Source organism: Pectobacterium brasiliense (genome assembly GCF_013449685.1).
Lineage (GTDB): Bacteria > Pseudomonadota > Gammaproteobacteria > Enterobacterales > Enterobacteriaceae > Pectobacterium > Pectobacterium brasiliense_A.
Genome location: NZ_JACDSF010000016.1, coordinates 192,440 through 250,110, shown reverse-complemented (window position 1 = coordinate 250,110; position 57,671 = coordinate 192,440). Strand labels below are relative to the sequence as shown.

Annotated in this window: 51 protein-coding genes and 2 pseudogenes (1 of these 53 cut by a window edge); 19 read left to right on the top strand and 34 right to left on the bottom strand. The window is 51.8% G+C overall.

What is annotated here, in order from left to right; translation table 11 throughout:
* Window positions 1-21 carry the 3' end of a LysR family transcriptional regulator gene (locus tag H0248_RS07565; RefSeq protein WP_180785363.1) on the top strand. 876 nt of this gene lie to the left of the window's left edge, so the window shows 21 of its 897 coding nt (coding positions 877-897); its start codon lies off the left edge, out of view; it ends in the stop codon at window positions 19-21.
* A 61-nt stretch (window positions 22-82) separates the two neighbouring features.
* On the opposite strand, the gene lpdA is transcribed toward H0248_RS07565, so the two are convergent.
* The 4 genes from lpdA to pdhR all read right to left on the bottom strand — a co-directional run bounded on the left by lpdA (window position 83) and on the right by pdhR (window position 7,214).
* Complete coding sequence (gene lpdA / locus H0248_RS07560; RefSeq protein WP_180785400.1) at window positions 83-1,507, bottom strand: dihydrolipoyl dehydrogenase; 1,425 nt, start codon at window positions 1,505-1,507, stop codon at window positions 83-85.
* Window positions 1,508-1,743: 236 nt separating this feature from the next.
* Window positions 1,744-3,630, bottom strand: a complete 1,887-nt coding sequence (aceF, locus tag H0248_RS07555; protein WP_180785362.1) for a pyruvate dehydrogenase complex dihydrolipoyllysine-residue acetyltransferase — start codon at window positions 3,628-3,630, stop codon at window positions 1,744-1,746.
* A gap of 14 nt (window positions 3,631-3,644) precedes the next feature.
* The gene (aceE, locus tag H0248_RS07550) at window positions 3,645-6,308 is read right to left on the bottom strand and encodes a pyruvate dehydrogenase (acetyl-transferring), homodimeric type (RefSeq protein WP_180785361.1); all 2,664 of its coding nucleotides are present in this window, start codon (window positions 6,306-6,308) and stop codon (window positions 3,645-3,647) included.
* Between the two features lie 141 nt (window positions 6,309-6,449).
* A complete protein-coding gene (gene pdhR, locus H0248_RS07545) occupies window positions 6,450-7,214 on the bottom strand; it encodes a pyruvate dehydrogenase complex transcriptional repressor PdhR (protein ID WP_010306328.1) in 765 nt (254 codons plus the stop codon).
* Window positions 7,215-7,895: 681 nt separating this feature from the next.
* Here pdhR and H0248_RS07540 point away from each other — a divergent pair.
* Complete coding sequence (locus tag H0248_RS07540; protein ID WP_180785360.1) at window positions 7,896-9,254, top strand: amino acid permease; 1,359 nt, start codon at window positions 7,896-7,898, stop codon at window positions 9,252-9,254.
* A gap of 76 nt (window positions 9,255-9,330) precedes the next feature.
* Here H0248_RS07540 and ampE read toward each other — a convergent pair whose 3' ends face one another.
* Entirely contained in the window at window positions 9,331-10,185 is an 855-nt protein-coding gene (gene ampE / locus H0248_RS07535) for a beta-lactamase regulator AmpE (RefSeq protein WP_180785359.1), read from the bottom strand.
* Complete coding sequence (gene ampD / locus H0248_RS07530) at window positions 10,185-10,757, bottom strand: 1,6-anhydro-N-acetylmuramyl-L-alanine amidase AmpD (RefSeq protein WP_180785358.1); 573 nt, start codon at window positions 10,755-10,757, stop codon at window positions 10,185-10,187. Before ampD ends, ampE begins: the two co-directional genes overlap by 1 nt.
* 161 nt (window positions 10,758-10,918) lie before the next feature.
* On the opposite strand from ampD, the pseudogene H0248_RS07525 reads away from it, so the two are divergent.
* The 5 genes and pseudogenes from H0248_RS07525 to hofC all read left to right on the top strand — a co-directional run.
* A pseudogene (locus tag H0248_RS07525) lies at window positions 10,919-11,023 on the top strand (nucleoside-specific channel-forming protein Tsx); the annotation flags it as partial.
* A 144-nt stretch (window positions 11,024-11,167) separates the two neighbouring features.
* Window positions 11,168-12,058 (top strand): carboxylating nicotinate-nucleotide diphosphorylase, encoded by an 891-nt coding sequence (gene nadC / locus H0248_RS07520; protein ID WP_180785357.1) that lies wholly within the window; start codon window positions 11,168-11,170, stop codon window positions 12,056-12,058.
* Between the two features lie 325 nt (window positions 12,059-12,383).
* Entirely contained in the window at window positions 12,384-12,830 is a 447-nt protein-coding gene (ppdD, locus tag H0248_RS07515; protein WP_180785356.1) for a prepilin peptidase-dependent pilin, read from the top strand.
* A 2-nt stretch (window positions 12,831-12,832) separates the two neighbouring features.
* The gene (gene gspE, locus H0248_RS07510; RefSeq protein WP_180785355.1) at window positions 12,833-14,317 is read left to right on the top strand and encodes a type II secretion system protein GspE; all 1,485 of its coding nucleotides are present in this window, start codon (window positions 12,833-12,835) and stop codon (window positions 14,315-14,317) included.
* The gene (gene hofC, locus H0248_RS07505; protein WP_180785354.1) at window positions 14,314-15,519 is read left to right on the top strand and encodes a protein transport protein HofC; all 1,206 of its coding nucleotides are present in this window, start codon (window positions 14,314-14,316) and stop codon (window positions 15,517-15,519) included. The genes gspE and hofC overlap by 4 nt, the downstream gene beginning before the upstream one ends.
* A gap of 129 nt (window positions 15,520-15,648) precedes the next feature.
* Here the strand turns inward: hofC and H0248_RS07500 are convergent.
* A pseudogene (locus tag H0248_RS07500) lies at window positions 15,649-15,798 on the bottom strand (GMP reductase); the annotation flags it as partial.
* 293 nt (window positions 15,799-16,091) lie between these two features.
* Here H0248_RS07500 and coaE point away from each other — a divergent pair.
* The 3 genes from coaE to yacG are packed head-to-tail and all read left to right on the top strand — an operon-like array spanning window position 16,092 to window position 17,714.
* Entirely contained in the window at window positions 16,092-16,718 is a 627-nt protein-coding gene (gene coaE, locus H0248_RS07495) for a dephospho-CoA kinase (RefSeq protein ID WP_180785353.1), read from the top strand.
* Window positions 16,711-17,463: a cell division protein ZapD gene (zapD, locus tag H0248_RS07490; protein WP_180785352.1), complete on the top strand. Its 753-nt coding sequence runs from the start codon at window positions 16,711-16,713 to the stop codon at window positions 17,461-17,463. The genes coaE and zapD overlap by 8 nt, the downstream gene beginning before the upstream one ends.
* 56 nt (window positions 17,464-17,519) lie before the next feature.
* Window positions 17,520-17,714, top strand: a complete 195-nt coding sequence (gene yacG / locus H0248_RS07485; protein ID WP_180785351.1) for a DNA gyrase inhibitor YacG — start codon at window positions 17,520-17,522, stop codon at window positions 17,712-17,714.
* A gap of 64 nt (window positions 17,715-17,778) precedes the next feature.
* Here yacG and mutT read toward each other — a convergent pair whose 3' ends face one another.
* The 3 genes from mutT to secM all read right to left on the bottom strand — a co-directional run bounded on the left by mutT (window position 17,779) and on the right by secM (window position 21,595).
* Window positions 17,779-18,174 carry an 8-oxo-dGTP diphosphatase MutT gene (gene mutT / locus H0248_RS07480; RefSeq protein WP_180785350.1) on the bottom strand — a complete coding sequence of 132 codons (396 nt, stop codon included), beginning with the start codon at window positions 18,172-18,174 and terminating at the stop codon, window positions 17,779-17,781.
* A gap of 90 nt (window positions 18,175-18,264) precedes the next feature.
* Entirely contained in the window at window positions 18,265-20,967 is a 2,703-nt protein-coding gene (gene secA / locus H0248_RS07475; RefSeq protein ID WP_180785349.1) for a preprotein translocase subunit SecA, read from the bottom strand.
* Between the two features lie 112 nt (window positions 20,968-21,079).
* Window positions 21,080-21,595, bottom strand: a complete 516-nt coding sequence (secM, locus tag H0248_RS07470) for a secA translation cis-regulator SecM (RefSeq protein WP_180785348.1) — start codon at window positions 21,593-21,595, stop codon at window positions 21,080-21,082.
* A gap of 26 nt (window positions 21,596-21,621) precedes the next feature.
* Here secM and H0248_RS07465 point away from each other — a divergent pair, with 26 nt between their 5' ends.
* A complete protein-coding gene (locus H0248_RS07465; protein WP_010681513.1) occupies window positions 21,622-22,149 on the top strand; it encodes a DUF721 domain-containing protein in 528 nt (175 codons plus the stop codon).
* A gap of 18 nt (window positions 22,150-22,167) precedes the next feature.
* On the opposite strand, the gene lpxC is transcribed toward H0248_RS07465, so the two are convergent.
* From lpxC to mraZ, 16 genes are all read right to left on the bottom strand, one after another.
* The gene (lpxC, locus tag H0248_RS07460; RefSeq protein WP_039278868.1) at window positions 22,168-23,085 is read right to left on the bottom strand and encodes a UDP-3-O-acyl-N-acetylglucosamine deacetylase; all 918 of its coding nucleotides are present in this window, start codon (window positions 23,083-23,085) and stop codon (window positions 22,168-22,170) included.
* A gap of 104 nt (window positions 23,086-23,189) precedes the next feature.
* On the bottom strand, window positions 23,190-24,341 hold the full coding sequence (gene ftsZ, locus H0248_RS07455) for a cell division protein FtsZ (RefSeq protein WP_005975217.1): 1,152 nt from the start codon (window positions 24,339-24,341) through the stop codon (window positions 23,190-23,192).
* A gap of 68 nt (window positions 24,342-24,409) precedes the next feature.
* A complete protein-coding gene (gene ftsA, locus H0248_RS07450) occupies window positions 24,410-25,666 on the bottom strand; it encodes a cell division protein FtsA (protein WP_005975219.1) in 1,257 nt (418 codons plus the stop codon).
* 53 nt (window positions 25,667-25,719) lie between these two features.
* On the bottom strand, window positions 25,720-26,562 hold the full coding sequence (gene ftsQ, locus H0248_RS07445) for a cell division protein FtsQ (protein ID WP_180785347.1): 843 nt from the start codon (window positions 26,560-26,562) through the stop codon (window positions 25,720-25,722).
* 1 nt (window position 26,563) lies between these two features.
* The gene (locus H0248_RS07440; protein ID WP_180785346.1) at window positions 26,564-27,484 is read right to left on the bottom strand and encodes a D-alanine--D-alanine ligase; all 921 of its coding nucleotides are present in this window, start codon (window positions 27,482-27,484) and stop codon (window positions 26,564-26,566) included.
* 8 nt (window positions 27,485-27,492) lie between these two features.
* Window positions 27,493-28,953 (bottom strand): UDP-N-acetylmuramate--L-alanine ligase, encoded by a 1,461-nt coding sequence (gene murC / locus H0248_RS07435; RefSeq protein WP_180785345.1) that lies wholly within the window; start codon window positions 28,951-28,953, stop codon window positions 27,493-27,495.
* A gap of 62 nt (window positions 28,954-29,015) precedes the next feature.
* A complete protein-coding gene (gene murG / locus H0248_RS07430) occupies window positions 29,016-30,107 on the bottom strand; it encodes an undecaprenyldiphospho-muramoylpentapeptide beta-N-acetylglucosaminyltransferase (RefSeq protein ID WP_180785344.1) in 1,092 nt (363 codons plus the stop codon).
* Window positions 30,104-31,306, bottom strand: a complete 1,203-nt coding sequence (gene ftsW / locus H0248_RS07425; protein WP_180785343.1) for a cell division protein FtsW — start codon at window positions 31,304-31,306, stop codon at window positions 30,104-30,106. The genes murG and ftsW overlap by 4 nt, the downstream gene beginning before the upstream one ends.
* The gene (murD, locus tag H0248_RS07420) at window positions 31,306-32,622 is read right to left on the bottom strand and encodes a UDP-N-acetylmuramoyl-L-alanine--D-glutamate ligase (protein ID WP_180785342.1); all 1,317 of its coding nucleotides are present in this window, start codon (window positions 32,620-32,622) and stop codon (window positions 31,306-31,308) included. Before murD ends, ftsW begins: the two co-directional genes overlap by 1 nt.
* 3 nt (window positions 32,623-32,625) lie before the next feature.
* Window positions 32,626-33,708, bottom strand: a complete 1,083-nt coding sequence (gene mraY, locus H0248_RS07415) for a phospho-N-acetylmuramoyl-pentapeptide-transferase (RefSeq protein WP_180785341.1) — start codon at window positions 33,706-33,708, stop codon at window positions 32,626-32,628.
* The gene (gene murF, locus H0248_RS07410; RefSeq protein WP_180785340.1) at window positions 33,702-35,063 is read right to left on the bottom strand and encodes a UDP-N-acetylmuramoyl-tripeptide--D-alanyl-D-alanine ligase; all 1,362 of its coding nucleotides are present in this window, start codon (window positions 35,061-35,063) and stop codon (window positions 33,702-33,704) included. Before murF ends, mraY begins: the two co-directional genes overlap by 7 nt.
* Complete coding sequence (gene murE, locus H0248_RS07405) at window positions 35,060-36,547, bottom strand: UDP-N-acetylmuramoyl-L-alanyl-D-glutamate--2,6-diaminopimelate ligase (protein ID WP_180785339.1); 1,488 nt, start codon at window positions 36,545-36,547, stop codon at window positions 35,060-35,062. Before murE ends, murF begins: the two co-directional genes overlap by 4 nt.
* Complete coding sequence (locus H0248_RS07400; RefSeq protein ID WP_180785338.1) at window positions 36,534-38,297, bottom strand: peptidoglycan glycosyltransferase FtsI; 1,764 nt, start codon at window positions 38,295-38,297, stop codon at window positions 36,534-36,536. The genes murE and H0248_RS07400 overlap by 14 nt, the downstream gene beginning before the upstream one ends.
* Window positions 38,298-38,320: 23 nt before the next feature.
* Window positions 38,321-38,641, bottom strand: coding sequence for a cell division protein FtsL (gene ftsL, locus H0248_RS07395; RefSeq protein ID WP_014916655.1), 321 nt, complete (start codon window positions 38,639-38,641; stop codon window positions 38,321-38,323).
* Entirely contained in the window at window positions 38,638-39,582 is a 945-nt protein-coding gene (rsmH, locus tag H0248_RS07390; RefSeq protein ID WP_180785337.1) for a 16S rRNA (cytosine(1402)-N(4))-methyltransferase RsmH, read from the bottom strand. The genes ftsL and rsmH overlap by 4 nt, the downstream gene beginning before the upstream one ends.
* Window positions 39,583-39,584: 2 nt before the next feature.
* The gene (gene mraZ / locus H0248_RS07385) at window positions 39,585-40,043 is read right to left on the bottom strand and encodes a division/cell wall cluster transcriptional repressor MraZ (RefSeq protein ID WP_010298042.1); all 459 of its coding nucleotides are present in this window, start codon (window positions 40,041-40,043) and stop codon (window positions 39,585-39,587) included.
* Window positions 40,044-40,929: 886 nt separating this feature from the next.
* Between mraZ and H0248_RS07380 the strand changes: the two genes are divergently transcribed.
* Window positions 40,930-41,367 (top strand): L-alanine exporter AlaE, encoded by a 438-nt coding sequence (locus tag H0248_RS07380; protein WP_180785336.1) that lies wholly within the window; start codon window positions 40,930-40,932, stop codon window positions 41,365-41,367.
* Between the two features lie 66 nt (window positions 41,368-41,433).
* On the opposite strand, the gene cra is transcribed toward H0248_RS07380, so the two are convergent.
* The 4 genes from cra to H0248_RS07360 form a co-directional block, all read right to left on the bottom strand.
* Window positions 41,434-42,438 (bottom strand): catabolite repressor/activator, encoded by a 1,005-nt coding sequence (gene cra / locus H0248_RS07375; protein ID WP_180785335.1) that lies wholly within the window; start codon window positions 42,436-42,438, stop codon window positions 41,434-41,436.
* 267 nt (window positions 42,439-42,705) lie between these two features.
* Window positions 42,706-43,197 carry an acetolactate synthase small subunit gene (gene ilvN, locus H0248_RS07370; RefSeq protein ID WP_010681718.1) on the bottom strand — a complete coding sequence of 164 codons (492 nt, stop codon included), beginning with the start codon at window positions 43,195-43,197 and terminating at the stop codon, window positions 42,706-42,708.
* Window positions 43,198-43,199: 2 nt separating this feature from the next.
* Entirely contained in the window at window positions 43,200-44,918 is a 1,719-nt protein-coding gene (gene ilvI / locus H0248_RS07365; RefSeq protein WP_180785334.1) for an acetolactate synthase 3 large subunit, read from the bottom strand.
* A 361-nt stretch (window positions 44,919-45,279) separates the two neighbouring features.
* Complete coding sequence (locus tag H0248_RS07360; RefSeq protein ID WP_180785333.1) at window positions 45,280-47,085, bottom strand: AMP-dependent synthetase/ligase; 1,806 nt, start codon at window positions 47,083-47,085, stop codon at window positions 45,280-45,282.
* Window positions 47,086-47,313: 228 nt separating this feature from the next.
* Between H0248_RS07360 and leuL the strand changes: the two genes are divergently transcribed.
* The 5 genes from leuL to leuD all read left to right on the top strand — a co-directional run bounded on the left by leuL (window position 47,314) and on the right by leuD (window position 52,204).
* Window positions 47,314-47,397, top strand: a complete 84-nt coding sequence (leuL, locus tag H0248_RS22460; protein ID WP_180785399.1) for a leu operon leader peptide — start codon at window positions 47,314-47,316, stop codon at window positions 47,395-47,397.
* 98 nt (window positions 47,398-47,495) lie between these two features.
* Window positions 47,496-49,094 (top strand): 2-isopropylmalate synthase, encoded by a 1,599-nt coding sequence (gene leuA, locus H0248_RS07350; protein ID WP_180785332.1) that lies wholly within the window; start codon window positions 47,496-47,498, stop codon window positions 49,092-49,094.
* The gene (gene leuB, locus H0248_RS07345) at window positions 49,094-50,185 is read left to right on the top strand and encodes a 3-isopropylmalate dehydrogenase (protein ID WP_010298064.1); all 1,092 of its coding nucleotides are present in this window, start codon (window positions 49,094-49,096) and stop codon (window positions 50,183-50,185) included. Before leuA ends, leuB begins: the two co-directional genes overlap by 1 nt.
* Before the next feature lie 2 nt (window positions 50,186-50,187).
* Window positions 50,188-51,588 carry a 3-isopropylmalate dehydratase large subunit gene (gene leuC, locus H0248_RS07340; RefSeq protein WP_010298066.1) on the top strand — a complete coding sequence of 467 codons (1,401 nt, stop codon included), beginning with the start codon at window positions 50,188-50,190 and terminating at the stop codon, window positions 51,586-51,588.
* Window positions 51,589-51,601: 13 nt separating this feature from the next.
* On the top strand, window positions 51,602-52,204 hold the full coding sequence (gene leuD / locus H0248_RS07335) for a 3-isopropylmalate dehydratase small subunit (protein ID WP_180785331.1): 603 nt from the start codon (window positions 51,602-51,604) through the stop codon (window positions 52,202-52,204).
* Window positions 52,205-52,270: 66 nt separating this feature from the next.
* On the opposite strand, the gene H0248_RS07330 is transcribed toward leuD, so the two are convergent.
* The 4 genes from H0248_RS07330 to H0248_RS07315 all read right to left on the bottom strand — a co-directional run bounded on the left by H0248_RS07330 (window position 52,271) and on the right by H0248_RS07315 (window position 56,075).
* Complete coding sequence (locus H0248_RS07330) at window positions 52,271-52,582, bottom strand: AzlD domain-containing protein (protein WP_180785330.1); 312 nt, start codon at window positions 52,580-52,582, stop codon at window positions 52,271-52,273.
* Window positions 52,579-53,313 (bottom strand): AzlC family ABC transporter permease, encoded by a 735-nt coding sequence (locus H0248_RS07325; protein WP_180785329.1) that lies wholly within the window; start codon window positions 53,311-53,313, stop codon window positions 52,579-52,581. Before H0248_RS07325 ends, H0248_RS07330 begins: the two co-directional genes overlap by 4 nt.
* 105 nt (window positions 53,314-53,418) lie before the next feature.
* Complete coding sequence (locus H0248_RS07320) at window positions 53,419-54,255, bottom strand: AraC family transcriptional regulator (RefSeq protein WP_180785328.1); 837 nt, start codon at window positions 54,253-54,255, stop codon at window positions 53,419-53,421.
* A 200-nt stretch (window positions 54,256-54,455) separates the two neighbouring features.
* Window positions 54,456-56,075 (bottom strand): methyl-accepting chemotaxis protein, encoded by a 1,620-nt coding sequence (locus H0248_RS07315; RefSeq protein WP_180785327.1) that lies wholly within the window; start codon window positions 56,073-56,075, stop codon window positions 54,456-54,458.
* 694 nt (window positions 56,076-56,769) lie between these two features.
* On the opposite strand from H0248_RS07315, the gene H0248_RS22090 reads away from it, so the two are divergent.
* Together H0248_RS22090 and H0248_RS07310 are read left to right on the top strand one after the other, a co-directional pair.
* Complete coding sequence (locus H0248_RS22090; protein WP_014916669.1) at window positions 56,770-56,997, top strand: hypothetical protein; 228 nt, start codon at window positions 56,770-56,772, stop codon at window positions 56,995-56,997.
* 28 nt (window positions 56,998-57,025) lie between these two features.
* A complete protein-coding gene (locus H0248_RS07310) occupies window positions 57,026-57,586 on the top strand; it encodes a helix-turn-helix transcriptional regulator (protein WP_180785326.1) in 561 nt (186 codons plus the stop codon).
* Window positions 57,587-57,671 lie beyond the last annotated feature (85 nt).

Sequence of the window (57,671 nt, the reverse complement as noted above, 5' to 3'; positions counted from 1 at the left end):
TTTCCCACCTCTGATGCGTAAAAAAAATCCGGCACCTATAAAGGTGCCGGATTAAATTCACGCTATTCGAACCTGAGCGAACTTACTTCTTCTTCGCTTTCGGGTTCGGCAGGTCGGTGATGCTGCCTTCAAAGATTTCAGCCGCCAGACCAACGGACTCATGCAGCGTTGGGTGCGCATGGATGGTCAGTGCGATATCTTCTGCATCACAGCCCATCTCGATCGCCAGACCGATTTCACCTAACAGTTCACCACCGTTAGTCCCGACAATCGCACCACCGATAACACGGTGAGTTTCTTTGTCAAAAATCAGTTTGGTCATACCTTCAGAGCAGTCAGAAGCAACAGCACGACCAGATGCCGCCCATGGGAAGCTCGCGGTTTCGTAGCTAATGCCTTTTTCTTTCGCTTCTTTCTCTGTGAGACCGACCCAGGCAACTTCTGGCTCTGTATAAGCAATAGAAGGAATCACTTTCGGATCGAAGTAGTGTTTCTTACCGGAGATCACTTCAGCAGCAACGTGGCCTTCATGCACGCCTTTGTGCGCCAGCATCGGTTGACCGACGATGTCGCCGATAGCATAGATGTGCGGCACGTTAGTACGCATTTGCTTATCAACGTGGATGAAACCGCGATCGTCAACTTCCACGCCCGCTTGGCCTACATCCAGCAGTTTGCCGTTCGGTACACGACCGATAGCGACCAACACCGCATCATAACGCTGTGGTTCCGCAGGGGCTTTTTTGCCTTCCATCGTCACATAGATGCCGTCTTCTTTGGCTTCTACCGCCGTTACTTTGGTTTCCAGCATCAGGTTGAACTGCTTGCTGATACGCTTGGTGAAGACCTTAACGACATCTTTGTCAGCAGCCGGAATCACCTGATCGAACATTTCAACCACGTCGATCTGTGAACCCAACGCATGGTAAACCGTACCCATTTCCAGACCGATGATACCACCACCCATGACCAACAAACGCCCTGGAACACTTTTCAGCTCCAGCGCATCCGTTGAATCCCATACACGTGGGTCATCATGAGGAATAAATGGTAGTTGGATTGGGCGTGAACCCGCCGCGATAATCGCGTTATCGAAGTTGATCGTCGTTTTGCCGTTTTCACCGTCAACAACCAGCGAGTTAGCACCCGCAAATTTACCTAGGCCGTTAACGACTTTAACTTTACGGCCTTTTGCCATACCCGACAGACCGCCAGTCATTTGATTAATGACCTTTTCTTTCCACAGGCGGATTTTATCAATGTCGGTTTTAGGTTCACCGAACACGATACCGTGTTCCGCCAAAGCCTTGGCTTCTTCAATCACTTTAGCAACGTGCAGCAGGGCTTTGGAAGGGATACAGCCGACATTCAGACACACCCCGCCTAACGTGGCGTAGCGCTCTACCAGTACGGTTTCCAGCCCTAAATCCGCCGCGCGGAATGCAGCAGAGTAGCCTGCTGGGCCGCCACCAAGTACCACTACCTGAGCTTTAATTTCAGTACTCATCATGACCTCTTAATTGATTTCCGGCGGGTCTGTGACGTCACACCCGTCATCATTCTGATTGAGGGTGTATTTTTAATAACGCCCTCTTCCACCGGGACGTGTCTTTGCCACAGTAGTTTACAAAATCGTTAACAATTTTGAAACAACAAGCGACTAACGATTTGTCCTTGATCACTGACAGCTGTAACAAATTACAGCTTATCAGAAAAAAGCCGGCCGTCAGGCCGGCTTTTCGATTACATCACCAGACGGCGGATGTCAGACAACATGTTGTTAATGATGGTAATGAAGCGAGCACCATCAGCACCGTCAATGACACGGTGGTCGAAGGATAGAGACATCGGCATCATCAGACGCGGCGTGAACTCTTTACCATTCCAGACCGGTTCTATCGCAGACTTAGACACACCAAGAATAGCGACTTCCGGCGCGTTGACGATCGGTGCAAAGTGCGTAGTCCCGATGCCACCCAGGCTGGAGATCGTGAAGCATCCGCCCTGCATTTCGCCAGCGGTCAGCTTACCATCACGGGCTTTCTTGGAGATCGCCATCAGTTCACGAGACAGCTCAGTGATGCTCTTCTTGTTCACATCTTTAAAGACCGGAACCACTAGACCGTTCGGGGTATCAACCGCAACACCGATGTTGATGTATTTCTTCAGCGTCAGACGTTGCGCGTCTTCAGACAGGGAACTGTTGAAGCGTGGCATCTGCTCAAGCGCAGCAGCAACGGCTTTCATGATGAAGACAACTGGGGTGAATTTCACATCCAGTTTGCGCTTCTCAGCCTCGGCGTTCTGCTGTTTACGGAACGCTTCCAGATCGGTGATATCAGTTTTATCGAAGTGCGTAACGTGCGGGATCATCACCCAGTTACGGCTCAGGTTAGCACCAGAGATTTTCTGGATACGACCCAGTTCCACTTCTTCCACTTCACCAAACTTGCTGAAGTCGACTTTCGGCCATGGCAGCATGCCCGGCAGACCTCCGCCAGCGGCAGCCGCTGGCGCAGACTCAGCGCGTTTCACGGCATCTTTCACGTAAGCCTGAACGTCTTCGCGCAGGATACGTCCTTTACGACCAGAACCCTTCACTTTCGCCAGATTTACGCCGAATTCACGAGCCAGACGACGGATAACCGGCGTGGCGTGAATGTAAGCATCATTCTCAGCGAACTCGCTCTTACCTTCTGCTTTCGCAGCCGGTGCAGAAGCAGGTTTTGCCGCTGGAGCGGGTGCAGTTGCCGCTTCTTGCTTAGCAACTGGAGCCGCCGCAGGTGCAGCGCCTTCCACTTCGAAGACCATGATCAGTGAGCCGGTTTTCACTTTATCGCCGGTGCTGATTTTGATTTCTTTAACCGTACCCGCGAACGGCGCAGGGACTTCCATCGAAGCCTTATCGCCTTCAACGGTGATCAGTGATTGCTCAGCTGCGATTTTATCGCCCACTTTAACCATCACTTCAGTCACTTCGACTTCGTCACCGCCGATATCCGGTACGTTAACTTCTTTAGCGGCAGAGGCCGCTGGCGAAGCTGCTGCTGGAGCAGCGGCTTGTGCCAGAGCGGCAGCAGGTGCTGCTCCCGCCACTTCGAATACCATGATCAGAGAACCGGTAGAGACTTTATCGCCGGTGCTGATTTTGATCTCTTTAACCGTACCTGCGAAAGGTGCCGGGACTTCCATAGACGCTTTGTCGCCTTCTACGGTGATCAGAGACTGTTCAGCAGCAACGGTGTCGCCCACTTTAACCAGCACTTCAGTCACTTCAACTTCGTCACCGCCGATATCCGGTACGTTGACGTCTTTCGCTGCCGATGCCGCTGGAGCAGCAGCCGGAGCCGCTTCTTTCTTCTCTTCCGCCTTGGCAGGTGCAGCGTCAGCTGCACCGTCGGCGGAATCGAAAATCATGATCAGTTTGCCAGTTTCAACTTTGTCACCGACAGAGACTTTAATCTCTTTCACGACACCAGCCTGCGGAGAAGGGACTTCCATAGAAGCCTTATCACCTTCAACCGTGATCAGCGATTGTTCAGCTTCAACTTTATCGCCAACCTTCACCAGCACTTCGGTGACTTCAACTTCATCTGCACCGATATCCGGTACGTTGATTTCGATAGCCATGTAATCTTTACCTCTTATGCCAGACGCGGGTTAACTTTATCTGCATCGATGTTGAATTTAGTGATGGCATCAGCAACCACTTTCTTATCGATTTCACCGCGTTTAGCCAGTTCACCCAGAGCCGCAACCACGACGTAAGACGCATCCACTTCGAAGTGGTGACGCAGGTTCTCACGGCTGTCAGAACGACCGAAACCGTCAGTACCCAGTACGCGGTAATCGCTAGCCGGGATGAAGTTACGGATTTGTTCAGCAAACAGCTTCATATAGTCAGTAGATGCAACCGCTGGCGCATCGCTCAGTACCTGAGCCACGTAAGGTACGCGTGGCGTTTCGGTTGGATGCAGCATGTTCCAACGCTCACAATCCTGGCCTTCACGTGCCAGTTCAGTGAAGGACGTCACGCTGAATACGTCAGAACCGATGCCGTAGTCTGTCGCCAGAATCTGAGCCGCTTCACGTACGTGACGCAGGATAGAACCTGAACCCAGCAGTTGCACTTTACCTTTGCTACCTTCAACCGTTTCCAGCTTGTAGATACCCTTACGGATACCTTCTTCCGCACCCTGCGGCATCGCAGGCATGTGGTAGTTTTCGTTCAGCGTGGTGATGTAGTAGTAAATGTTTTCCTGCGCTTCACCGTACATGCGATGCAGACCGTCATGCATGATGACCGCAACTTCGTAGGCAAATGCCGGATCGTAGGAAATACAGTTCGGGATAGTCAGAGACTGAATGTGGCTATGGCCATCTTCATGCTGCAGACCTTCACCGTTCAGCGTCGTACGACCTGAAGTACCACCGATCAGGAAGCCACGAGCCTGTTGGTCACCCGCTGCCCAGCACAGGTCGCCGATACGTTGGAAACCGAACATGGAGTAGTAGATGTAGAACGGGATCATCGGCAGGTTGTTGGTGCTGTAAGACGTTGCCGCCGCCAGCCAGGAAGAACCTGCGCCCAGCTCGTTGATACCTTCCTGCAGAATCTGACCTTTCTGGTCTTCTTTGTAGTAAGCAACTTGCTCACGGTCCTGCGGCGTGTACTGCTGGCCTTTCGGGCTATAAATACCGATCTGGCGGAACAGACCTTCCATACCGAAGGTGCGCGCTTCGTCAGCGATGATCGGAACCAAGCGATCTTTGATAGATTGGTTCTTCAGCATCACGTTCAGGGCACGTACAAACGCGATAGTGGTAGAGATTTCTTTGTTCTGCTCTTCCAGCAGGGTGCTGAAATCTTCCAGCGTTGGCAGTTCCAGTTTTTCGCTGAAGTTAGGCTGACGAGACGGCAGGTAGCCACCCAGCGCCTGACGACGCTCGTGCAGGTATTTGTACTCTGCAGACTCTTTATCGAAAGTGATGTACGGCAGTTTTTCGATATCAGCATCAGACACTGGCACGTTGAAACGGTCGCGGAAGTAACGCACGCCATCCATGTTAACTTTCTTAACCTGGTGAGCGATGTTCTTACCTTCAGCCGCGTCGCCCATACCATAACCTTTAATGGTATGCGCCAGAATAACGGTTGGTTTGCCTTTGGTGTCCTGCGCTTTTTTCAGTGCAGCATAGACTTTCTTCGGATCGTGACCACCGCGGTTCAGTGACCAAATTTGATCGTCGGTCCAGTCTTTAACCAGTTCTGCCGTCTCCGGGTATTTACCGAAGAAGTGCTCACGCACATAGGCACCGTTTTTGGATTTGAAGGTCTGGTAGTCACCGTCAACGGTTTCTTCCATCAGTTGGATCAGTTTACCGCTGGTGTCTTTACGCAGCAGTTCGTCCCAACGGTCGCCCCACATGACTTTGATCACATCCCAGCCAGCGCCGCTGAAGATACCTTCCAGCTCGTTGATGATCTTACCATTGCCAGTAACCGGACCATCCAGACGCTGCAGGTTACAGTTGATGACGAACACTAGGTTGTCCAGTTTTTCACGGGTCGCGATAGTGATCGCACCTTTGGATTCTGGTTCATCCATTTCACCGTCGCCCAGGAAGGCATAAACGGTTTGCTTAGAGGTATCTTTCAGACCACGGTTTTCCAGATACTTCAGGAATTTAGCCTGGTAGATAGCACCGATCGGGCCCAGACCCATGGATACGGTCGGGAACTGCCAGAAGTCCGGCATCAGTTTAGGGTGCGGATAAGAAGACAGACCGTTACCGTGAACTTCCTGACGGAAATTGTTCATCTGATCTTCAGTCAGGCGGCCTTCAAGGAAGGCACGAGCGTAAACGCCCGGAGAAATGTGGCCCTGGAAGTAGACCAGGTCGCCGCCGTCCTGCGCAGTGCGAGCACGGAAGAAGTGGTTAAAACACACTTCATAGAAAGTGGCGGAAGACTGGAAAGAAGCCATGTGGCCGCCCAGATCCAGATCTTTTTTCGAAGCACGCAGCACTGTCATGATCGCGTTCCAGCGGATTGCTGAGCGAATACGACGTTCCAGATCCAGATTACCAGGGTATTCCGGCTCGTCTTCCACTGCGATGGTGTTGATGTATTGACGTGCAGCTGTACCAGCAGCAACGCTGACACCGCCTTTACGTGCTTCACTCAGAACCTGATCAATCAGGAACTGGGCGCGTTCAACACCCTCTTCACGGATGACCGATTCGATCGCCTGCAGCCAGTCGCGGGTTTCGATCGGATCCACGTCATTATTTAAACGATCTGACATGGTTATTCCTTATCTTCTCTAATCAGTTAGTTTATGGAGCCTGTCTTCCTGCATTCTGAGTCAGGTTTCGTCCTAAGCAAAACACATGAAGACAGGCTCATCGTCGTCATTACCGCATTCAGAGCCCCAAATTACGGATGCTCAATCCCTGCGTTGCTGGAGCCGACGCAGCGATCTCTCGCGCCGACTATGTTCCCGGTTAAGATCCAGCAATACTTCCTCAATAAACGCCAGATGACGGTGTGATGCTTCGCGCGCCTTTTCCGGCTCACGGGCAACAATCGCCTCAAAGATGCTGGCGCGATGAATGCTCACCTGAGCCAACACTTCGCGGCTCAAATAAAGCAATTCAAAATTCTGCCTCACGTTCTGTTCGAGCATCGGCCCCATACAGCGCACCAAATGCAGCAACACCACATTATGCGTGGCTTCTGTTACAGCAACCTGATACTGCATAACGGCTTCTGACTCGGCGTCCAGATCGCCCGCTTCCCTCGCCTTCTCAATCACGGCATGACAATCTCGGATACGCTGTAGATCCGACTCTGTACCACGCAACGCCGCATAGTAGGCAGCAATGCCTTCCAGCGCATGGCGCGTTTCCAGAAGATCGAACTGTGATTCGGGATGTGTGCTCAGTAATTCTGCCAGCGGATCGCTGACACTTTGCCATAGATTGGCTTGAACGAAGGTACCACCACCCTGACGGCGCAAAAGGAGACCTTTGGCTTCCAGGCGTTGAATGGCTTCTCTCAGAGAAGGGCGGGAAACGTCGAACTGTTTAGCCAGTTCACGCTCCGGTGGGAGCTTCTCGCCGGGGCGCAAGGTTCCCTCAAGGATCAGAAACTCCAACTGTTGTTCAATCACATCTGACAGTTTGGGCTGACGGATCTTGCTGTATGCCATAGTGAATTCTTCTCTGCGAATGGCGCGGAGTCAATTGGTAATACCAATTTCAAAAACGTGACGCTAAAGTAACAAAGTATTCACCTTCTGTCCATAAGGACCTTGCGCTAAATCACCAATTCCAACAGATTTTAACAAATGCACGAGAAATATGCGGCAAAGCGATAGCCCGCCTGTGGTATTACCATTAATCCTCCCTGTCTATATTTTAACTTTTTTGAAACGTAACGCAGGCATTGCTGAACCGTTTAAATACAAAAATAGTGAATTTAAATGCAAAAAATCAGGTTTTTTATTCTTAGGAGGAAAACGTAGTTACCCACAATTTCACATCGTGGTAAACACCATTTTACAGCAGGGATAAAGAGATAATAAAAGGGAGTAAAACTAAAGGAGTAGAGCCCGCTTCTACCCTGAAAAATCCTCTCTCGATTTTCTCGTCACTAGGCTCTTAATCAGGGAGAGGTGAAATTTTTGATGTAGCGATAGTTTTTAATTATCGGACGATAAGAAATCAGTGCAATCTTGCGTACTTACCACTATTCTCTGCCAAACGGTAGCGGTTTTCTTATTTTAAGAAAAACCAGCCCGTAAAAATAAAATTACACAAACGTATAGTCACTAATACGCGTGTTCGTTCACACCGTATTTTTTACTTGTACTGGCAGAGGGTTAAATTTGATGGATAATCAACAAACGGACGGCACGCTAAAGCGTGGTTTGAAAAACCGTCATATTCAGTTGATTGCCTTGGGTGGCGCGGTAGGTACTGGCCTCTTTCTTGGTATTGCGCAAACAATCAAAATGGCAGGGCCATCGGTCCTATTAGGCTATGCGATTGGCGGCCTGATCGCGTTTCTCATCATGCGCCAACTGGGCGAGATGGTAGTTGAAGAGCCGGTAGCCGGATCGTTCAGCCACTTTGCCTATAAATACTGGGGCGATTTCGCGGGCTTTGCATCAGGATGGAACTACTGGGTGCTGTATGTGCTGGTCGCCATGGCCGAGCTCAGCGCCGTGGGGATTTACGTCCAGTACTGGTGGCCAGATATTCCGACCTGGGTGTCCGCCGCCGTCTTCTTCCTGCTGATTAACGCCATCAATCTGGCGAACGTCAAAGTCTATGGTGAGATGGAGTTCTGGTTTGCCATCATCAAAGTCGTCGCGATTATTGGCATGATCGTCTTCGGTGGCTGGCTGCTACTCAGCGGTACGGGCGGGCCGGAAGCGACCGTAACCAACCTGTGGGCACAGGGCGGGTTCTTCCCGAACGGCCTGCTCGGTCTGGTGATGGCAATGGCCGTGATCATGTTCTCATTTGGCGGGCTGGAACTGGTGGGGATTACCGCAGCAGAAGCGGATGACCCAGAGAAAAGCATTCCACACGCGACCAATCAGGTTATCTATCGTATCCTGATTTTCTACATCGGTTCACTCGCTATCCTGCTGTCACTGTATCCGTGGGGCAAGGTTGTGGAAGGCGGTAGCCCGTTCGTCATGATCTTCCATGAACTGAACAGCAACGTCGTAGCAACGGTGCTGAACATCGTTGTACTGACCGCAGCGCTGTCCGTTTACAACAGCTGCGTGTATTGCAACAGCCGCATGCTATTCGGTCTGGCGAAGCAGGGTAACGGACCGAAAGTACTGAAAACTGTCGATGCTCGTGGCGTTCCGGTTGTTGCTATCGGTATCTCCGCGCTGGCGACGGCGCTGTGCGTCCTGATCAACTACCTTATTCCGGGTAAAGCGTTCGAGCTGCTGATGGCGCTGGTCGTGTCGGCTCTTGTGATTAACTGGGCGATGATCAGTCTGGCGCACCTGAAGTTCCGTGCGCAAAAGGACAAAGAAGGTACGGTGACCAAATTTAAAGCGCTGCTTTATCCGCTGGGTAACTATATCTGTCTGCTGTTCCTGGCCGGTATATTGGTCATCATGTTCCTGACGCCAGGTATTCAGATTTCCGTCATGCTGATTCCGGTCTGGCTGGTTATTTTGGGCGTGGGCTACTTTATCAAAAAGAAAAATCAGGCGGCCTAAGCCTCAGCGTTCATCACATCCTTTTCCATGGCCGACTCTGTCGGCCATTCTTTTTCCTACGCCCCCACAGCAAACATCAGACCAGCGCACCATATATCGTCAGCAGCGCGACGACGACCACTAATACCAGCGTCACCTTTTTCGCCAGCGTCACAGCGAATTTGGGCGTCTCTACAGGCTCAATGTGGGATTCACGTGCGAGAGAAAATTGGGCCAGTTGAGTCAACACCCAATACTGTGAACTGCGAGAATCCCCCAGTGAAGCAAACCAGGCTGGCAGCGCTTTCTCGCCGTGCCCCAGCAGTGCGTAAGCGGCACCCGCCAAACGTGCGGGGATCCAATCAAGCCAATGCAGTAAACTATCGACGCCAGACTGCGCACGCTCCAGCGGAGTATGGTGGCGAGCAAGCCAGGTTTGTCTGGCACGTAAAAATGCATACCCCGTCAGCGCAATCGGCCCGTAGGGTCCAGCAGCGATAAACCAGAATAGTGGCGCTAAATAAAACCGGAAATTTATCCACAGTAACGCATTTTGCAGCTCTTTCAGTTGCTCTTCTTCTCCCGTGCCAACGGGCAGACCGTGAATAAGTGCCAGTTCAGCCGCCATTTCTCGGCTGGCATCTGCCTCGCCGCGCTGTGCTGCCTGCAAATAGCGCCGATAGTGCTGACGGATTTCACCCGCACCAATGCACATCAGGCTGATGACAATCCACAGCAGAAGAGAAATCAGGCCGAACAGAATGCCGCTCGTGAGCCACAGCAAGCCCGCCACGATGCTCATGCTGCAGAGCGTCAGGAACAGCGTTTGCAATAAAGACGGAGACGGCACGTGTCGGAATACGACCTCAAGCCGATGATCGATCTGCCAGTGCTCGCCCTGTTTGAACAAGCGTTCCCATGCCAGCGTAAGCAACAGTGTAAACAGCGTCATTAATCCAGACTCCCTTTGTTCTCTGTCCCGTTTTCTTGTAGCAGACGATGATAGCCGTCCCAGTCAAATGCCGGTCCGGGGTCGGTTTTACGGCCCGGCGCGATGTCGCTGTGTCCGGTAATTCGCGATAGCGTAATAGGATAGGCCCGCATTAACAGGCGTGTAATCGCAACCAGCGAGTGATACTGCTGCGCGGTAAAAGGCAGCGTATCCGTCCCTTCCAGCTCAATGCCAATAGAGAAATCATTACAGCGTTCCCGACCTTCAAACACCGAAACACCCGCATGCCAGGCGCGCTGATCGAAAGGCACATACTGGGTGATTTTCCCATCGCGGCGAATCAGGCAGTGTGCAGCGACGCGTAAATGGGAAATATCGGCGAAATAAGGATGCGCAGTGGGATCCAACGTCGCCGTAAACAGTTGATCAATATACGGACCACCAAACTCGCCGGGCGGCAGACTAATATTGTGGATCACCAGTAAGGAAGGCACCTCATCATTCGGGCGACCATCATAATGCGGTGAAGGCGTGTGTGTAATGTCGGATAACCAGCCATTTTCCAAAAGCATCGGCGATAACCTCGCATCGTATCGTTTGCCGGCTGAATCAGGCGAAAAATCAATTTCAGGAGTAAAAACAACGTCAGTGTAAAAACAATTGTAGCCAAAAGGTCCTTGTATCCAAGATACCATGTTTCACGCCATGCTATCTATTCAACTGGATATCAATAGGCGGCCAATGGGCTGATGGCGCAGAACTCAATTTCGGCAAAGGCCCGTTTGAAGTGAAATCTACCGGCTGGGGCTACTATCTGGTCGTCGGTTACAACGTCTAAAATCGCTTCCTCTTTCCAGCGACCACGGATGTTCGCCGGAAGACTGATAACAGTAACAGATTGAATTGTAATAACTATTCATTCTGGATGTCCTGATATAAACAAGGTAGCATAGACCTCCGAATCCCCCTTCGGAGTTTTGTCATGTCAACGCGTCGCTACAGTCAGGAACAACGCCAGCAAGCCTTGCTCGCTCGTATTGCACAAGATATCCCCGCCAGCGTGCAACTGGCCTTGCGTGAAGATTTAGGTGGCATCGTCGATGCTAATCAAGACATTACCGCGCTTCTGCTGCCCGATAACGAGACCGTCAGCGCACGCATTATTACGCGTGAAGCGGGCATATTCTGCGGTATGCGTTGGCTTGAGGAAGTCTTTTCTCAATTAGGCAATACAACAACGATCGTCTGGCACGTTGCCGATGGCGACGCTATCACGCCCAACCAAACGCTATGTGACATCACAGGCCCAGCTAAACAGCTCCTGACAGGTGAACGAACGGCGCTGAATTTCCTGCAAACGCTGTCCGGCGTCGCCACTGAAGTCAGCCGCTATGTTGCCGTATTACAGGGAACGCATACTCGACTGCTGGATACACGCAAGACGCTGCCTGGGCTGAGAACCGCGCTGAAATACGCCGTATCATGCGGTGGCGGAGACAACCATCGACTTGGCCTATCCGATGCCTTCCTGATCAAGGAAAACCATATTATCGCCGCGGGTTCAATCAAAAATGCGGTAGAAAAAGCACAGTCTCTGCGCAGCGATGTTCCGGTAGAAGTTGAGGTCGAATCACTGAACGAATTACAGCAAGCGCTGGAAGCGGGCGCCGATATCATCATGCTGGATAATTTCAGTCTGGATAACATCCGGGAAGCCGTTAACACTACGCAAGGCAGCGCGCTGCTGGAGATATCAGGTAACGTCACTCTCGACACGCTGCGTGGCTATGCGGAAACGGGCGTAGACTATATCTCCGTGGGGGCGTTAACCAAGCACGTACAGGCACTGGATTTATCCATGCGCTTCGTCTAACCGCTCTTCTATTTCTATCGGCGAGGTGCTATTTCGCACCTCGTTCACCTCTCGACATCTCATCCTCTCGCACACCACCGTAACAACACAAACGACAAATCCCGCGCGGACTTGCTGTCCCGACAGCGTGAAAATTGCGTCTCTGCTCGCAAAAAATTTTCAATCCTCTGCAAGTCGCTAAAAACATGTCGTGGCGCTTTCCTGTTTCACATTTCCCTGCTCGTCAGCCTTCGCTCCCTTTTCTATGCTGCCGCCATCCGTATGGATTTATGTACCGCAACATTTATACGCCACAAAATTTATATGCAACAACAGGGAAATCAACATGACAACACAACAAGGATTTACGCTGATTGAGCTGATGATCGTTATTGCGATCGTCGCCATCCTCAGCGCTATTGGCGTACCGGCTTATCAAGGCTATCTGCAAAAAGCAGCACTAACGGACATGCTGCAGACGATGGTGTCTTATAAAACGCCTGTCGATCTCTGTGGTCTGGAAAATGCCGCTTTTACCGCCTGCAATGCAAGTAGTCAGGGCATTCCAGGTAGCAAATCTTCACGCTATGTCAGTGCCGTTAGCGTCGCTCAAGGCGTGATTACGCTGACTGGCCAATCCACTCTGCAAGGGCTGCGCGTTATTCTGACGCCAACGTGGGATACCGAAATCGGCGCTTCACGTTGGACGAAAAGCTGTGCCACGGATGACAGTACAGAAAGCCTGCAATCCGCCTGTCAGGACGTTTTCCGTTTCGATAATACGGCAGGCTAATCATGACAGATTCCTCCTTCTCCTCCGAGCATACGCTCAGCGAATTACAGACGCTATGCCGACGTTATCAGGCATTGTTGCTCAGTCTCGATGAACAAACGCTGTCGGTCGCCGTCACGGCTTCCCCTTCTGCGGAGATGATTGCCGCGCTGCGTTTCGCCAGCAATCGCCGCATTATGGTGGAACAGTGGCCACAAGCCAGAATGGAACAGCAGCTTAACCCGGTGAACGCCGTTGCCGAGCCCGCAGAAACCTACCATGCCAGCACTTATGCCAACACTCATAACAACAGCACAGGGCAGCAGGATCATGACGATGACTCACCCGTTGCACAATTTATCAATCAAACGTTGCGTCTCGCGGTTCAGCGGCGCGCCTCTGATATCCATTTTGAGCCATTACTGGACGGCTATCGCGTACGCCTACGCATTGACGGCGTGCTACAGGCCATATCCGCACCGCCGCCCGAACTGACAAACCGTATTACCGCGCGGCTGAAAATCATGGGCAAGCTGAACATCGCTGAACGGCGATTGCCGCAGGACGGCCAATTCAGCCTGACGCTGGATCAACAAGCCTACTCATTACGCATCGCTACGCTGCCCGTACAACAAGGCGAAAAAGTCGTACTGCGTATCTTGCAAACACACCAGCAGGAGTTGGCACTAGATAAACTCGGGCTCAGCGCAAAGGCGTTACAGCAGGTGATTAGTGTACTAAGCGCCTCACAGGGAATGCTGTTAGTCACGGGTCCAACAGGCAGTGGAAAAACCGTCACGCTTTACAGCGCAATACGCTGGCTAAACGAGTGCAGCCGCAATATCTGTAGCGTGGAAGATCCGGTCGAAATTCCCTTGCAGGGCATCAACCAAACGTCAATCAATCCCAAAGCCGAACTGGGCTTCGGCCGAATTTTACGAGCGCTGCTGCGACAGGATCCAGACGTCATTATGATCGGTGAAATCCGTGACGCTGAAACCGCAGAAATTGCGGTAAAAGCCGCACAAACCGGCCACCTGGTCATGTCCACGCTGCATACCAATTCTGCCGTAGAAACGTTAACTCGCCTCAGTCATCTGGGCATCCCCGGTTACCTGTTAGCTGCGGCGCTAAAACTCATCATTGCCCAACGCCTTGTTCGTCGGTTATGCCCGCACTGTAAAACTCCAGGAGAACCGCTACTTTCACTACCAAACGATGTATGGCAAGGGCCACTGCAACATTGGCAAGCCCGCGGCTGTAGCCACTGTTTTTCTGGCTACTATGGTCGCGTTGCGCTCTATGAATTGTTACCTATCACGCCAGATTTTCAGGCAGCGCTAGCGGGCAACGCCAGCACAGGGGAATTATCTGCACTCTCTCGCCATGCCGGTTTTCCAACGTTGCTGGCCGCAGGGCTTGAGTTGGTCAACGACGGCCTGACCTCACTTGTTGAAGTCTACCGTGTGGTGGGCGATGAGCGGTCAATGAATCAGGAGGCGAAATGAGGCTACAGCGCTTATATCACTGGCAGGCCATCACATCCGAGGGCGAATTTATCGATGGAGAACTCATTAGCACACATCGCCAGCACGCCTATGCCAGCCTGATTGCACAGGGTTACCAACCGCTTCTCGTAAAAGCCAGCCATTACCTGTCGCTACGCTACTGGAAACGTGAACAGCTAGGCGAGTTAATCAAACAGCTTGCTGCCCTGCTACAAGCCGGATTACCACTGCTGGAAGCATTAAAACTGGTGTCGGAACAGCACGATCGCCCCGGCTGGCGCTGCGTATTACGGGATGTTCGTACCCACGTTGCTCAGGGAAGCTCGCTGTCTGAAGCACTACAGGAATATCCTCACATCTTTCCCGTTCTGTATCGTTCCCTCATTGCCGTCGGCGAGCTAACCGGCAAGCTGGACGCATGCTGCCTACAGCTCGCCCAGCAGCAAGAAAAACAGTCCAGGCTGCAACAGAAAGTCATCAAAGCGTTACGTTACCCCTGCTTTGTTTTAGCAATCGCCATTCTGGTCAGCATGATGATGTTAACGCTGGTTCTGCCCGAGTTTGCCTCGCTCTATTCCTCGTTCGATACGCCGTTGCCGTGGTTTACCCGGCAATTGCTTTATCTGGCAGAGGTCATATCTGACTACGGATTCATTGGGGTGCTGGTACTTAGCAGTTTGATAGTGGGGTACGCCCGCTTGAGGCAGAAACGGCCATTGTGGAAAACCCGAGAGCAAGAATGGCTGCTGAAGCTTCCTATCGTATCCAGCCTGTTACGCGGCAAATCGCTGAACCAGATATTCCATATTCTCGCCATGACGCAACATGCTGGCTTGACGCTCCCGGAAGGGCTGGATGCCGCCGCGACGATCCGTCACCCACTTTATCAGGCCGCAATTCAACAGATACAGGCGCAACTGCATCAGGGAACATCGCTATACCATGCCACACAGCATCACGCCATACTGTTCCCTGCGCCCTGCCCGCAGCTAATCCGCGTGGGGGAAGAAACCGGTGCGTTGGATGCGATCTTTACACAACTGGCAGAATGGCATGAGGGGCGGGTACAACAGCAGGCAGACATGCTGACACAAACGCTGGAACCGTTGCTGATGATGGTCGTCGGGGGAATGGTCGGAGCGCTGGTGATTGGCATGTATTTGCCTATCTTCCAGTTGGGGAATGTATTGGCTGGTGCCTGAACCAGCCAACACAACATACAAACAGCGACAAACTACGCCGGCTGACAACTGACGGAAAGACGGCGCGTAACAGAGGCAATTACTCGCTGAAAATACGGTTTTCCTGCTCGGCCACGCGGATAAACGTTGTACGCATTGTACGCCGGACCAGTTGCCGCCGGCATGGAGGAAGGTGAATTGACGTTCCAGTTCAACGTCGGAGCGGCTTTTCAGCGTCGAACGCTTTGGCAGGATGAGAACGTCTTTAAAGACTAACTCTAAATCTTCTTCAATACGCATGAGGTTCGAGTTCCTGGTTAGGAACGGCGGCATACTCAGCATCGTTACTGAGCATAATTATTTCTGAAAAAATAATAGCCCTTTACCAGTGACGTTATCGTACGCAGGAATAATCCTGCGGCAAGACTGCGATTTTCACTTTATTTGGGATAAAATCAGAGAAATTTACCTATCACCCAACAAAGTGATAACGTGAAGCACACTGCGGTTGATACCTGATTGACCTCAGAGGGCGGGAAGATATTCCTCAGCCTTGAAAATAGTAGAAATGTTAACTTTTCAACACGGGTGCAATGACATACATCGTAGCCTTAACAGGCGGTATCGGCAGCGGAAAAAGCACCGTAGCCGATGAATTTGCCAAATTAGGGGCCACCATCGTTGATGCGGATATCATCGCGCGTCAGGTAGTCGAGCCTGGGGAACCCGCACTGGATGCCATCAGGCTCCGGTTTGGCGACGCTATGCTTAATACTGATGGTTCATTGAACCGTGCCGCACTACGCCAGCGGATTTTTTCCTCACCAGAGGAAAAACAGTGGCTGAATAATTTACTCCATCCGTTGATCCACCAAGAAACACAGGCTCAGTTTCAGGCTGCATCCGCACCGTACATTCTGTGGGTCGTCCCTTTACTGGTGGAGAATAGTTTACAGCAGCGGGCACAGCGTATTCTGGTCGTTGATGTAGACAAAAAAACACAGCTTGCACGAACGCTGGTCCGTGATGGCATCAGCCAGCAACAAGCAGAAAATATACTGGCAGCACAGGCTACCCGAGAACAGCGCCTGGCTTATGCCGATGATATTATTGATAACAGTCGCTGCCCAAACGAGCTGGCTCCACAGGTTGCGGAATTACACCGCCAGTACCTGGAGCTTGCCGCCTCCGCAGCCGACAGGATGACTAAGAATGAGTGACGCCCCCTCAACGATTTTATTCGAATACCCGCTGAACGAAAAAACACGTACCTGGTTGCGTATCGAATCATTATTGCAGCAGTTACATCAAAACCACTCCCTGACCGATATGGGAGGTGCTCTAACATTTTTTCGTGCTATCGCTGAACTGCTCGATGTGTTAGAACGTGGAGATGTCCGTACCGAGCTACTGAAAGAACTGGAGCGGCAACAGCAAAAACTGCTGCAATGGAGTGATGTACCGGGCGTTGACATGGAACGCATCCATACGTTGAGGCGCCAGTTGAAAGATCTGGCCAGTACGTTGATGGCCGCACCACGAATGGGGCAATTCTTACGGGAAGATCGCTTGATTGGCATGGTACGCCAGCGGCTTGGTATTCCCGGCGGGTGCTGTAGTTTCGATCTGCCCACGTTGCATAGCTGGCTGCATCAGCCTCAGGAACTGCGTGAGAAATTGGTTTCCGGCTGGCTTAATTCCTTATCACCGCTCAAACAAAACTTGGATATGATCCTGGAACTGATCCGCCATTCTGGCACGTTCCGCTCACAGACCAGCCTGAACGGTTTTTTCCAGGACAATGCCTCCGATGCTGATCTGCTACGTTTGCGCCTTGAGCAGGTACATCAGCTCTATCCGCAGATATCCGGCCATAAGACGCGCTATGCCATCCGTTTCCTGCCATTAGATAGCGAACACGGCCACACTCCTCCGCGTTTAACCTTTGAACTGGCCTGCTGCTAGACTCAGCCCCGACAGACAAAAATATGTTAAGTACCAAATAGAGTGAAAAGAATCTTATGACAGCAGAAATTACGACCGTAAAGTGCCCAACTTGCAAGCAGGCAGTCATCTGGGAGGAAACCAGCCTCTATCGCCCATTTTGCAGCAAACGTTGTCAGCTCATCGATTTGGGGGAATGGGCTGATGAAGAAAAGCGCATTCCAAGTGATGATATGGTTTCTGATAGCGAAGACTGGAGCGAAACGCGCTAACGGCCACGTTTCGCCACGATAGTTTGAAGGCAGGGGCTTTAAGACAGGAAAAAGTAAAGCCAGATTAAAGCGATTTCAGCCAGCGGATCATCTCCGCATTCGCTGGCGGAAACGCTTCCTCACGTAGTTCTTCTACGCCCACCCAGCGAGACTCCTGACCTTCCCGACCATAGGGTTCCCCCTGCCACGTTTCAACCAGAAAGAAATGAAGTGTGATGATTCTCTCCGACGTAGAAAACGTTTTGTCGTTTAGCGGCTGTGGTACGCTCGCTTCGATGCCCGTTTCTTCACGCAGTTCACGAATCAGCGCCTGCTCTGGCGTTTCACCTTCTTCAACTTTACCGCCGGGAAATTCCCACATCCCTGCCATATGAACGCCATCAGGGCGGCGAGCAATGAAATATTGCTGTTCCGCATTGCGGATGATGCCGACCGCGACGGATAACTGTTTTTGCGTCATGACACTTCCTATCAGATTCTTATCAAGTAAAAGGCGGTCAATGACCGCCCTTGTACTTATCACATACTCATCACTGGATCAGCAGTTCCACTATTTCTGTAAGCGACCGTGGCACTGCTTATATTTCTTGCCTGAACCACATGGACAAGGGTCGTTACGTCCAATTTTACGATCTGCCTGCGCCGGAGAACCGGTGTTAAGGCTATCTTCTTCCTGATGGCTAAACTGTTGCTGCTGTGCCAAACGCTCAGCTTCTTCGCGGCGTTGCTGCTCCAGCGCTTCAATTTCTTCCGGCATTCTCACCTGAACTTTGCTAAGCGTACTGATCACTTCATATTTCAGTGATTCCAGCATCGCGGCAAACATAGAGAACGATTCACGCTTATATTCTTGCTTCGGATCTTTCTGTGCATAGCCACGCAGATGAATGCCCTGACGCAGGTAATCCATTGCAGCCAGATGCTCTTTCCACAAGGAATCCAGCGTCTGCAACATCACGCCTTTCTCGAAGTTGCGCATGACTTCAGCGCCAACCACTTCTTCTTTGCGATGGTAAACCTCAAGCGCCTGCTGGAAAATACGCTCACGCAGTGTTTCTTCGTGCAGCTCAGGCTCTTTATCCAGCCACGCCTTGATAGGCATATCCAGATCGAAGTCGTTCTTCAGGCGCTGTTCCAGACCTTCCGTATCCCACATTTCTTCCAGAGATTCCGGTGGAATATAGCTGTCGATGGTCGCTTTAAACACATCTTCACGAATACTGGTGATAGTTTCGCTGATATCGGACACGTCCAGCAGTTCGTTACGCTGTGTGTAGATCGCACGACGTTGGTCGTTCGCCACATCATCGTATTCCAGCAGCTGTTTACGAATATCAAAGTTGCGGCTTTCCACTTTACGCTGTGCGTTAGCAATTGCCTTGGTGACCCACGGGTGCTCAATCGCTTCGCCCGGTTTCATACCCAGTTTACGCATCATATTAGAAACACGATCGGAGGCAAAAATACGCATCAGCGCATCTTCCATCGACAGATAGAAGCGTGATGACCCCGCATCCCCCTGGCGACCGGAACGACCACGCAACTGGTTATCGATACGGCGAGATTCATGACGCTCTGTACCGATAATGTGCAAGCCCCCCGCAGCCAGTACCGCATCATGGCGTACTTTCCAGGCTGCTTTGATTTCTGCAATTTGCGCGTCATCTGGGTTTTCCAGATGGGCGACTTCGGCCTGCCAGCTACCGCCCAATACGATGTCCGTACCACGACCGGCCATGTTGGTCGCGATGGTGACCGCACCAGACTGACCCGCCTGTGCAACAATGTCCGCTTCCATGGCGTGGAATTTCGCATTCAACACATTGTGTTTGATGCCCGCTTTTTCCAGCGCCTGAGAAACCACCTCTGATTTCTCAATAGAGATCGTACCGACCAGAATAGGCTGGCCTTTTACAGAGCGATCTTTGATATCTTCAATGATGGCATCAATTTTTTCCTGCTCGGTCATGTAGACCAGGTCAGGCAAGTCTTTACGAATCATCGGACGGTTAGTCGGCACTACAATCGTATCCAGCTTATAGATGGAGCTGAATTCGAACGCTTCGGTATCTGCCGTACCGGTCATACCTGCCAGTTTTTCATACAGGCGGAAGTAATTCTGGAAGGTAATGGAAGCCAATGTTTGGTTTTCATTCTGAATGGCCACCTTCTCTTTCGCTTCCACAGCCTGATGCAGACCATCAGACCAGCGACGCCCCTGCATGGTACGGCCTGTGTGTTCGTCAACGATGATGACTTCACCGTCTTTCACAATGTAATCGACATCGCGGGTAAACAACACGTGCGCACGCAGCGCAGCGGTCACATGGTGCATCAGCATAATGTTGGTCGGAGAGTACAGTGACTCTCCCTCTTCCATAATGCCTTCTTTCACCAGCAGTTCTTCTACCAGAACCAGACCACGCTCGGTGAGGTTAACCTGACGCGCTTTCTCATCAACAGAGAAGTGGCCTTCACCATGGAAGGTATCCGAATCTTCTTTCTCCTGACGGATCAGGTGAGGGATGATTTTATTGACGCTGATATAAAGCTCAGAGCTGTCTTCAGCCGGACCGGAAATGATCAGCGGCGTACGTGCTTCATCGATCAGGATGGAGTCAACCTCATCCACCAGCGCGTAGTATAATTTACGCTGCACGCGCTCTTCCGGGCTGAACGCCATGTTGTCACGCAGGTAGTCAAAACCGTATTCGTTATTGGTACCGTAAGTGATGTCTGCCGCATAGGCTTCACGCTTCGCTGGAGCAGGCATTCCCGGCAGGTTGATACCGACACTCATGCCAAGGAATTCAAACAACGGACGGTTATTTTCGGCATCACGCTGTGCCAGATAATCGTTCACAGTAACTACGTGTACACCACGGCCAGTCAGCGCATTCAGGTACGCAGGCAGTGTTGCCGTCAGCGTTTTACCTTCACCAGTACGCATCTCCGCGATGCAACGCTCGTTCAGTACCATACCGCCGATAAGCTGCACGTCGAAGTGACGCATACCAAAGACACGCTTACTGGATTCACGGACTACCGCGAAGGCTTCCGGCAGCAGGTTCTCCAGCGTCTCACCTTTTTCCAGACGGGCACGGAACTCCTGCGTTTTCGCTTGCAGTTCCTCATCTGAAAGTTTTTCCATTTCTGGTTCTAAACGACCAATGACATCAACATTTTTACGCATACGACGCAGCGTACGATCGTTACGGCTACCAAAAATTTTGGTTAGGATATTCATGACCATAATAGTTTTAATCTCACAAGTGCCACGTATCCAGTGGCAACACAACATCGAAAAACTGAGAAACTCAGCAAAAAACGAGAGAAATTTCTTCAGCTAATTATCCACTACACGTTCAGCTGAAAAGAGAGGGCCCTGCGCGGATGCCGCGGATTTGGGCAAGCCAGACGCCGATTTGATGGTGTGCCTGAGGATAAAAAGTGACACGCCCAGCATGGGGGGAGATCACAAAGGGATACTGGGAATCCTGCGTCAGCAACGCATTTAGCGTATCCAGCAAAACCAAAGAATGAGGTTGAAGATCGTCAACCTGCTCGGCACTGGCCGTCTGTGGCGTCGTCAACGCAAAAGAAAGATGACGGATTACCGTGCGAATCGCATGCTGATGCCAATAATCAACGCTGTAGGACGAGCGCCGATGCGCTTCCTTCAGCGCGACCAGATCGGTAAGGTTCAGCGAGACGTGATTCTGGCGACTCACGCTGGAGCTTGAATTAGGGAGTGAGGCGATATCCTGTGAGTCGTTCAGGCTTGTCGGCAGGCCAAGACTCGCCGCGACCATCCCTAATAAGAGATGCGGCCAGAAATAACGTCTGCCAAATTGTCGCCAACGATTTAGAATACCAATCACGAGTAACATCCACCGGAGCCAGGTCTATGCGTGATAGCCGCCCACAATCACTGGAATTTCTGTTTGATAGCGCATCCATGTCGGGTAAAGGCCCGCTACAAGATGTGCAACAGCGCGCTATCGCCTTATTAAAACTCAACCGTGCCGTACGCGGGTTACTGCCTGCACCGTTGCACCCATGGTGCCGCGTCGCTAATTACCGGCAAGGTTTACTGATACTGGAAACCGCCAACGCCAGTTGGCTGATGCGGTTACGTTACGAACAACCTGCGCTGCTCTCTGCATTACGCGCACAAATACTACCATCATTGGCTTCAATCGACATCAGGATTAATCCAACGCTTGCCGCAAAAGGGCATGAAATCGTGAAAAATAATGACATTACACCGACGGAAAATACCGATGACAAACCGTTGCGTCAGTTGAGTGAACAAAGTGCGGAGACATTGAGGACGTTAGCAGGCAACAGCCCGGAAAAACTCAGAAAGATATTAGAACGACTGGCTTCATTGGCCGGAGAGAGTACCAATAAAACCAGTCGTAATAAGAAATGATTACTTCACGTTCAAGCGTTACGCCAGAACGATAGACGGCGCTTTAAATGCCAACGGCATTTCAGCTTCGTCTTCAAAGGTCACGTATTCCCACGCTTCCTGATTTGCCAGCACGGCCTGCAACAGTTTGTTGTTCAGTGCGTGTCCAGATTTAAACGCAGAGAAGGCACCGATGATGTTGTGGCCACACATAAACAGGTCACCGATGGCATCCAGCATTTTATGGCGGACAAACTCATCTTCAAAACGCAGACCGTCTTCGTTCAGTACGCGGTAATCGTCAACGACGATGGCGCAATCCATACTGCCGCCCAAGCACAACCCACGAGACTGCAAGTATTCGATATCGCGCATAAAGCCGAATGTACGCGCACGGCTGATCTGGCGAACAAACGCATCGGCGGAGAAATCCAAACGATAGCGCTGGTTGCCCGCATCAATCGCTGGGTGGTTGAAGTCGATAGTGAAATCCAAGCTGAAGCCGTTAAACGGTTTCATCTCGGCCCACTTGTCGCCGTCTTCAACGCGAACGGGCTGTTTGATACGTACGAATTTCTTGGCACAATTCAGCTCTTCGATACCCGCATCTAACAGCAGGTAAACGAACGGGCTGGCGCTGCCATCCATAATTGGAATTTCCGGCGCGTCAACATCAATGACAATATTGTCAATGCCCAACCCTGCAAGCGCAGCGTTAAGATGCTCCACCGTAGAAATACGGACGTCATGCTCATTAACCAGGCAAGTACAGAGCATGGTATCACGCACGGATTTTGCATCAGCCGGAAAATCAACCGGGGGATTCAAGTCTGTGCGACGATAGATGACCCCGGTATTTGCCGGTGCAGGACGCATGGTCAACGTGACCTTCTTGCCGGTATGTAACCCGACACCAGTCGCCTGAACAATACGTTTTAATGTACGTTGTTTGATCATCATTTTATCTCGCATGTTACTGAACCTACCGACCTAGTATACACTAGGCTCGGTGGCACAGTTTAGCACAAAGAGCGGAGATTCCAACGTTATCTGGCAGCAAATTAGTCTGCCTGCTTACGCAGAAACGCTGGGATATCCAGATAATCCGGCTCTTTATTCGTCTGCGGATTCTGGTCGTTAACCACTTTAGCAGCCGGTTTTTCCTGCGCCAGTGGCGTCATACCGTGTTGCTGATAACGATGATCCATCACAGGCTGGCTGGCCTGCTTGTTCGTCACCAGCGTAATCTCAGGACGCTTGTCCATGCCGATACCCGTCGCAACAACCGTGACACGTAGTTCATCATTCATTTCCGGGTCAAGCGACGTCCCGATTACGACTGTCGCATTATCAGACGCGAATGCACGGATGGTGTTACCAACCGTCTCGAACTCATCCAGACGCAGATCAAAGCCCGCCGTGATGTTGACCAACACGCCACGTGCGCCGGACAGATCGATATCTTCCAGCAGCGGGCTGGAGATCGCCATTTCAGCCGCTTCTTCTGCACGGTCTTCACCACGCGCAACACCGGATCCCATCATGGCATAACCCATTTCGGACATCACGGTACGCACGTCTGCAAAGTCGACGTTCATCAGGCCTGGACGCGTGATCAGCTCAGCAATACCTTGCACCGCGCCTTTCAGTACATCGTTTGCTGCACCAAATGCATCCAACAGGGAAATACCGCGTCCCAGCACTTTCAGCAGCTTGTCGTTTGGAATAGTGATCAGCGAGTCGACGTGCTTAGACAGCTCGGCGATACCCTGCTCTGCAAACGCCATACGTTTTTTGCCTTCAAAGTTGAAAGGCTTGGTCACCACAGCGACGGTCAGAATGCCCAGGTCTTTTGCGACTTCGGCAACAACCGGCGCAGCCCCTGTACCTGTACCACCGCCCATACCTGCGGCGATAAACACCATGTCTGCACCTTCCAGTGCTGAACGCAGTGCTTCACGATCTTCTTCAGCAGAATTACGGCCGACTTCAGGGTTAGCGCCTGCACCCAGACCTTTCGTGATGCCACTGCCGATCTGAATCGTCTGGCCCACAGCCGTTTTGCGTAATGCTTGCGCATCCGTGTTGACCGCGAAGAACTCGACGCCTTCGATGCGCTCACGCACCATGTGTTCGACGGCATTACCACCGCCGCCACCGACGCCGATGACTTTAATCACCGCGTCGTTGGTTAATTCCATTGGTTCAAACATAATTTCTCTCCGTTTGTTCCTGTAACTGCGAGATCATAAAACTGTGCCAGGCGATCTCTTTGATAAAATTAAAATTCTTTCCTCAACCAGCTGTTGATTCTCTTGAACCAATTGCTCACTGAGGCACGTTTTTCGACTTCATGCTCACCACCCAGATGAGATTCTTTTCCGTAATGCAGCAACCCAACCGCCGTTGAGTAATAAGGCTCTTGGGCATAATCCGTCAGCCCCGTTATATTCATTGGTTGTCCAATACGCACCTGTGTATGGAACACACGCTGCGCACAGGCCGCCAGACCGTCTATTTGCGCGGCACCGCCCGTTAGCACAATCCCTGCTGCCAGATGATGTTTCACGCCTTGTTGACGCAACTGCTCCTGCAACTGTAAAAGTTCATCGTTCACCAAGTTCAACAACTCGGTGTAACGTGGTTCAATCACTTCCGCCAATGTTTGTCTTTGCAGACTGCGGGGGGGACGTCCTCCAACGCTCGGGACTTCCACATTCTCATCTTTGCCAACGATCGCGCCTAATGCACAACCGTGACGAACCTTGATCGCTTCGGCATCCGTCGGCGGCGTACCAAATGCGTAAGCAATATCGCTGGTAACCACATTGCCCGCATACGGAATCACTTTAGTGTGTCGCAATGCGCCACCAGTATAGACCGCGATATCCATTGTACCGCCGCCAATATCAACAACACACACGCCCAGCTCACGTTCATCTTCTGTCAGCACCGCATAACTGGAAGCCAGTCCCGCAAAAATCAGTTGGTCGACCTTTAAGCCGCAGCGTTCAACGGCTTTAACAATATTCTTCGCCATATCGTTATGGCAGGTTATCAGGTGGACTTTCGCCTGCATGCGCACGCCGGATAAGCCAACTGGGTTTTTAATCCCTTCCTGATAATCGATCGCGTACTCCTGTGGAATCACATGGAGAACACGATGTTCATCACGCACGCGCACGGATTTAGCGGTATGCACCACGCTTTCCACGTCCTCCTGCGTAACCTCTTCTTCTGAAATAGGCACCATCCCTATTTCATTCTGGCAGCTGATGTGTTTTCCCGAGAGCGCCAGATACACGGAAGAGATCTGGCAGTCTGCCATCAACTCAGCCTGATCAATAGCGCGCTGAACACATTTAACGACCGATTCCAGATCGTTTACACCGCCTTTATCCATACCGCGTGACGGGCAACTGCCTACGCCAATAATGTTGACCATGCCATCGGGCAGAACTTCCCCTACCAGCGCAGCCACTTTTGCTGTACCGATTTCCAGCCCAACTACCAGTTTTCTGTCCGTCGACTTGATCATTGTTGTTTAGCCTGTGCCTATTTCTGGTTACTGTTCTGTTGCTGATCAATGTCTTAGTGCTGACCAACTCGTTGCCGATCACCGTGTTGTTGTTGATCACCTTGTTGCTGATCAAGCAAAGCTGGAGCCCAACCTATCGCGGCCCCACTGTCATACCGCAAATCCACATGGCTAATACGTTTGTTTTCGCTCTGAGCCTGCCGCTGCAACAGCGGATACAGCTCGATAAAGCGTTGCAGACGTTTTGCCCTATCGTCCCGCCCCAATTCGAGACGAGTATCATCGTCTAATCCTAGTTGCCACGAATGCCGCGCACTCATCGCCACCATTTTTAACGTAAACTTCTCAGCGGCCAGCGTCTGATTCATTGTGCGATAGCCTTCCAGCACTTCTGCTTCACTGCCTTCTGGGCCATACAGCAGCGGCATCTTACGATTGCCAATACGTTCGGCGGGTACACTGAACGAATTTCCTTCTGCATCAACCATTAGCTGATCATTCCAACGCGCTACCGGAACATATTCAACCAGATGAATCTTTAATTCGTCAGGCCATTGCTTGCGCACGCTAGCCTGTTTTATCCACGACAGACGCTCGATCTGCTGCTGGATCACGTTCACATCCTGTGTCATGAACGTTCCCGGCGACCCCAACGACAAAATAGCCTGACGGATATCGTCGTTGGTGGTGTACTGCCTTTCGCCTGTCACTGCCATGCGGGAGAGCGGTAAGCGGCTGGCATCTTTCATCCACCCCACAACCATCCAGCTTCCCCAGACGATCGTCCCTATCACCATCAGCAGGAAAACCATCCCTGCCAATTGGCCTCCATTACTGCGACGTGTTCCTTTGGTTTCAGGCTCTCGTCCGCGTGTATTCAGCGCTGCCTGCGACATATCAGCCAGCGAGCTCTAAAATTTTCACGACCAGTTGCGAAAAAGTCAGCCCACGTTGGCGCGCTGCCATAGGAACCAGACTGTGGCTCGTCATCCCCGGAGACGTATTCACTTCAAGCAGATAGAAGGCACCGTCGCTATCCAGCATAAAATCGACGCGTCCCCATCCGCTACAGCCCACCGCACGATAAGCCGCCCTCGCCAATCCAGCTAGCGCCTGCTCTTGATCGTCCGGTAAACCACTCGGACAGAAATACTGCGTATCATCCGATAAATACTTCGCTTCATAATCGTAAAACGTACCCGCAGGCTGAATACGAATAGAAGGCAACACGTCATCACCCAGGATAGCCACCGTATACTCTGGGCCGCTCAGCCACTTCTCGATCAGAATATCGTCATCGTGACGGAATGCTTCTTCCAGTGCCTCAGGCAGTTCGCTCAGCATATTCACTTTGCTCATCCCCACGCTGGAACCTTCACGGCTTGGCTTGACGATCAGCGGCAATCCGAGATGAGTAAATTTCGCCAGCAACGCGTTTGCCGCCGTTTCTGAATATTGGCGACGATCCAGCGCCACGTATGGCGACACCGGTAATCCCACCGCTTGCCACACCTGTTTGGTGCGGAGTTTATCCATCGTCAGTGCAGATGCCATGACGCCGCTACCAGTATAAGGCAGCCCCAGAAACTCCAGAACGCCCTGCAATGTACCATCTTCACCACCACGACCATGTAAGGCGATGAAAACCTTGGTAAAGCCTTGTTCCTTTAACGTCGTCACAGAGACGTCACGGGTATCAACCGCATGCGCGTTGATACCCGCTTCTTTCAGGCCAGCCAAAACCGCCTGACCGGAAAGTAACGACACTTCACGTTCGGCAGAGGTTCCACCAAGCAATACAGCAACTTTCTCCGTCATGATGTTCCTCATTCACTCATCTGTGGCTGTAATCTGGAATCAGCCAGTTTACGCGCCAATTTACCGATGTTGCCGGCGCCCTGAACCAAAATCAGGTCTTCACCTCGTAGCGCCTGTGACAACAGTTCCGGTAAAGTATCCACATCCGTCACCAGAATCGGATCAATCTTACCTCTTCCGCGAATCGTACGGCACAGCGAACGGCTGTCCGCCCCCGGAATCGGCGACTCTCCAGCGGAATACACATCCAGCATCAGCAGCACGTCAACCTGCGATAGCACGTGTGCGAAATCGTCATACAAATCGCGGGTTCGCGTATAGCGATGCGGCTGAAAAATCATGACCAATCGCTTATCTGGCCATCCGGCGCGGGCGGCTTTAATCGTGGCATCGACTTCCGTCGGATGGTGACCGTAATCATCCACCAACATCGCCGTACCGCTTTGACCATTCACCAGCTCAAGCGGATATTCACCGAGAAAATCAAAGCGACGACCGGTACCCTGAAAACGCTCAAGCGCACGCAGAATCGCCTCGTCATCAATCCCTTCATCGGTCGCCACAGCAACCGCCGCCGCAGCGTTGAGCGCATTGTGACGCCCCGGCGCATTCAGCGTGACAGTGAGCAGCGGTTTATCTTTCCGCTCCAGCGTAAAGTGCCCTTGCGCGCCAGTCTGGTGATACCCTGAAATACGTACATCAGCATCGTCGCTAAAACCATACGTGGTGATATGACGACCCACGCGCGGCAGCAGCTCACGGATTACCGCATCATCAATACACATCACCGCTTGCCCGTAAAACGGCAGGTTGTGCAGGAAATTGATGAACGTCTGCTTCAGGTTCTCAAAATCGCCCTGATACGTGTCCATATGGTCGGCTTCAATGTTGGTCACAATCGCTACCATCGGCTGCAAATGCAGGAAAGATGCATCGCTTTCATCGGCTTCCGCAATCAGGTAGCGGCTTGAGCCCAAACGCGCATGCGTTCCCGCCGCCTTCACCAATCCACCATTTACAAACGTCGGATCTAATCCCGCTTCCGCATAAATACTGGTAACCATCGCCGTTGTCGTCGTCTTACCGTGCGTGCCCGCAATCGCAATACCGTGACGAAAACGCATCAGTTCCGCCAACATCTCGGCACGACGGATCACCGGAATACGTGCGTCATGGGCGGCGACAATCTCAGGGTTATCCGCAGTAATCGCACTCGACACCACCACCACGCTGGCGTTCAGAACGTTCTCCGCACGGTGGTGGAAGTAAATCTGCGCGCCAAGTTCAGTCAACTGCTGCGTTACCGCATTTGGAGCCAGATCGGAACCGCTAATTTCATAACCTTCATTGGCCAACACTTCGGCGATACCACCCATGCCAGCACCGCCGATGCCGACAAAGTGTATGTGCCGGACGCGATGCATCTCGGGAACGATTGAACGTAGTTTCGCCAGTTGTTGAGTATTCACTTTATTCTATCGCTACCTTGTAGCGTCGCCGGGCAGTCTTCTACCCGACAACGTTGTATTAATTAACCATGAGCCACATCTGTAGCCCGACTGCCTGCCGCTGCACTGACTTCCGCCGCAACCCGTTCGGTTGCATCTGGAATCGCCACTGCGCGGGCTTTTTGCGCCATCGCCAGCAAGGTTGCGCGATCCCAACCGGACAGCACCTCGCTAACCGCCGCCACGCTGAATTGTGGCTGCTCAATAATTTTTGCCGCGCCTGCCTTTTCCAACGGCAGCGCATTCCAGTACTGCTGCCGATCTTTATGCTGGAACGGGACAAACAGCGCCGGTAACCCAGCCGCCGCAATTTCACTGACGGTCAATGCGCCGGAACGGCACACCACCACATCCGCCCAGGCGTAAGCTGCCGCCATGTCATCAATAAATTCGGTAATATTGTGCTGCGTCTGCCCAACATCCTGATAGGCCTGTTGAACGGTTGATAACGCCCCTTTACCCACCTGATGCCAAATTGTCACGCGTTCGCCCATCTGGGCTGCCACGCCGGGTAGCGTTTGATTCAGCACTCTTGCGCCCTGACTACCACCAACAACCAGCACCCTCACAGGGCCTGAGCGATCGGCTAATCGTGTTTCCGGCGCAGGCAATGCCAGCACATCGGTTCTGACCGGGTTCCCCACAACATCTGCTTTAGGAAACGCGCCCGGAAATGCCTGCAATACCTTTTTGGCGATATGGGATAACCAGCGATTGGTCAACCCTGCAATACCGTTCTGCTCATGTAGGACGACTGGAATGCCGCACAGCCAGGCAGCCAAGCCACCGGGGCCGGAAACGTAACCCCCCATCCCCAGCACCACATCAGGCTGGTAACGGCGCATAATCGCGCGAGCCTGACGCACGGCCTGAAAAATACGAATCGGCGCGCTTAACTGCGCCCGAATGCCTTTACCACGCAGGCCAGAAATGCGGATAAAATCAATTTCGATACCATGCTTAGGCACCAAATCGGCTTCCATACGATCCGCTGTACCTAACCAGCGAACCTGCCAGCCCTGCGCCATCAGGTGATGTGCAACAGCAAGTCCGGGGAAGACATGCCCACCCGTACCGCCAGCCATCACCATCAAACGCTTGCCTTCGCCACTCATCGGGCACCTCTCGTAAACGCCTGCGCTTTCGTCAGACGCGTTTCAAAATCAATGCGTAACAGCAACACTATCGCCGTCGACATAATCAACAAACTGGAACCGCCATAACTGATCAGCGGCAACGTCAGCCCTTTTGTCGGTAGCATCCCCGCCGCCGCGCCTACGTTCACCAGCGTCTGAAAGCTGAACCAGATACCGATGGAACACGCCAGAAAGCCCGAAAAACGCTGATCGATCTCCAGCGCCCGCTTCCCGATAGACATCGCGCGAAAAGCGACGAAGAATATCATTAACAATGCTAAAACCACACCGATATAGCCAAGTTCCTCACCTAAAATAGAGAAAATGAAATCGGTATGTGCTTCCGGCAAATATTCCAGTTTCTGTACTGAATTCCCCAGCCCTTGCCCCCAGAATTCACCGCGCCCAAATGCCATCAGGGACTGCGTTAACTGGTAGCCGCTGCCAAACGGATCATCCCATGGATTCCAGAAAGACGTCACACGGCGCATACGGTAAGGCTCAGCGACAATCAGCAGGCCAACGGCAAACACGCCACAGCCGATGATTGCCAGAAACTGCCACATCTTGGCGCCAGCCAGAAACAGCATCGCCAGCGTCGTAATAAACAGTACCACCACGGTACCGAGGTCAGGCTGTGCCAGCAGCAACACCGCCAACACCACCATCACGCCCATTGGTTTACAAAAGCCCCAGAAGTTATTTCGCACTTCTTCAACTTTGCGCACCATGTAGCTGGACAGGTAGCAAAATAACGCCAGCTTGGATAATTCCGCAGGCTGAATACGCAATGGCCCCAGCGAAATCCAGCGTGATGCACCGTTGACCGAGCTTCCCACCGCGAGCACCACCAGCAACATAACCATAGCGAGGAGTAGCAGTACCGTGCTGTAACGTTGCCATATCTCCATCGGCACACGCAGCGTGATTAACGACAAGCCAAATGCCAACCCGATATAAATCGCATCACGTTTCGCGAACAGGAATGGGTCGCTGGCTAGGCGCTGCCCAACAGGCATAGAAGCCGACGTCACCATCACAAAACCAATCACGGCCAGCCCAAGCGTCAACCACACCAGCGTTCTGTCGTACAGAACAACGCTGAGCGTATCGCTTTCGCGCGTTCCCATAACCCAGCTCTTGATGCGCTCGATAAACGCCAGACCGAAGAACCGCATCAGCCTAACTCCTCCGCCAGACGAGCGAATTCATCGCCTCGCTGTTCAAAACTGCGAAACTGATCCAGGCTTGCGCAGGCTGGCGACAGCAGCACCATATCGCCCGGCTTAACGCGTTCGGCGATGATACGCATTGCCTGTTCCATCGTTTCTGTCTGCTCGGCAATTTCTGGGCGCAGCGCAGCCAGTTGTTGCCCATCCTGACCGAAGCAGTACAAATGAATGTGCTCGCCCTGCAAATACGGCACCAGCGGCGAGAAATCGGCAGATTTACCGTCACCGCCTAACAACAGGTGCAACGTGCCTTCTACCGCCAAACCGCTCAATGCGGCCTCGGTGCTGCCCACATTGGTGGCTTTAGAATCATTGATCCACCGCACGCCATTACGCTCGACAGCACTTTGAAAGCGATGAGGCAATCCGGTAAATGACGTCAACGCCGTCAACGCAGACGCACGTGGAATCTTCACTGCATCAGCCAGCGCCAGCGCTGCCAATGCATTCGTATAATTGTGCTGCCCAACCAGCTTGATTTCACGGGTATTGAGTACACGTTCGCCGTCCACCCGCAGCCAGGTTTCTCCCTGCTGACGGTTAAGGTGGTAATCGCCAACATCGACGCCAAAACTGCGGCAGCGTGCATCTGCGCCACGAACCGGCATGGTCAGCGCATCATCAGCATTCACAACACACAAATCCGCGTGTTCATAAATACGCAATTTCGCCGCTCGGTACTGCTGTAGACCAAACGGGTAACGGTTGGTGTGATCTTCCGTCACATTCAGAATGGTCGCCGCAGCGGCGTGCAGGCTACTCGTCGTTTCCAACTGGAAACTCGACAACTCCAGCACATACAGCTGAGCAGGCTGTTCAAGCAGTTGCAGTGCAGGTAGGCCGATGTTGCCCCCCACACCCACCTGCCAGCCTGCAGCACGCGCCATTTCGCCGACCAGCGTCGTCACCGTGCTTTTACCGTTAGAACCGGTAATCGCCACAATCGGGGCTTGCGCTTCACGACAGAACAGTTCGATATCGCCAACAATCTCGATGCCAGCGTCAGCGGCGTCACACAGAATCGGCGTCGCCAACGCAACACTAGGACTGGCGACGATCAAATCTGCACTCATCAGCCAGTCTTCATTCAGGCTACCGAGGTGTCGTTCTACCTGCTCCGGCAGCGTATCCAGACCTGGCGGACTGATACGGGTATCCACCACACGCGGTACGACATCGCGCGCGAGAAAGAAATCAACACAGGAGAGCCCGGTCAGACCCAACCCGATAATGACGACTTTTTTACCCTGATAGTCCACCATGTCTTACCGTACCTTCAGCGTTGCCAGGCCAATCAGCACCAGCATCAACGAAATAATCCAGAAGCGCACAATCACGCGCGGTTCCGGCCAGCCCTTAAGTTCATAATGGTGATGAATAGGCGCCATGCGGAAAATCCGCTGCCCGCGCAACTTAAAGGATCCGACTTGCAAAATCACCGACAGCGTTTCGACCACGAAGACACCGCCCATAATTACTAACAAAAACTCCTGACGCAGCAGGACCGCAATAGTCCCCAGCGCGCCGCCCAGCGCCAGAGAACCTACGTCCCCCATGAAGACCTGCGCCGGATAGGTGTTAAACCACAGGAACCCAAGCCCTGCGCCCACAATCGCGGTGCAGACGATCACCAGTTCACTGGCATGACGGATATACGGAATGTGCAGGTAACCAGCAAAGTTCATGTTCCCTGTTGCCCATGCCACCAGTGCAAAACCTGCCGCAACAAACACAGTCGGCATGATTGCCAAGCCATCCAAACCATCAGTCAGGTTGACGGCATTACTGGTGCCGACAATCACAAAGTAGGCAAGCGCAATATAGAGCAGGCCCAGTTGCGGCATTACGTCTTTGAAAAACGGCACAACCAACTGCGTGGCTGGCGTATCTTTACCAATGGAATACATGGTGAAAGCCACCACGAGCGCAATCACCGACTGCCAGAAATATTTCCAGCGGGCAATCAGCCCCTTGGTATCCTTACGGACCACTTTGCGGTAGTCATCAACAAAGCCGACCGCACCGTAGCCCGCTAACACCAGCAGTACACACCAGACATACGGGTTAGACAGATTCGCCCACATCAAAACGGAAACGATAATCGCCACTAGGATCATCACGCCCCCCATTGTCGGGGTTCCGCGCTTACTGAAATGTGATTCCGGCCCTTCGTTACGCACCACCTGCCCAATCTGCAAACGCTGCAGCCAGGCAATCATATGCGGCCCCATCCATAAGGAAATAACCAGTGCGGTCAGCAGGCTGACAATGGCGCGGAACGTCAAATAAGAAAAGACGTTAAAGCCGGTATAAATTTTGGCCAAATGTTCGGCCAGCCATACTAACATTGCGCATTCTCCTGTAATGCATGTACAACCTGCTCCATCGCAGCACTGCGTGAGCCTTTGACCAATACGCTGATGACGTTATGTTCTGACATCAGCACCTTCAAACGTGAAACCAGCGCGGCTTTATCCTGAAAATGCTCACCATTGCCACTGGCAGTGCCGATCAATTCACTCAACGTTCCTACACTCAATACGCGATCGATGCCCGCAGCACGCGCCGCTTCGCCCACTTGACGATGGCATTCAGGGGCTTCATTCCCCAACTCGCCCATATCACCAACAACCATCACACGGTAGCCCGGCATCTCTGCCAGCACTTGTGCCGCCGCCGTCATTGAGCCGACATTCGCGTTGTAGCTGTCATCCAGCAGCAGCGTGCCTTCAGACAAAGCAATCGGGAACAGCCGCCCCGGAACCGCCTGAAGCTGAGATAATCCGGCTTTAACGGCTTCCAGTGTCGCGCCGACGGACATCGCCAGCGAAGCCGCTGCCAGTGCATTAGAGATGTTATGACGACCAGGTAAAGGCAGCAGAACTTGAATTTCGCCAAATGGCGTGTGCAGCGTAAAACGCGTACCTTGCGCTAAAACGACTACATCGCTGGCAAAGAAATCAATGTCGCCAGCAGCCTGCGGCGAGAAACGCCAGACGGTTTTATGATTCAGCATGACCTGCCAGTGCGGGAAATCGTTGCTGTCCGCATTCACGATCGCTACGCCGTCTGCTGGCAAACCAGAAAATATCTCACCTTTCGCCTGCGCCACACCGGCCAGTGAACCAAACCCTTCCATATGCGCAGCAGCCAGATTGTTGACCAGCGCGCTTTCCGGCCGCACTAGATCGGTGGTATAGGCAATCTCACCAATGTGATTTGCCCCCAGCTCAATCACTGCGAACTGGTGTTCCGCCGTCAGACGCAACAGCGTTAGCGGCACACCGATATCGTTGTTGAAGTTACCAGCGGTATACAACACGGAACCACACTGGCGCAGAATCGCCGCCGTCATTTCTTTAACTGAAGTTTTGCCGGAAGAGCCTGTCAGGGCGACAACACGCGCCGTTGACTGCTGACGAACCCAGGCGCCCAATTGGCCCAGCGCCAGACGCGTATCGCTCACCAGCAACTGCGGCACATTGATAGGTAAGTGCTTACTGACTAACAGAGCCGCCGCACCGCCTTTCACTGCATCCGCAGCGTAATCATGTGCATCGAATTTCTCGCCTTTCAGCGCGATAAACAAACCGCCGGACGCCAGCTTACGCGTATCGGTTGAAACATCTTCAATATCAATATCTTCGCCAATCAGCTGCGCATTCAGCACCGTAGCAAGCTGCTGCAAGGAGACGCGAATCATGCAATTACCCCCAGCAGGCGGGCAACGGTGATGCGATCGGAATAATCGAGACGCTGATTGCCCACCAGTTGGTAGTCTTCGTGCCCTTTACCCGCAACCAACACCACGTCATTTTCCTGCGCCTGCATAATCGCGCTAGTGACCGCTTCAGCACGCCCGTGAATCACCTGAACGCGCCCGGCATCCAGCAGCCCGGAAAGAATATCGGCAACAATGGCCTGAGGCTCTTCACTGCGCGGGTTATCATCGGTAACCACAACGCGGTCAGCCAGTTGTTCTGCGATACCGCCCATAAGTGGGCGCTTACCTTTATCACGATCGCCACCACAGCCAAACACACACCAGAGTTTCCCCTGACAGTGCAGACGTGCCGCTTCAAGCGCTTTTTCCAGCGCGTCTGGCGTGTGGGCGTAATCCACAACGACCGTTGGTTTTGCTTCAGCATGGAAAACTTCCATGCGACCACATACGGGTTGCAGTTGAGAGCCCGCGATAACCAATTTATCGAGCGGATAGCCCAGAGACAGCAGCGTTGCCAGCGCCAGCAGCATATTGCTGACGTTAAACGCGCCCATCAGGCGGCTTTCAATTTCGCCATGCCCCCAGCTTGAATCAAACGCAATCGTGGCACCGTTATCGTGATAATCAATCTGTGTCGCTTTCAACCAGCGCCCACGGCAGTCGGGAACCAAATTGTTTTCCATAGTAACGGCAACCGCATCCGGCAGCTTCGCCAACCAGCGTAGTCCGACATCGTCATCCGCGTTGATAATCATCTGCCCAACACGATGCTCGGAGAACAGCGCCCATTTGGCCGCTTCGTAGCTTTCCATATCGCCATGGTAATCAAGATGATCGCGACTCAGGTTAGTGAATACCGCCGCCGCGAAAGGCAACGCAGCCACACGATGCTGCACCAGACCGTGGGAGGACACTTCCATGGCGGCGAACGTCGCACCTTGATCGACCAGTTGGCTCAGCACCTGCTGAACATCGACAGCAGACCCTGTTGTATTCTCTGTCGGAATCGCTCGACCTAATAGGCCATTGCCTACGGTACCCATGACGGCACTCGTTTCGCCTAATGCCTGACTCCACTGCGCCAGAAGCTGAGTTGTCGTCGTTTTTCCGTTGGTTCCCGTTACGCCAATCAGCTGTAGCTTTTCCACAGGCTGCTGATAAAAACGGCCTGCCAGTGCGGACAGTCGCTGGTTCAGATTGCTGAGATACACCACTGGCACACCGTGCATTTCGCGAACGGTGCCATCAGCGGCCTCACCTTCAGCTTCGGCAACAATCGCTGCTACACCTTGCGCAATTGCCTGCGGAATATAGCGCCGTCCATCTGCTTTGTGCCCGACAATCGCGACAAACAGATCCCCGGCAGCCGCAACGCGGCTGTCTAATGTCATTTCCCGCAGCGCGCGCGCCGGAGTGTCTTGCACCCACGGCGCAAGTAAATCGCGCAAATTACGATCTGCCACCTGATCCCTCTTCTCTATTAATTACAAACTCGTTTTTGTCGCCTGTCGGCAACGCATCTGGTTCGATATTCATCGTACGCAGAACGCCGCCCATGATGGCGCCAAAGATTGGCGCAGAAACCGCGCCGCCGTAGTACTTCCCTGCCTGCGGATCGTTAATCACGACAACCAGAGCAAAACGTGGGTTACTGGCTGGTGCCACACCCGCCGTGTAGGCAATATATTTGTTGATGTACTTGCCATCCGGGCCGACTTTTTTAGCCGTACCGGTTTTAATCGCGATACGGTAACCTTTGATAGCCGCCTTGGTACCGCCGCCTCCGGGCAGCGCCACGCTTTCCATCATGTGCACCACGGAACGCACCAGCGCTTCAGGGAAGACACGCTCGCCTGGAACGGGTGGATCGACTTTGGTAATCGATAGCGGACGGTAAATACCGAAACTGCCGATCGTGGCGTAGACTCGCGCTAACTGTAACGGTGTTACCATCAGCCCGTAGCCAAAAGAAAAGGTGGCCCTCTCTATGTCAGACCACCGTTGTTTTTGAGGGTATAAGCCACCGCTTTCTCCGACCAACCCCAAATTGGTCGCTTTTCCTAATCCAAAGCGCGAGTAAGTATCTACCAACGCAGAGGAAGGCATCGCTAACGCCAGTCTGGAAACACCGACGTTACTCGATTTCTGTAGCACGCCCGTCAGCGTCAATTCGCTGTAGCGCGCCACGTCTTTGATTTCATGACCGTTGACGTAGTAAGGCAGCGTATTGAGCACGCTATTCTCTTTGACGACACCGCGCTGCAACGCCGTCATTACCACCATCGGTTTAACCGTAGAACCCGGTTCGAAGATATCGGTGATGGCGCGGTTACGCATAATCTCTTTCGGCGTATCCGCCAGATTGTTCGGGTTATAAGACGGGCTATTCGCCATCGCCAACACTTCACCGGTATTCACATCAACCAGCACAGCCGTTCCTGACTCAGCTTTGTTAAAGGCAACCGCGTTGTTGAGTTCACGGTAAACCAGCGCCTGCAAACGCTCATCAATGCTTAGCGCCAGATTGTGTGCAGCCTGGCTATCAACAGAAGAGATATCTTCAATCACGCGACCAAAGCGGTCTTTACGCACGGTTCGTTCACCGGGTTGCCCGGTCAGCCAGCGATCAAAACTTTTCTCAACGCCTTCAATACCCTGGCCATCGATATTGGTGAAGCCAATGAGGTGAGAGGTCACTTGTCCAGAAGGGTAATACCGGCGAGACTCCTGCCGCAGATTAATGCCTGGCAGTTTCAGTTTATGAACATATTCGCCAATAGCAGGATTCACCTGGCGAGCCAGATAAACGAAGCGACCTTTAGGGTTAGCGTTGATCTTGGTTGCCAACTGATCCAACGGAATATCGAGCGCATCAGACAGTGCTTTCCAGCGCGTATCCAACGTAATACCGCCACGATCGTTCACTTCTTTCGGATCGGCCCAGACGGCATTCACCGGCACGCTGACGGCCAAAGGACGGCCAGCACGATCGCTTATCATGCCGCGTGCCGTTGGCACTTCCTGTACGCGCAGAGAACGCATATCCCCTTCGCGCACCAGTTTGTCTGGATTGATGACTTGCAGATAAGCCGCACGCGCCATCAAGCCAACCATCGCAAGCAGGATACAGCCGCAAAGCAACGCAAAACGCCAGCTAACAAAGCTGGCTTGATCTTCCTGGCGCTTTAACTTTCCTGTACGGGCTGCTTTCATGCTTAGCTGGTTGCCTATTTAGTTCATTGCTTAACCACAATGTTTTCCTGTGACGGATCAACGTGTCCCATTTGCAGTTTTTCCGTCGCGATCCGCTCCACGCGGCTATGATCCCCTAGCGAGTTTTCCTCTAGGATCAGGTTTCTCCATTCGATATCCAACGCATCACGCTCCAGCAGAAGCTGCTCGCGTTCTGCTGTCAGCAGGCGTGTCTTATGCGCCGTGGTGACCACAAAGACAGCAGAAACCAGCACGGCAATCATCAGCAACACTGGGAGTTTTGCATTACGCAGCAGATCCTCACCGATGACGCCGACCAGAGTATGCCGCTCATTACCGATCACGCAGGTAGTCTCTCAGCGAAGCGCAGAACAGAACTGCGTGCACGTGGGTTTTCCGCAACTTCTGCTTCCGAAGGCATCAGTTTCTTGCCGACAGCTTTTAGCGTCTGTCCACCCTGGCTGCGCAACTGTTCTTCCGTTAACGGTAGGCCCGCTGGCACCTGTGGCCCGCGGCTCTGATGGCGAATAAACCGTTTCACAATCCGATCTTCTAACGAGTGGAAACTAATCACCGACAGACGTCCCTGCGGAGCCAGTACGCTCAGTGCGCCTTCTAGCGCACGTTCGATCTCTTCCAATTCGCTATTGATGTAAATACGGATAGCCTGAAAACTGCGCGTTGCCGGATGCTTATGCTTTTCTCTAATCGGGCTGGCGGCAGCGATCAAATCAGCGAGCTCTTTTGTCCGCGTCATCGGGTCGAGACGATTACGCTCCACAATGGCGCGGGCAATACGCTTGGCAAAACGCTCTTCGCCGAACGTTTTCAAGACCCAGACAATGTCGTCAGCTTCCGCTTTCATCAGCCATTCCGCGGCAGACAAGCCACGTGTCGGATCCATTCGCATATCCAACGGGCCATCGCGCATAAATGAGAACCCACGCTCGGGGTCATCAAGCTGGGGAGAAGAAACGCCCAGATCGAGCAGAACGCCATCGATCTGCCCGGTCAACCCGAGTTCCGCAACATACTCCGCCATCGCGGAAAACGGCCCGTGAATAATAGAGAAACGAGGATCGTCAATCGCCTTGGCGGCTTCAATTGCCTGAGGATCGCGATCGATAGCTAACAGACGTCCTTCCGGCCCCAGTTGGGAAAGAATCAGACGAGAATGACCACCACGGCCAAATGTGCCGTCGATGTATATGCCGCCGCTGCGAATGTTCAGGCCGTTTACTGCCTCATCCAACAGGACGGTGGTATGTTTATAATTTTCCAGCATGGCTATAGCGATAGGTCCTGCAACCGCTCAGACAAAGGTTCCTGAGTCGATTGTTCAGCGTCAATATCATCCCTGACCTGTTGATACCAAGTCTGTTCATCCCACAGTTCAAACTTGTTGAACTGCCCGACTAGCATCACTTCTTTTTTGAGGTCCGCATGCTGCCTTAACGTATTTGCAATCAACAAACGCCCTGCACTATCCATTTGGCACTCGCTGGCATGCCCCAATAACAAACGCTGAACACGACGTTCAGCAGGGTTCATGCTCGACAAGCGCGACAATTTTTGTTCAATAATTTCCCACTCAGGTAAGGGATAAAGCAGCAGACATGGCTGATGCAGGTCAATGGTGCAAACCATTTGACCTTGCGATTCCCCATTCAGCATTTCCCGATATCGGGTAGGCACAGCAAGGCGCCCTTTACTGTCGAGGTTAACCAGCGTAGCCCCACGAAACATACCTGAGTTACCCCTCCATCACCTTTTTCACCACTTTACCCCACAAAATCCCACCTTTAAGAGTGTACGGAGGGTATGAAAACCTTGTCAAGCCAGAGCTGGCGCGCTTTGGGATTATTCCTGAATGAATTGTGGGCGTCATAGAGGTAAAAGGAATAAGGAGTCAGAATTAACAAAGATTAACATCATGATAATTTGAGGAAAATTCATAGAGAAATGGGAATATTTCAAACATATAGCCACTAACTCCGGCATATTGATTATTTTTATTGTCACAAGCTGATACCAAAGGCAGCGGTTTTCAGAATAGTCTTACCAAGCCGAACACCTTGAATACCAAGGCCTGCACAAGCCCGCAGTATCATACCGTAGCGGTTAACATCTGCTCAATGTCACATTTTTAACATCAACATCGCCGATTCTTCATTAATCAGCCGATTTACGTTAATTGATGCCCCACCGACGAATGCGGTTTCCTGAAAAGAAAAGCAGGCTCAGGAAATGTGGAATACATTAAGCATCCCTCGTCCTCAAAGACGCATTAAAAATGGGGCACCACGAGCAACCCTGTTTTATCGGTCACCTACTCACTTCCTTTAGTGCTTTAACGCAATTCCTTCCCGCGCAGACAAGTCTTTCACCAAAAAAACATAACATATTGTTTTTAAATAATTTTAAATCCCTTGTCGCGATAAAAAAACGGGAAAATTATCGGATAGACATAAAGTAGCGGGAAAGTATAAAAAACACTCACAAATAAATATTTTTACCTAGTACAAAGCCAATAATGCAGTGATGTAAACTATACAAACAAAATAAACCATAACAAAAAACCACATTAAACCATTACACCAGTTTATCCGACCTAAGAATGGAGCAACCAGCCATGTTTTCCCCGACGTCACGATTGCGAAGTGCCACTGCAGATACCTTTGCGCTCGTTGTCTATTGTTTCATCACTGGCATGGCGATAGAAATCATGCTTTCCGGTATGAGCATCGAGCAATCGCTGTCTTCACGCTTGTTATCTATCCCCGTCAACATTGCCATTGCTTGGCCGTATGGGCTTTACCGGGATCGTGTGTTGAATATGGCCAGACGTCACGGTGGTGAGCATTTCTTGGTGCGCAGCGTCGCCGATCTGTTTGCCTATGTCAGTTTCCAATCACCGGTTTACGCCATCATCCTCTGGTCTATCGGGGCGAACCCCGCGCAAATCCTAGCCGCGGTTACCAGTAATTTGGTGGTATCGATGGTGACGGGCGTGATATATGGCTACTTTCTGGAATATTGCCGTCGGTTATTCCGAGTCGCCTTGCCGTAAAAGTGAATTGAGGCTAGGTAAGGAAGAGGCGCCATAGCAATCTATGGCGCAAAAAGCAGGTCGAGATTACGCGCGGCTCAAAGAACCACGACGATACAGATTACGCCGGATACGATTCAAACCAGGTTTCGGCCTTTTCGGCTCATCCAGACTGGCCAACACCAACTCCAGTACGCGTTCCGCGACTTCACGATGGCGCTGAGCGACAGACAATACCGGACACTCCAGATAATCCAACAGTTCATTGTCCCCAAAGGTCGCGATAGCCAGATTATTCGGCAAACGCCCGTTAATCTTCAGGTTGACGTCCATCACTCCCTGCAATAGCGGGAATGAAGTGGTGAATAACGCTTCGGGCATAGGATTATTTTTCAAATAATCCATAAACGCGGCAGTGGCAGCCACGCGTTCATAGCTATTAGAATAAAGGTAATTCACTTCGCGCGGATCGCCCGCCCAAGCCTGACGGAACCCCTGCTCACGCAGGAAGCTGACGGAAAGCTCAGGCAAAGCGCCAAGATACAGTACCGATTTCGCAGGCACTTTTCTTAATTCCTGCGCCAGCATTTCAGCATCTTCAAGATCGGCCCCCACCACGCTGGTGAAGTGCTCCCGATCTAACGCCCTGTCTAACGCAATAATCGGCAGGCTGCCGTTTATCCAACGTTGATAAAACGGGTGCTCCGGCGGTAATGCGGTAGAAACAATAATCGCGTCAACCTGACGCTGCAACAGATGCTCAATACACCGCATCTCATTGTCTGGCTGATCCTCTGAACACGCAATTAATAGCTGATATCCGCGCTGTCTGGCCTGACGCTCCAGATAATTAGCGATGCGTGTATAGCTGGTATTTTCCAAATCGGGAATAACCAAACCAATTGAACGCGTACGTCCGGCACGTAATCCAGCCGCGACGGCGTTGGGATGATAATTGTGCTCCCTGACGACAGCCATGACTTTCTCAACGGTCTTATCGCTAACGCGATATTGTTTTGCTTTCCCGTTAATGACATAGCTGGCTGTCGTGCGTGAAACACCCGCAAGACGCGCGATTTCATCCAGTTTCACGGTAACCCCTTAGTAGGCCGGAAAATAAGTAGGCCGGCTCAATAAATAGTGTGATGACCATAAAATCATCATGGATATGGCGTAGATCTAACAGCAGAAGCTTTTGTACGGCAACTGCTTTTATCACGTTACCGACATATTTCAAGCTGCCATATCAATAATGGATGTCTTTTAAGCTGAATATATTGTACCTATATAAGATAAGGGAAATAAAAAGGCCCGATACTATTATCGGGCCTCTTAAAAGAAAAAGCAGCGAAAAGTCGATTAACGCATGATTTTATCGCCGCGTGATACGCCGACGATACCAGAGCGCGCCACTTCAACAATTTCGGAGACTTCACGCACGGCACTCAGGAACGCATCCAATTTATCGCTGGTGCCAGCAAGCTGTACGGTATAAAGCGAGGCAGTGACATCCACAATCTGGCCGCGGAAAATATCGGCGCAGCGCTTCACTTCTTCACGACCATAGCCTGTAGCCTGTAGTTTCACCAGCATGATCTCACGCTCAACGTGCGCGCCCTGCCCTAGCTCGCTGACGCGCAGGACATCCACCAGCTTGTGCAGTTGCTTTTCGATCTGCTCCAGCACTTTCTCATCGCCTACCGTCTGGATAGTCATACGAGATAGCGTTGGATCTTCGGTTGGTGCCACCGTCAGACTTTCGATGTTGTAGCCGCGCTGGGAAAACAGGCCGACGACACGTGACAAGGCGCCTGATTCATTCTCAAGTAATACTGATAAAATCCGCCGCATGATCAGGTCCTCTCCGTTTTGCTCAACCACATTTCATCCATCGCCCCGCCGCGAATCTGCATGGGGTAAACATGCTCGCTGCTGTCGATGTTGATATCAACAAACACCAGACGGTCTTTCTGTGCCAGCGCTTGCAACAGCTTGCTTTCCAGTTCGTCCGGCGTATCGATAGAAATCCCGATGTGACCGTACGCTTCAGCCAGCTTGACGAAATCCGGTAATGATTCCATATAAGAGCTGGAATGGCGGCCCGAGTAGATCATGTCCTGCCACTGCTTCACCATGCCGAGGAAACGGTTGTTCAGGTTAATGACCACCACAGGCAGATCATATTGCAGCGCCGTAGAAAGCTCCTGAATATTCATTTGAATACTGCCATCGCCCGTTACACAAATCACCGTTTCTTCCGGCAGCGCAAGTTTGATGCCCAATGCCGCAGGCAGGCCAAAGCCCATCGTGCCCAACCCACCGGAGTTCACCCAGCGGCGCGGCAAATCGAAAGGATAATACAGCGCAGCGAACATCTGGTGCTGGCCGACGTCCGATGCCACATAGGCTTTACCTTCAGTCAGCCGATGCAGCGTTTCAATCACCGCCTGTGGTTTAATCTTGTCGCCTTCGGTGTTGTATTTCAGACAGTGACGCCCACGCCACTGTTCGATACTCTGCCACCAGTCGCGCAGCGCATCAAACTGCTGCGTTGCACCATCCTGTGCCAGCAACTCCAGCATCAGGCTCAATACCTGTTTGGCATCGCCGACGATAGGAACATCGGCATTTACCGTTTTGGAAATCGACGCGGGATCGATATCAATGTGCAGAACCGTCGCATTCGGGCAGTACTTCGCCAGATTATTCGTTGTTCGGTCGTCGAAACGCACCCCTACGGCGAAAATCACATCGGCGTTATGCATAGCCGTATTGGCTTCATATGTCCCGTGCATCCCCAGCATACCGAGGCACTGACGGTGCGTACCAGGAAAGCCACCCAGCCCCATCAGGGAGGTTGTCACTGGCAGGTTAAGTTTTTCCGCCAGCGTCAGCAGTTCTTCGTGACACTCCGCATTAATCACGCCCCCACCGCTGTAGATAATCGGTTTTTTTGCCGCCAGCAGGGTTTGCAACGCGCGACGAATCTGGCCTTTGTGCCCTTGAACCGTCGGATTATAGGAGCGCATACTGACGCTTTCAGGATAAACGTACGGCAGCTTATTCGCCGGATTCATGACGTCTTTCGGCAGATCGACCACCACCGGCCCAGGACGTCCGGTCGATGCCAAATAAAACGCTTTTTTCAGAATCGTCGGGACATCTTCCGCTTTCTTGACCAGAAAACTGTGCTTCACAATAGGGCGGGAAATGCCCACCGTGTCACATTCCTGAAAGGAGTCATAGCCAATCAGCGAAGTCGCAACCTGACCGGACAACACCACCATAGGAATGGAGTCCATATAGGCAGTAGCGATACCGGTAATCGCGTTGGTCGCACCAGGACCAGACGTGACCAGCACGACGCCGACCTCACCCGTCGCGCGCGCATAGCCATCCGCCATATGTACCGCACCTTGCTCATGCCGCACCAAAATATGCTCGATACCACCAACCGTATGCAGGGCGTCGTAAATATCCAACACCGCACCGCCCGGATAACCGAACACATGTTTTACGCCCTGATCGATCAACGATCGGACCACCATTTCGGCGCCTGACAACATCTCCATGGGTCTGCCTCTTTTGTTCAGAAAGCGGAATCCGCTTCTGTATTGATCGGGAGAAATCCCCGCGCTCACATTGTATTAATACTGTTAACTTTTAGTACAAGAATACGAAATATTATAGGGATTACTGATAACTCATTAACATAACGCTAGATTATGACGCAGACAAACGGCAAAAAACCACCGCTCTTAATCGTGCCTAGGGGTAATCGAACGTGAGGGAAAAAGGAACTGAGATAAAATACTAACTGGGAACCTTCAGACCTGAGAGATCATCCATGAAGGCCATAAATTACAGAGTGAAATATTGAGGCCGAAAACCACATTTCTTTTCAGGAAACGCGCTTCTCGGCCTACAACATCATCAAGACTCGGCGTACATCGCATCAATTTCCAACTGGTAACGCTGGTTGATGATCTTCCTGCGTAGCTTGAGTGTTGGCGTCAGTTCCCCTTCTGCCATCGAAAACGGCACAGGCAGCAGCGTGAATTTCTTCACCTGCTCCACGCGGGAAAGCTCCTTCTGCATCTCCCTCAAGCGCTGTTCGAACAGCTCAATAATATGGCTGTGGCGCAGCAGTTCCAAACGATCGTGGTACTTCAGGTTGATAGAGTGAGCGTATTCTTCCAATGCTTCAAAGCAGGGAACAATCAGCGCAGACACGTACTTACGCGTGTCCGCAATAATCGCAACCTGCTCGATGAAGCGATCCTGTCCCAGCGTGCCTTCCAGATGCTGCGGTGCAATATATTTACCGCCGGAGGTTTTCATCAGATCTTTCAACCGTTCGGTAATAAACAGGTTACCGTTGGCATCCAGTTCCCCCGCATCGCCGGTTTTCAGCCAGCCATCTTCGGTAAAAGTGTCTGCGGTTTCCTGCGGACGGCGGAAATAGCCCCGCATGAGGGTCGCACCGCGTACCTGAATCTCTTTTTCCTCACCAATGCGGACCTCAATGCCCGGCAGCGGCGTACCAATAGAGCCCAGGCAGAAGCGACCTTCCTCCCAGCAGGAAACCGTCGCACAGGTTTCAGTCATGCCGTAACCATAGATAATACGAATCCCGATCGACCGGAAAAACAGAATAATGTTGTCATCCAGTCGTGCGCCTGCGGCTGGCATAAAGCGAATCTCCCCCCCCAGCAACTGGCGCAGTTTCCCTAACACCAGACGGTCTGCATAGTGGTGCATAACACGACGGAAAAGACCACCCTTCTTCACGGTCTGGTTCGCCAGAAAAGCGCGTTGCCCCTGCGCGATAGCCCAGTTAAATAGCCGCTGGCGATACCACGGCGCCTGCGCCACTTTTTCATGGATAGCGCTATACACTTTCTCATAAAAACGCGGTACGGCGCACATCACGGTAGGCTTCACAGCCTGCATTGCCTCACGCACCAGATTCGTGTTGCTGAGGTACACGTTCTGCGCGCCGCGGTGCATAATGACAAAGCTCCAGGCGCGCTCAAATACGTGGGAAAGCGGTAAGAAACAGAGCGATACGTCATTTTCTGACATATCCAGACGATCGTCATGCAGCTTAAGCTGCATCGCCATGTTGGTGTAATCCAGCATGACGCCTTTCGGCTCACCGGTAGTGCCAGAGGTATAAATCAGCGTAAACAGATCGTTGAGATCGCGGCTGTCGATACGCGTTTGCCATTCATCACGCCAGAACTCGTCTACCGCCTGCGCTTCAAATTCATGCAGAGATTGTGCGATGTCGCTACCGCGCAGGTTAACACCTTCATCCATCACGATAATGTTTCGCAGTTGCGGGCACGTGTCTCGCAGCGCCAGCAGCGCATCCAACTGCTCCTGACCACCGACGAATATCGTGCGGATATCTGCATCATTGATGATGAATGCCGCCTGTGCCGCCGTATTCGTGGCATAGATTGGCACGCTGATCGCACGCAGGTGCAGCAGCGCAAGATCGGCCAGTGACCAGTTCATTGAGTTATGAGAGAAAATTGCCACCCGTTCCTGAACATCCAGCCCTAACGCTAAGAGCGCGCTGGCAATGCGCTGAATGCGCTGCCCGGCCTGTGTCCAGGTGAGCTGCTGTTCGCCCGCAGGCGTCCACTCACGCAACGTAATACGGCCTGCGCAGCGATTGATTCGATCTTGGACTCGGTGCACCACATGGTATGGCTGTAAATGATTATTCATCTGTAAACGAATTTCTAAGGGGGAAGAATTTGACAGCATTTCAGCGTACGGCTGTACATTATTTGACGTGCAGTCTACCGTCATTGTTCAAAACCGCAACGATCTTTCGTGCATTCGGCACAGGCTATCGCTGGTTTACTTGATGCATGTCACACCAATCAAGAGTTGACATGACCCTGATAATCGCGTACCAATAAAGGAACACCGAATTTTAGATGACGAGACACCATGTTCAACTTTACTGTCCTACTAAGCCTACTACTAAACGCATCCTCCTTGCGCGGTAGGTTGGTGGGCAGAGTTCAGAACTAAGTTTCTCGCCACACGATACACAAACCCGCGCTGATGCGCGGGTTTTTTTTTACTCGCCGAGCGCCAAGTACAAATAGACACGACAAGGAACTAAACCAATGAGCGAGCAAGTCATTATTTTCGATACCACATTACGCGATGGTGAACAGGCTTTACAGGCGAGTCTGAGTGTAAAAGAAAAGCTGCAAATTGCCTTCGCCCTGGAACGTATGGGCGTTGATGTCATGGAAGTCGGCTTTCCTGTGTCCTCTCCCGGCGACTTTGAATCTGTTCAGACGATCGCCCGTAACATCAAAAACAGTCGTGTGTGTGGCCTGACTCGCTGCGTCGAGAAAGACATCGATGTCGCCGCAGAAGCGCTGCGTGTCGCAGAAGCATTCCGTATCCACACCTTTATCGCGACCTCGCCGATGCATATCGCCACGAAGTTGCGCAGCACGCTGGATGAAGTGATCGAACGCGCCATTTACATGATCAAACGCGCACGTAACTACACAGACGACGTTGAATTTTCCTGCGAAGATGCGGGCCGCACGCCAATCCCAGACCTGTGTCGCGTGGTTGAAGCTGCCATCAACGCCGGTGCTCGCACCATCAATATTCCTGACACCGTCGGCTACACCATGCCGCATGAGTTCGGCAATATCATCGCCTCGTTGTACCAACATGTTCCCAATATCGATAAAGCCATTATTTCTGTTCACACTCATGACGATCTGGGTCTGGCCGTTGGCAACGCTATGGCGGCAGTGCATGCAGGCGCACGTCAGGTAGAAGGCACCCTGAACGGTATCGGCGAACGCGCGGGTAACTGTTCACTGGAAGAAGTCATCATGGCGATCAAAACCCGCCATAACATCCTGAATGTGCACACGAATATCAATCATCAGGAAATCTACCGTACCAGCCAGTTGGTCAGCCAGATTTGCAACATGCCTATCCCTGCTAACAAAGCCGTTGTGGGTGCCAATGCCTTCGCTCACTCCTCTGGTATTCACCAAGATGGCGTGCTGAAGAACCGTGAAAACTACGAAATCATGACACCGGAATCCATCGGCCTGAAAGAAGTCCAGTTGAACCTGACTTCCCGTTCCGGTCGCGCGGCGGTGAAACACCGCATGGAGGAAATGGGCTATCAGGACAGCGACTACAATCTGGACGATTTGTACTCTGCCTTCCTGAAACTGGCAGACAAGAAAGGTCAGGTCTTTGATTACGATCTGGAAGCATTGGCCTTTATCAGCCGTCAACAGGAAGAGTCTGAGTTCTACCATCTGGATTATTTCAGCGTTCAGTCCGGCTCCAGCGTAATGGCAACCGCCTCTGTCAAACTGATCTGCGGCGAAGAAACCCAGTCAGAAGCCGCAACGGGTAATGGCCCAGTAGATGCCGTTTATCAGGCGATCAACCGCATTACGGGTTATCAGGTTTCGCTGGTCAAATACCAACTGACCGCCAAAGGTCAGGGTCGTGATGCGCTGGGTCAGGTTGATATTGTCGCGGATTATCAGGGTCGTCGCTTCCACGGCGTCGGTCTGGCAACGGATATCGTTGAATCTTCCGCGCAGGCAATGGTAAATGTATTAAACAACATCAAACGTGCTCAGCAGGTAGAAAAAGAAATTCAACGTCTGCAGCAGCAAAGTAACCAACAACAAAACGATAGCAAACAACAAAACAGTCAGGAAACAGTGTGATGACAAAGAGCTACCATATCGCCGTTTTACCCGGAGACGGCATTGGCCCGGAAGTAATGGCGCAGGCCCATAAAGTACTGGATGCGGTACGTCAGCGTTTTGGCATCCGCATTACCACCAGCGAATATGACGTTGGCGGTATCGCCATTGACCGTCAGGGCACACCGCTGCCGCAGGCGACCGTTGCAGGCTGTGAGCAGGCCGATGCGATTCTGTTTGGTTCCGTGGGCGGCCCGAAATGGGAACACCTGCCGCCGGCAGAACAGCCGGAACGCGGTGCGTTATTGCCTCTGCGTAAGCACTTCAAACTGTTCAGCAACCTGCGTCCTGCTCGTCTGTATCAGGGGCTGGAAGCGTTTTGTCCGCTGCGTAGCGACATCGCCGCGAAAGGCTTTGATATCCTGTGCGTCCGCGAACTGACGGGTGGGATCTACTTCGGCCAGCCAAAAGGTCGTGAAGGCAGCGGTCAATATGAGCGCGCTTTCGATACCGAGGTGTATCACCGTTTTGAGATTGAGCGCATCGCGCATATCGCGTTTGAATCCGCTCGCAAACGTCGCAGCATCGTGACCTCCATCGATAAAGCCAACGTGCTGCAAAGCTCGATTCTGTGGCGCGAGATCGTAAATGAAGTTGCCAAAGCCTATCCCGATGTGAAGCTGTCCCATCTATATATTGATAACGCGACAATGCAGTTAATCAAAGATCCGTCTCAGTTTGACGTGATGCTGTGTTCTAACCTGTTCGGAGACATTCTGTCCGACGAGTGCGCCATGATTACCGGCTCAATGGGCATGCTGCCTTCCGCAAGCCTGAACGAACAAGGCTTCGGTTTGTACGAGCCAGCTGGCGGTTCCGCACCGGATATCGCGGGTAAAGATATTGCCAACCCGATTGCACAGATTCTGTCGCTGGCGCTGCTGCTGCGCTACAGCTTGGGTGCGGATGATGCCGCAGAAGCGATCGAAAAAGCCGTCAATACCGCACTGGCTGAAGGCTATCGTACTGCCGATCTGGCAAGCACCGGCAGCGCGATCGGCACCAATGAAATGGGCGACGTGATTGCGCGCTTTGTCGCACAAGGGGCATAACCATGGGTAAGACGTTATATCAAAAATTGTTCGAAGCGCACGTGGTTCATGAAGCGCCGAACGAAACGCCGCTGCTGTACATCGACAGACATCTGGTACACGAAGTAACTTCCCCGCAGGCTTTCGACGGCCTGCGCGCGATGGGCCGTAAGGTTCGTCAACCGGGGAAAACCTTCGCGACCATGGACCACAACGTGTCCACGCAGACCAAAGACATCAACGCCAGTGGCGAGATGGCCCGTATTCAGATGCAGGAATTAATCAAAAACTGTGCGGAATTCGGCGTTCAGCTGTATGACCTGAACCACCCGTATCAGGGCATCGTTCACGTTATCGGGCCTGAGCAAGGGATGACTTTGCCGGGTATGACCATCGTCTGCGGTGACTCGCACACGGCAACGCACGGCGCATTTGGTTCACTGGCTTTCGGTATCGGTACGTCGGAAGTGGAACATGTGCTGGCGACGCAAACCTTGAAGCAGGGTCGCGCTAAAACGATGAAGATTGAAGTCACCGGCGATGCACCACACGGCATCACCGCGAAAGACATTGTGCTGGCGATCATCGGTAAAACCGGTAGCGCAGGCGGCACCGGTCATGTGGTTGAATTCTGCGGTACCGCTATTCGTGCGCTGAGCATGGAAGGCCGTATGACGCTGTGTAATATGGCGATTGAAATGGGCGCGAAGGCAGGTCTGGTCGCACCGGACGAGACGACCTTCAACTACCTGAAAGGCCGTCAGTTTGCACCGAAAGATGCCAACTGGGATGCTGCCGTTGCGTACTGGAGCACGCTGAAATCCGATGATGACGCGCAGTTCGACACGATCGTCACGCTGGACGCCGCTCAGATCGCGCCGCAGGTCACTTGGGGCACCAACCCCGGTCAGGTTATCGCCGTCAATCAGGAAATCCCTAGCCCTGACTCTTTCAGCGATCCGGTAGAACGCGCCTCCGCGGCCAAAGCACTGGCGTATATGGATCTGCAACCCGGCATTAAACTGACTGACGTGAAGATCGATAAAGTCTTCATTGGCTCCTGCACCAACTCACGTATCGAAGATTTGCGTGCCGCGGCAGAAATCGCCAAAGGACGTAAAGTCGCCGCTGGCGTTCAGGCTATCGTCGTACCTGGTTCTGGGCCGGTAAAAACCATGGCGGAACTGGAAGGGCTGGATAAAGTGTTCATCGAGGCGGGCTTTGAGTGGCGCTTACCGGGCTGCTCCATGTGTCTGGCGATGAACAATGACCGTCTGAACCCTGGTGAGCGTTGTGCATCAACCAGCAACCGTAACTTTGAAGGCCGTCAGGGTCGCGCAGGCCGCACCCATCTGGTCAGCCCAGCAATGGCTGCGGCAGCGGCAGTGACAGGTCGCTTTGCCGACGTCCGCGAGTTGAATTAAGAGAGAAACCGACATGGCTAAATTTACTCAACACACAGGTCTGGTGGTTCCTCTGGATGCCGCTAATGTCGATACCGACGCCATCATTCCCAAGCAGTTTCTGCAAAAGGTGACGCGTACCGGTTTCGGCCAACACCTGTTCCACGACTGGCGCTTTCTGGACGATGCGGGTCAACAGCCCAACCCTGAGTTTGTGCTGAATCAGCCGCAATACAAAGGGGCAAGTATCCTACTGGCACGGGAAAACTTCGGCTGCGGCTCTTCCCGTGAGCACGCGCCATGGGCGCTGACCGATTACGGTTTCAAAGTCGTTATCGCACCAAGCTTCGCCGATATCTTCTACGGCAACTCGTTTAATAACCAGTTGCTGCCGGTGAAACTGAGTGACGAGGAAGTGGACGAGCTGTTCAAGCTGGTTGACGGGCAGGAAGGGATTACCTTCACGGTCGATCTGGAAAATCAGGTCGTTCAGGCGGGCAGCAAACGCTATCCGTTCGAAATCGACAGCTTCCGCCGTCACTGCATGATCAACGGATTAGACAGCATCGGCCTGACGCTGCAACACGAAGCGTCTATTACCGAGTATGAAAAGAATCAGCCTGCATTTTTGAACTGATTCAAGATTACAGATAGCCCGAAGCCCGCACTTCCCTGCGGGCTTTTTTTTTGGAAGAATGGGGGATTACAGCAGCGAGGCTATCAGATAAAAAGCCAGCATACTCAAAAGCACCGCGACGACTATATTTCTGATAAAGAATGAAATCACGACACTCACTATCGCGCCGAGAAAATACGGGTTATCAGGAAAGGCGCGAATCACGCCGTAGTCCATTAAAATAATCGGTCCACAAATCGCAGTGAGTAAACAAGGTGCTGAATACTTTAATGCACGATGGAGTAAAACCGGAATTTTTACCGGTACGGCGGGCTCAAGAAAAATATAGCGATTAAAAAACACAATCCCTGCCAGAACGAATATTAATAACCAACTCATTTTTCTTCCTTAAGCACAGACGCGATGAACACAGAGAAAAACATACCGCCGACGCCAGCAATAGCAATGGCACCTTCTACCTTGAAATAGGTCAACAGCATCGACAACAACAGAGAAAACAGGACGCCAGAGAAGGTGCTGATTTTCTTTATCATCGGCACAACAATGGTGATAAACGTAGCAACGATAGAATAATCAAGATGATACTTATCTAAATCGGGCACTGATGACGCCATAACCACACCAAGAATACTGAAGATATTCCAAAAAATATAAAAGATAGAACCCGCACCGATTAAATAACTAGTACTGACATTATTCTTCCTGTCTTTCTTTTCACTGAGTGCAAAAAGCTCGTCTGATAATAAAAACCCGATAGGAAGGCGCTTTCTCAATTTCAACGTTGAAACATATTCACGTAACGTCAGACCATATATCAGGTGCTGCGCGGTGATAAAAAAAACGGAGATTAATAGCGTTGCGACATTCGCCCCAGACATGAGTAAGCCTAGCGAAACGAGCTGCGCCGCTCCCGCGAAAATAATCGCGGACATCCCGATACTTTGCCCAACGGATAATCCCGACTGGATAGCCATAGAGCCAGCTAAAATGCCCCAGGGCACCACGGACAAACAGAGCGGAAGCATTTCAACCACGCCGGTCATAAAATGCTTCCACGGACTCACGGTGTCTTTTGATTCAGACGATGAACGGGCTACGGTGTTTTCCATATAACATTGCACTACCATAAAAATATCGATAGCGGAAAACTAACAAAACGTTTTTTAAGAGTATTGGATGAATTTGCTGCGCCCCAGAATAGCGGCCGAGTATAACTACAGATTGCCTTTAGCAAACGCCCCTGGCGTCAGCCCCAGCGAGTTTTTGAAATGACGGTGGAAGTGGCTCTGGTCGGTAAAGCCGCACATTACGGAAACATCGAGGATCGCATCTCCTTTACGCAACAATGCCTTAGCCTTGCGTAGCCGTGCCTGAATCAAGTAAGCGTGAGGCGTAATCCCCACCACCGCTTTAAACTGTCGTAAGAAGTGCCACACACTGAGTTCGGCCAGCGCGGCCAATTCAACGAGAGCCAGTTCTCTTTCAGGATAGCTGTCCATAAACGCTTTAACGTTCAATATATTTTGGGTCGCAACGGGCAGCATTTGTGGCGTCAGACGCGTCTTGCTGTAGCGCATCGTCAACCAGGTTAATGACGACAACAGCAGCGTTTCTTTCAAGAGCATATTGCCCGGCTGAGCGAGCATATTGAACGTCATGAGCAGTTGATCCGACAGCCCTGGGTCGTGAACAACCGCGTCGGGAAACCACGGGATGGAATCCTTTGAACGTTGCAGATCCTGATTAATCGAGCGAAAAAGATCGGGATGTGGATAAATGGCGCGATAGGCCCAGCCGGTTTCGACCTCCGAACTCCCCGTGTGTACATCGTCCGCGTTCACCAGAATAATGTCGCCTTTGGGCGCAACGTGCTCTGCACCGGAACGATAAAAACGCTGAGCTCCCTGCTCAATCACACTGATGCAATACGTATCATGCACATGACGAGGAAAACGCTGCTGGTAGTACTGCGCCTGCAACATATCCAGACCACCTAATGCCTCCAGGTGTCTGAAATGTGTTTGCTCTTGCACTACCGGCTTTTTATGCACGCGTGAATCCTCTTATCGTTTGTACAAAATTGCTCTGGCGGAAGCGACTCTTTATAGCCAGAAACAGCGTACCTGTTTCACTGATTCTATCAGAAGCGGATTCACATCCCCATGCTCGAAAAAGCGACGAAAAAAAGCCAGCGACAAAGCCGCTGGCCATTGATGACGCATTCTCGTCTTTATGTCTTTTACCAACTGGGTTACATCAGATGAAATCGGGACACGCCAAGATTCAACCGTTCGGCCTGCTGCTCAAGCGATGCAGCAGACGAGGAAGCCTCCAGCACCAGCGTCGCGTTCTGTTGCGTGACCCGATCCATTTCTGATATCGCTAACGACACCTGATTGATGCCACTGCTCTGTTCATCAGACGCCAGCGCGATCTCATTCATGATGCGGGTGACGTTATTAATTTCAGCCACAATCTCGGCCATCGCTTTACCAGCTTCGGATGCCAGCGTCGTTCCCTCTGTTACTCTGGCTTCGGATTCTTTAATCAGTGCAGCAATTTCCGTTGCGGCGTTAGCCGAGCGCTGTGCCAGATTACGCACTTCTCCTGCAACCACCGCGAATCCTTTGCCCTGCTCACCCGCACGGGCCGCTTCTACTGCCGCATTCAGCGCCAGAATATTGGTCTGAAATGCAATCCCATTGATGAGCGAGATAATCTCAGAAATTTTGCCTGAACTCTTGGCAATGTCATCCATAGAACCGACAACTTGTTCCACAATGCCGCCACCGTTCACCGCTTTGGCTGAGGTCTCCGTCGCCACAACGCTTGCATGGTGCGCATTATCGGTATTCTGCTTCACGGCAGCTGTGAGCTGCTCCATGCTGGCCGCCGTTTCCGCCAACGCCGCAGCCTGCTGCTCTGTTCGTGCAGACAAATCCGTATTACCGACGGCAATTTTCGTCGAACTGCTGTGAATCGACTCTGCACTGTCGCGTACCGAGCCAACTGTTTCGGAGAGCGAATCCTGCATTTGCTGGATGTTGTTCCCCAAAATACCGATTTCATTGCGTCCAACATCCACACTCGTGCGCGTTAAATCTCCGTGTGCGATGGCCTGTATGCGTGACACCCAATACTGCACTGGGTTAATAATGACCCGACGAATGACGAAGAACGTCATGCCCGTTAACACGATAGCTAAAATAAAGGCACCCGACATGAGCGTATAACCCAGTGTGGAATTCCGTTCAGCTGTTACATTAATATTTTTTGCCATATCAACACGATAAAGATAGGACGCTTTCAACGGCACATCATACTCATCATCCAATTTAGACAGGGTCGTCGACTCAAACGCATTGAGTTCTTCAACATTGCCCTTCTTCGCGATGTCAAACATGGGTTTAATACCGCGTTCAACATAATCGCCATAGCGCGCTTTTAATTCATTATCGCGAGCGAGTTCAACATCTGAGCGAACCGACCTATTTTGATACCCATTAAACATTTTCTGAGACAGCGACAGACGTTCTTCTGCCGCTTTCATACTCGCATTGTAGTTATCCGTAAGGCCATTACGTAAGTGATTCACCGCATGGAGCAAATTCATACGCGCTGCACGCATATGATTAGCACTATCAACTAATTCCATTCGAACATTCAATTCCAGCGTCGAACTATTTAACGATTGTTCAGCCTGCTTAAGAAAATAGGACGATGTGGAAACTGCCAAGGAAAAAAGAAGTAAAACACCAGAAAAAACAATGACGAAAAGGGGCGTCAGTTTGATATTGTGCACACCAGGTGCAGCGTGCCAGGGTTCTGGTTTTTCGTAAATCGCTATTGACTGATAAGGAACATCGCTCATTTTTACATCCGTCGAGTTATTCAAAAAATTGCTGCGAAGTAAATTTCTGGTAAGTAAGCAAGAAAAAATAAAACGCGGCTATATGTTACAGACTATTTAAAGATTGTAACAATGTGCGTTAAACGCAAGATAAAAAACAATGGGCTATAAAAAATAATTTTATCCATAGGAGCATCATCACAAAAAAACGCCTATAATTTCAACAAAAATAGTTTCCAAAAAAAATAATTTATAATAAAAACCATTACACTGAATTAGTGAATTATTTTAGTCATTATTCTTACATTAGTATTAATTATAAGAGAAAAAGAGAGATAAACGGAGTCATTCTTTTTTATTGAAAACAAATACTCTTTAATATTCAATATTACTGACTGATTCACTATTTCATCATCCTGAATATAAAAGAATCACGTTACAACACACCCAGGTTAATGTTCACCGATGCTACCCATGCTGCGGCACTTTGTCGCCCGTCTAAAACCAGTGGAATAACCCGCAGTAAGCATGCCCGGAGCCTTTCTCTGCGGCATGCTTCCTTTCCAGTCTTCCTCTTCAATTTGCTTTTGCGAAGCTGCGCGCAGGCCGATCGCGCCGTTTAAATGTCAGCTAAATAAGCAGGTATATTTCATTCTCGACCAACACCAGCGTTGACAATTGTCAACACACGACTTTACCATGACCCTATATAGCGATGAAAAAACATCCAAATAAGCATATTCAGGCAGCTATTGAATACGCACTAGCGCAAGGCTGGCGTTTTTATCCCAGCAACGGGCATGCATTTGGCAGACTTATCTGTGGCACGCCGGATCACAGTACCCATATGATGAGTATTTGGTCCACGCCATCAGTCCCGGAAAATCACGCAAAGCAGATCCGCCGCAATGTCGATAGCTGCCTGATAACGTTGAAACAATAGAAGGTCTATACGGCTTACCGAGGAATTTATGACAACGTATCACTTTTCTCTCACGCTAGCGGGCGTTTCCGCAGATACGGCTGGGCTGGAAGATGCGCTTTTTGCCAGCGGCTGCGACGATGCCTTGATTTGCTTCTATGGCAGCGCCGTCTATCTCGAATTTGATCGAGAAAGCCCCCGTTTTTCTACCGCGGTTATCAGTGCTATTCATGATATCGAGTCCGCAGGCATCCAGGCCAAAGTCCACTCCGTCGATGCAGTCTGGGTTGGGATCAGTGATATCGCAGCCTTGTCTGCGCTGTCGCGTCAGGCTATTGCGCTTCTCAAAGATGGAAAACGCGGTGCGGGTGATTTCCCCTCTCCAGTCCAGCGCTTGCGCGGTACATCTCCGCTGTGGGAATGGAGCGATGTCGCCGACTGGCTGGCAAAACAAAAAAAAATCCCCCAAGAATTAGCCGATAACGCCCGGGAGCTTGCCACGATTAACCTGGCTTTACAGATACGCAATACCCACCAGCAGGACGAATTAGCACGTTATTGTGCATTACTCAGCGCAGGCAAGCCATTACGTGAACAAATCATCACGTAAACAACGCCGCTGATACCTCACGACCCTGCAAACCACCCGTGGCAGACAAAGCTAGCGGCAGGTCAGGGCGGGATTCCACTTTGCT

What these genes read in the sequence shown, in the direction of transcription:
- H0248_RS07330 (WP_180785330.1), bottom strand. Translation starts at nt 52,582, where the DNA reads ATGAGTTGGTTATTAATATTCGTTCTGGCAGGGATTGTGTTTTTTAAT.
- ppdD (WP_180785356.1), top strand. Translation starts at nt 12,384, where the DNA reads ATGACAACACAACAAGGATTTACGCTGATTGAGCTGATGATCGTTATT.
- leuA (WP_180785332.1), top strand. Translation starts at nt 47,496, where the DNA reads ATGAGCGAGCAAGTCATTATTTTCGATACCACATTACGCGATGGTGAA.
- ampD (WP_180785358.1), bottom strand. Translation starts at nt 10,757, where the DNA reads ATGCTTTTGGAAAATGGCTGGTTATCCGACATTACACACACGCCTTCA.
- H0248_RS07315 (WP_180785327.1), bottom strand. Translation starts at nt 56,075, where the DNA reads ATGAGCGATGTTCCTTATCAGTCAATAGCGATTTACGAAAAACCAGAA.
- ftsW (WP_180785343.1), bottom strand. Translation starts at nt 31,306, where the DNA reads ATGCGGTTCTTCGGTCTGGCGTTTATCGAGCGCATCAAGAGCTGGGTT.
- ilvN (WP_010681718.1), bottom strand. Translation starts at nt 43,197, where the DNA reads ATGCGGCGGATTTTATCAGTATTACTTGAGAATGAATCAGGCGCCTTG.
- ilvI (WP_180785334.1), bottom strand. Translation starts at nt 44,918, where the DNA reads ATGGAGATGTTGTCAGGCGCCGAAATGGTGGTCCGATCGTTGATCGAT.
- ftsZ (WP_005975217.1), bottom strand. Translation starts at nt 24,341, where the DNA reads ATGTTTGAACCAATGGAATTAACCAACGACGCGGTGATTAAAGTCATC.
- leuC (WP_010298066.1), top strand. Translation starts at nt 50,188, where the DNA reads ATGGGTAAGACGTTATATCAAAAATTGTTCGAAGCGCACGTGGTTCAT.
- rsmH (WP_180785337.1), bottom strand. Translation starts at nt 39,582, where the DNA reads ATGCTGGAAAATTATAAACATACCACCGTCCTGTTGGATGAGGCAGTA.
- zapD (WP_180785352.1), top strand. Translation starts at nt 16,711, where the DNA reads ATGAGTGACGCCCCCTCAACGATTTTATTCGAATACCCGCTGAACGAA.
- mraZ (WP_010298042.1), bottom strand. Translation starts at nt 40,043, where the DNA reads ATGTTTCGTGGGGCTACGCTGGTTAACCTCGACAGTAAAGGGCGCCTT.
- nadC (WP_180785357.1), top strand. Translation starts at nt 11,168, where the DNA reads ATGTCAACGCGTCGCTACAGTCAGGAACAACGCCAGCAAGCCTTGCTC.
- coaE (WP_180785353.1), top strand. Translation starts at nt 16,092, where the DNA reads ATGACATACATCGTAGCCTTAACAGGCGGTATCGGCAGCGGAAAAAGC.
- H0248_RS07325 (WP_180785329.1), bottom strand. Translation starts at nt 53,313, where the DNA reads ATGGAAAACACCGTAGCCCGTTCATCGTCTGAATCAAAAGACACCGTG.
- H0248_RS07400 (WP_180785338.1), bottom strand. Translation starts at nt 38,297, where the DNA reads ATGAAAGCAGCCCGTACAGGAAAGTTAAAGCGCCAGGAAGATCAAGCC.
- H0248_RS22090 (WP_014916669.1), top strand. Translation starts at nt 56,770, where the DNA reads ATGAAAAAACATCCAAATAAGCATATTCAGGCAGCTATTGAATACGCA.
- mraY (WP_180785341.1), bottom strand. Translation starts at nt 33,708, where the DNA reads ATGTTAGTATGGCTGGCCGAACATTTGGCCAAAATTTATACCGGCTTT.
- H0248_RS07440 (WP_180785346.1), bottom strand. Translation starts at nt 27,484, where the DNA reads ATGACGGAGAAAGTTGCTGTATTGCTTGGTGGAACCTCTGCCGAACGT.
- hofC (WP_180785354.1), top strand. Translation starts at nt 14,314, where the DNA reads ATGAGGCTACAGCGCTTATATCACTGGCAGGCCATCACATCCGAGGGC.
- murG (WP_180785344.1), bottom strand. Translation starts at nt 30,107, where the DNA reads ATGAGTGGCGAAGGCAAGCGTTTGATGGTGATGGCTGGCGGTACGGGT.
- H0248_RS07540 (WP_180785360.1), top strand. Translation starts at nt 7,896, where the DNA reads ATGGATAATCAACAAACGGACGGCACGCTAAAGCGTGGTTTGAAAAAC.
- mutT (WP_180785350.1), bottom strand. Translation starts at nt 18,174, where the DNA reads ATGACGCAAAAACAGTTATCCGTCGCGGTCGGCATCATCCGCAATGCG.
- lpdA (WP_180785400.1), bottom strand. Translation starts at nt 1,507, where the DNA reads ATGAGTACTGAAATTAAAGCTCAGGTAGTGGTACTTGGTGGCGGCCCA.
- H0248_RS07465 (WP_010681513.1), top strand. Translation starts at nt 21,622, where the DNA reads ATGCGTGATAGCCGCCCACAATCACTGGAATTTCTGTTTGATAGCGCA.
- lpxC (WP_039278868.1), bottom strand. Translation starts at nt 23,085, where the DNA reads ATGATCAAACAACGTACATTAAAACGTATTGTTCAGGCGACTGGTGTC.
- ftsA (WP_005975219.1), bottom strand. Translation starts at nt 25,666, where the DNA reads ATGATCAAGTCGACGGACAGAAAACTGGTAGTTGGGCTGGAAATCGGT.
- aceF (WP_180785362.1), bottom strand. Translation starts at nt 3,630, where the DNA reads ATGGCTATCGAAATCAACGTACCGGATATCGGTGCAGATGAAGTTGAA.
- gspE (WP_180785355.1), top strand. Translation starts at nt 12,833, where the DNA reads ATGACAGATTCCTCCTTCTCCTCCGAGCATACGCTCAGCGAATTACAG.
- leuL (WP_180785399.1), top strand. Translation starts at nt 47,314, where the DNA reads ATGTTCAACTTTACTGTCCTACTAAGCCTACTACTAAACGCATCCTCC.
- ampE (WP_180785359.1), bottom strand. Translation starts at nt 10,185, where the DNA reads ATGACGCTGTTTACACTGTTGCTTACGCTGGCATGGGAACGCTTGTTC.
- murD (WP_180785342.1), bottom strand. Translation starts at nt 32,622, where the DNA reads ATGGTGGACTATCAGGGTAAAAAAGTCGTCATTATCGGGTTGGGTCTG.
- secA (WP_180785349.1), bottom strand. Translation starts at nt 20,967, where the DNA reads ATGGTCATGAATATCCTAACCAAAATTTTTGGTAGCCGTAACGATCGT.
- H0248_RS07310 (WP_180785326.1), top strand. Translation starts at nt 57,026, where the DNA reads ATGACAACGTATCACTTTTCTCTCACGCTAGCGGGCGTTTCCGCAGAT.
- H0248_RS07360 (WP_180785333.1), bottom strand. Translation starts at nt 47,085, where the DNA reads ATGAATAATCATTTACAGCCATACCATGTGGTGCACCGAGTCCAAGAT.
- H0248_RS07380 (WP_180785336.1), top strand. Translation starts at nt 40,930, where the DNA reads ATGTTTTCCCCGACGTCACGATTGCGAAGTGCCACTGCAGATACCTTT.
- leuD (WP_180785331.1), top strand. Translation starts at nt 51,602, where the DNA reads ATGGCTAAATTTACTCAACACACAGGTCTGGTGGTTCCTCTGGATGCC.
- murF (WP_180785340.1), bottom strand. Translation starts at nt 35,063, where the DNA reads ATGATTCGCGTCTCCTTGCAGCAGCTTGCTACGGTGCTGAATGCGCAG.
- yacG (WP_180785351.1), top strand. Translation starts at nt 17,520, where the DNA reads ATGACAGCAGAAATTACGACCGTAAAGTGCCCAACTTGCAAGCAGGCA.
- ftsQ (WP_180785347.1), bottom strand. Translation starts at nt 26,562, where the DNA reads ATGTCGCAGGCAGCGCTGAATACACGCGGACGAGAGCCTGAAACCAAA.
- aceE (WP_180785361.1), bottom strand. Translation starts at nt 6,308, where the DNA reads ATGTCAGATCGTTTAAATAATGACGTGGATCCGATCGAAACCCGCGAC.
- leuB (WP_010298064.1), top strand. Translation starts at nt 49,094, where the DNA reads ATGACAAAGAGCTACCATATCGCCGTTTTACCCGGAGACGGCATTGGC.
- pdhR (WP_010306328.1), bottom strand. Translation starts at nt 7,214, where the DNA reads ATGGCATACAGCAAGATCCGTCAGCCCAAACTGTCAGATGTGATTGAA.